Below are 57,399 nucleotides of genomic sequence, written 5' to 3'. Positions count from 1 at the left end.
CACGGTCGTGGCCGTGGGGGCGGGGGCTGCCGTCTGCTCGGCCGTCGGCGGCGTCGTGGTCGGCGCGGCGCTGGGTTCGGTCGTCGCGGCGCTTTCGTCGCCGACGGTGACGGTGAAGGAGTACTCGCCCGACGTGGGGTGCCCGTCGCTGGAGACGACCTTCCAGATCACGTGGTAGGCGCCGGCCGGCCCCGAGCCCGTCAAGGGCTGCGTGACGATCGCGCCGTCGACGGTCGCCGGACCATCGGTGATGGAGGCGCCGGACGGATCGGTCACGACGACCTCGGTGGCGCCTTCGCCGCCGATCAGCTTCGCGTTGAAGGTGAGCGTCAACGCGGCGGGAACGACCTCGACCGACTCGTCTGCCGCCGGCGACGACGACACGAGTGCGTCGTGCGCAGAAGCGGAGAGAGGGGAGAGGAGCACGAGAAAGGCGGCGAGCAGGGTCGCGGCGAGGGCGATCGGGGCGGCCGAGCGGCTCAGAGCTTTGGTCTTCACGAGTACAGCCTATGAATCCTCGGTATGGGGCGGCTGAGTGTGGAAGCGGCCTCCCGCGACCGGCCCGGCATCCGTTAGTCTGGACAACCAGGAGGGCACAGTGACTGACAGCGACAGCCGACCGGCCGGAGAAGCCGCGATCCACCGTTCCGGTGAGCAGAGACACGACGTTACGCAGACGTTCGGGCACGATTCCGATCTGTCGTTCGTGCCGTTCGGAGTGGAACTCACCGACGTCGAGCAGTCGGCGATCGCCGCGCTGCCTGCGGGATCGGCGCTTCTGCTGGTCCGCTCCGGCGCTCTCGCCGGAGCCCGGTACCTCCTCGACACCGACGTGACGACCGTCGGCCGTCACCCCGAGGCCGACATCTTCTTCGACGACGTGACGGTCTCGCGCCGGCATGCGGAGATCACGCGCACGGGGTCCACGTTCGAGATCATCGACCAGCGTTCGCTCAACGGGACCTACGTCAATGGCGAGCGTGTCGATCGCAGCACCCTGGTGGACGGTTCCGAACTCCGCGTCGGCAAGTTCCGTCTGAACTTCTTCGCTTCTCCGCACGACCGCCCGGCGGCGAACGCCTGATGGCGGCCTCTCCTGCCCGCGAACGCTCTGCGTCCGCGGGTCTGTTGAGTATCGGTCAGGTGCTCGCAAGGCTCACCCCGGAGTTCCCCGACCTGACCTCCAGCAAGCTGCGCTTCCTCGAGGTGCAGGGCATCGTCACCCCCTCTCGCACCGACTCCGGCTATCGCAAGTTCTCGGCGTCCGACATCGAGCGCCTCCGGCTCGGACTCACGCTGCAGCGTGATCACTACCTTCCTCTGAGCGTCATCCGCGAACAGCTCGACGACGTCGACGCCGGGGGAGACGCGACTGCTCTCGTGCCCCCGCCGTCGATCACCCCGGCGCCCCGCCGGTACCGCCGCGACGAGCTCCTCGCCGCGGCCGGAGCAGGCCCGCAGCTCCTCAACGACGCCATCAGCACCGGCGTCATCACCGCTCAGGAGAGCTACCCCGAGGCGACGGTGACGCTGCTTCGCGGTCTCGTCGGCCTGGACCGCCACGGCATCGAGCCGCGGCACCTTCGTTCGCTGCGTCAGGGCGCCGAGCGCGAGGTCGCCCTCATCGAATCCGCCATGTCCGCGCTGCTCCGCCGGACCGATGCGGCCTCCCGAGCGAAAGCCAGCGAGCTCGCTCCCGAGCTCGCCACGCGCATCGACGAAGTGCGCTCGCTCTTCGTCAAGGATGCGCTCTCGCGCGTGCTTTCGTAACGAACTGATTGCGACACACCTTCGCCGCGGCACGGATGTGATTGCCGGTGCCCAGGCACTGCTCTACCGTGGAAGATAACCGTTCCAGGGAGGATTTCAGATGAATGCGGATGAGCTCACAGGCGACCCGCGGTTCGTACCCGAACTCCTCTTCACCGACGGCCTTCCGGCCATGGATGACGAGGTCGGCTACCGTGGTGCGGTCGCTGCTCGTGCCGCCGGCATCACCTATCGTCAGTTGGACTACTGGGCTCGCACCGAGCTGGTGGAGCCCACCGTCCGAGGCGCGAGCGGCTCGGGTTCGCAGCGTCTCTACGGCTTCCGCGACATCCTCGTCCTCAAGCTCGTGAAGAGCCTTCTCGACACCGGCATCTCGCTGCAGCAGATCCGCACCGCCGTCGAGGAACTCCGTCGCGCCGGCATCCGCGATCTCGCAGGCACCACGCTCATGAGCGACGGCGCCTCGGTCTACCTCTGCACGTCGAACGACGAGGTCATCGACCTCGTCAGCCGCGGTCAGGGTGTCTTCGGAATCGCCGTCGGCAAGGTGCTCCGTGAGGTGGAGTCGACGCTCGTCGCCTTCGATGCCACCGCTCCGGACCCTGTCGACGAGCTGTCCGCGCGTCGCACCAAGCGTTCCGCCTGACGTCTCACGTCATACAGAAAACGGCCGTCCTCGAAGAGGGCGGCCGTTTCGCTGTGCGCGTCGGGAGGGTCAGCTCTGCTGACCGCTCTCGGGGACGGGGATGCGACCGGTGCGGATGATGCGGTCGAGCAACTGGTCGAAGTCGGCGGCGAGCTCCTGGGCGGAGTCTCCGGGCCAGATGTGCAGCGGCTTGGCGGCACCCTGAGCCTGCTGCAGAGACGTGCGCTCGGGCAGCTGAGGGGAGAGCACGAGCGGCCCGAACATGTCGCGCAGCTCCTTGATGCGGAACTGGTGCTCGATGGACTGGGGGCGCACGCGGTTCACCACGATGCCGAGCGGCTGGAGCCGGGGCGAGAGTCCGCGTCGGATCTCCTCGATCGCGCGGAGGGCGCGGTCGGCTGCGGCGACGGAGAAGAGGCCGGGTTCGGTGACGACCATGACACGGTCGCTCGCAGCCCACGCCGTGCGGGTCAGCGCGTTCAGGGACGGCGCGCAGTCGACGAGCACGAGGTCGTAGTCGGCTTCGACGGAGGCGAGGGCCTCTTCGAGCTTCCACACGTCGCGCACACTCGGGTGCGGGCCGTCGAAGTTGATCGCGGAGGGGCTGCCGATGAGCACGTCGATCGTGCCCGGGTGCACCTTCGCCCAGCCGCTGGAGGTGATCGCCTGACGGACGACCTTCTCCTTCGGGTTCGCCAGGACGTCGGCGATGTTGAGTCGTCCGGCCACCTGGATGTCCATCCCGGTGGAGACGTCGGACTGCGGGTCGAGGTCGACGACGAGAGTCCGGACGCCTCGGGCGAAAGCCGCAGAGGCCAGCCCGAGTGTCACGGTCGTCTTGCCGACGCCTCCCTTGAGAGAGCTGACGCTGAGTACGTGCACGGAGACCACGTTACCTTCCCCTAGGCTGGGGGAACACTCAGCCCCGCCCCATGCGCATCGAAAACGCTGCGCATCGAGCTCCCAGAGGTGTGCATGTTCCAGAAGATCCTTGTGGCGAACCGCGGCGAGATCGCGATCCGTGCCTTCCGTGCGGCTGTCGAAGTGGGAGCGCGCACCGTCGCGGTGTTCCCGCATGAGGACCGCGGCTCCGTCCATCGGCTCAAGGCCGATGAAGCCTACGAGATCGGTGAGCGCGGGCATCCGGTGCGCGCGTACCTGAATGTCGACGAGATCATCCGCGTCGCACTCGAGTCGGGGGCGGACGCGATCTACCCCGGATACGGCTTCCTCTCCGAGAACCCGGAGCTCGCCGAGAAGGCGGCGGCGAACGGCATCGTGTTCATCGGCCCGCCATCGAACGTGCTCGAGATGGCCGGCAACAAGGTCGAGGCGAAACGCCATGCGATCGAAGCCGGTGTCCCGGTCCTCCGCTCCACCGAGGCATCCGATGACGTCGAGGCGCTGGTCGCCCAGGCGGAGGAGATCGGATTCCCGTTGTTCGCCAAGGCCGTGGCCGGTGGCGGAGGCCGCGGGATGCGTCGTGTCGAGACGGCCGGGGACCTCGCTCCCGCTCTGGCCGAAGCGATGCGAGAGGCCGAGAGCGCCTTCGGCGACGCCAGGATGTTCCTCGAGCAGGCGGTCGTGCGCCCGCGCCACATCGAGGTGCAGATCCTCGCCGACAAGACCGGCGAGACCGTGCACCTGTTCGAACGTGACTGCTCGGTGCAGCGGCGCCATCAGAAGGTCGTCGAGATCGCACCGGCGCCGAACCTCGACGACAGCGTGCGCACCGCTCTGCACGGGTACGCCGTCGCCTTCGCCCGCTCCATCGGGTACGAGAACGCCGGGACGGTCGAGTTCCTGCTCGAGACCGCGGGGGAGCGCACCGGCGAGGTCGTCTTCATCGAGATGAATCCGCGCATCCAGGTCGAGCACACGGTCACCGAAGAGGTGACCGACGTCGACCTGGTGCAGAGCCAGATGCGCATCGCCTCGGGCCAGACCCTCGCCGAACTGGGACTGCAGCAGGAGAACCTGCATCTGCGCGGTGCGGCACTGCAGTGCCGGATCACGACGGAGGACCCGACGCAGGGCTTCCGCCCCGATACCGGCAAGATCACGACCTACCGCTCTCCCGGGGGCGCCGGGATCCGTCTCGACGGCGGCACGGTCCATCAGGGCGCACAGATCAGCCCCCACTTCGACTCCATGCTGGCGAAGCTCACGTGCCGCGGGCGTGATTTCCCGGCAGCCGTCGCCCGCGCCCGTCGTGCCCTCGCCGAGTTCCGCATCCGCGGTGTCTCGACCAACATCCCCTTCCTCCAGGCGCTCCTGGAGGACGACGCGTTCATCGCCGGCGACGTCAGCACGTCGTTCATCGACGAGCGGCCCGAGCTGCTTCGCGGTCGCGTCTCCAAGGACCGCGGCACGAAGCTCCTCAACTGGCTGGTCGACGTCACGGTGAACAAGCCCCACGGCGTGCACCCCGGTGAGGTCGACGCCGTCACCAAGCTTCCGTCGATCGATCTGACCTCTGAGCCGGTGCCGGGTTCGCGTCAGAAGCTCCTCGAGCTGGGGCCGGAGGGCTTCGCCCGCAGCCTTCGTGCGCAGACGGCGCTGGCGATCACCGATACGACGTTCCGCGACGCGCACCAGTCGCTTCTGGCGACGCGTGTGCGCACGAAGGATCTCGTCGCTGCCGCACCGTATCTCGCGCGGCTCACTCCTGGACTCCTCTCGGTCGAGGCATGGGGCGGTGCGACCTACGACGTCGCGCTGCGCTTCCTGGGCGAAGACCCGTGGGAGCGCCTCGACAAGCTCCGTGCCGCTCTGCCCAACGTGGCGATCCAGATGCTCCTTCGTGGGCGGAACACCGTCGGCTACACGCCGTACCCGACGGCTGTGACCGAGGCATTCGTCGCGGAGGCCGCCGCCAGCGGCGTCGACATCTTCCGAATCTTCGACGCACTCAACGACGTGGAGCAGATGCGTCCGGCGATCGAGGCCGTCCGCAACACCGGGACCGCGATCGCCGAGGTCGCGCTCTGCTACACCGGCGACCTGCTCGACCCCGCGGAGGACCTCTACACCCTCGACTACTACCTGGGCCTTGCGGACCAGATCGTCGAGGCCGGCGCGCACATCATCGCGATCAAGGACATGGCGGGTCTGCTGCGTCCCGCCGCCGCTGCCGCACTCGTCACGGCGCTGCGCGAGCGCTTCGATCTGCCGGTCCATCTGCACACGCATGACACCCCCGGCGGTCAGCTCGCGACGCTTCTCGCCGCCAGCGCCGCCGGCGTGGATGCGGTGGACGCCGCATCGGCGCCGCTGTCCGGAACCACGAGTCAGCCGTCCTTGTCGTCGCTGGTCGCGGCCCTCGCCCATACCGAACGCGACAGCGGCATCTCGCTCGACGCCGTCTCCGACCTCGAGCCGTACTGGGAGGCGGTGCGTCGCCAGTATGCGCCCTTCGAGTCCGGGCTTCCCGGTCCCACAGGCCGTGTGTACCACCACGAGATCCCGGGCGGACAGCTGTCGAACCTCCGGCAGCAGGCCAAGGCGCTCGGCCTCGCCGACGACTTCGAGCTCATCGAGGACATGTACGCCGCGGCCGACCGTATCCTCGGCCGTGTGCCCAAGGTGACGCCGTCGTCGAAGGTCGTCGGCGATCTCGCCCTCCACCTCGCGGCGGTGAAGGCGGACCCTGCCGACTTCGAAGCCCATCCCGAGAAGTACGACGTCCCCGATTCGGTCGTGGGCTTCATGGCCGGCGAGCTCGGCGATCTTCCCGGAGGATGGCCGGAGCCGTTCCGCACCAAGGTCCTCGCCGGGCGCTCCGTGCGTACGGGTCTCACCGCGATCACTGCAGACGACGAGGCGGCTCTCGGCGGGACCAGCGCCGAACGGCGGACGCGACTCAACACGCTGCTGTTCCCTGCGCCCAGTGCGGAGTTCGCGGAGCGTCGCGAGCTGTTCGGCGACCTGTCGGTGCTCGACACGAGCGATTACCTGTACGGCCTCGTCGCCGGCCAGGAGCACCAGATCGAGATCGATCGCGGGGTGCGGCTGTACGTCGGGCTCGAAGCCATCGGCGACGCGGACGACAAGGGCATGCGCACCGTGATGACGACGCTGAACGGACAGCTCCGCCCGGTGTTCGTCCGGGACCGCTCCATCAAGGTCGATGCGATCGAGGTCGAGAAGGCCGATACCTCCGTCCCCGGTCAGGTGGCGGCTCCGTTCTCCGGCGTCGTCACTCTGAAGGCAGAGGTCGGAGCCGTCGTCCGGGCCGGCGAACCCGTCGCCTCCATCGAGGCGATGAAGATGGAGGCGGCCATCACCGCCCCCGTCGACGGCGTGGTCGAGCGCCACGCGATCGCCGAGACGCAGCAGGTGGACGCCGGAGATCTTTTGGTCGTGATCCGTCCGGCGCACTAATCTTGTGCGGGCGAGGGCCGCGCATGCGTGCGCACCCGAGGCTCGCGCAGGCTTGGAGCGACATCGTGACACCGAAGAACACCACCGACCCCGAGGAGAACTCGCTGGGGGTGCTCGACGAAGCCGCGTCTCTCGACACGGCCGGCATCGGCATCCTCGGCGGGACCGCTCAGGTCAGCGTGACCCTTCCCCGAAACGAGGAGGATGACCTCGCCGACGACGGCGTCGTCGACGGCGAGGTCATCGGCGACCTCGTGATCGATCAGGTGCCTGCCGTGGAGCAGGTCCCGAAGTCCGGGACGAAGGGGAAGACGAAGACGCTGCCGAAATCGCAGACCCGTCCTGTGACCCCATCGGCGAACGCCGCCGCATCCGCGCCGGTCTCCGGATCGGCCCCCGTCGTCGAACCGGCGGAGGAGCCGGCGGCCTCCTCGAACGTCGAGCCCACAGTCGGGTCGACCGTGGAACCTCCCGTCGTCACGGGCGTGATCGACGAGACGCCCGTCATCGACGAGGCGCCCGTCATCGATGAGGCTTCCGGCATGGAACGGATCGTGATCGAGGTGACCGCACTCGATCCGGTGATCCCCGTCGACGATGTCGTCGTCGATGCGGTCGTCGTCGATGCGGTCGTCATCGATGAGCCGGACTCTGAGCCGGTCGCCGACGATCTGGAATCCGCCGAGGGGCGGGCTGCAGAGGAAGCCGCGGCCGCCCGGTTCCTCTCCCAGGCCCGATCCGAGATCGAGACGACTCCTCCTGCACCGGCATCCGCCGTGCGGGCGTCCGCTGAGAAGGAGACCACCACCGTGTCCACCCCAGAAGAGAGGCCCGTCGTGGCGAAACCGGCTCGCCCGGCGGCACGCACGGACGTGACGCTCACCTCGAAGCGCCTGGATGATCTGGGCGAGTCCTCGCGCGAGTCCGCCGATCTGCTCACCGCCGACCGGTTGCTCGACCCGCACCGGATCGCGAAGCCGGAGCCCGAGGGGGCGTGGAGTCACTTCCTCTATGCCGTCTCCGGTCGGCGCATCAACATCGGCGACGGCCGTCGTGCGCGGGAGCGCAAGGCCCTCTCCGCGCGGATCGCCGCACCGCTCGCGGGGGGAGCGCGCTTCGTGCCCGTACTCTCCCGCAAGGGCGGGGTGGGCAAGACCACGATCACGGCGCTGCTGGGCATGGCGTTGGCCGACGCTCGGGAAGATCGCGTGATCGCCGTCGACGCCAACCCGGATCGCGGAACACTCGCCGAGCGCATCGTGCGTCCGCATCACCGCAAGTCCGTGCGCGACCTCGTCCGCATCCACGATGACGTCAAGGGATACCACGACATCTCCGCCATCGTGGCGCGCGACGCGACACGCCTCGACGTCCTCGCCTCCGATGCCGACCCGCGCATCGCCGAGGCCTTCAGCGACAGCGACTACCGTGACGTGGCCGGCGTGGCGGCGCACTACTACTCGCTCGTCCTCACCGATACGGGAACAGGGATCGTCCACTCGGTGATGTCGGCAACTCTCGATCTCGCCGACCAGGTCGTCATCGTCTCGGGGCTGAGCGTCGACGAGGCGCGCCTCGCATCCGAGACCCTCACCTGGCTCGAGACCAACGGGTATGCCGAGCAGGCGCGCGAGGCGATCGTGGTCCTCAACCAGTCCACGCCCGGGGCGCCCCTCGTGCGGCTGAACGAGTTGCAGGCGCACTTCGCCACACGTGCACGGAGTGTCGTGCGGGTCCCCTACGACCCGCAGATCGCCGGGGGTGGCACGATCGTGTTCGCCAACCTTCTGCCCGAGACCCGCATCGCCGCCCGAGAACTCGCGGCATTGCTGGTCGAGGGCCTGCGGGCCAGGGCCGCCTGATGGCCGTCCGTGAGATCCGCATCTTCGGCGACCCCGTCCTGCGTACGGTCTGCGCCCCGATCGAGGTGATCGACGATGGGGTCCGGGCACTCGTGGCCGACCTCGTCGACACCGTCGAGCTGCCGGGGCGCGCGGGAGTCGCGGCGCCGCAGATCGGCGTCGCTCTGCGCGCCTTCAGCTACAACATCGACGGCGACATCGGCTATGTGCTCAACCCGGTGCTCACCGAGGTGCGCGGTGAGCCGGAGCCGACGGGGGAGGGCTGTCTCTCAGTCCCGGGGCTCTGGCACGACGCGCAGCGCCATCCCTGGGCGCGCGTCGAGGGGATCGATCTCGACGGCGACCCCGTAGTGCTCGAGGGGGACGGCCTGCTCGCTCAGGCGCTGCAGCACGAGACCGATCACCTCGACGGCAAGCTCTTCCTGACCCGGCTCGACCCGGAGACCCGCAAGGTCGCCATGCGCGAAGTGCGAGAGAGCTCCTGGTTCTGACGCCGGACTGATGAAGAAGGGCCCCGCGCGTGCGGGGCCCTTCTTCATCGGGGGGATCGGGTCAGCCGCCGATCGGGACATTCGTGGTCGCGACGGGCTCGTCGTAGATCGCGGCGATCTCGTCGGCGAAGTCGTTCATGATGATGTTCCGCTTGATCGAGAGCTTCGGGGTCAGGTGCCCCGAGGCCTCCGTCCACTCGGAGTCGAGGATCGTGAACTTCCGGATCGACTCGGCTCGCGAGACGCGTGCATTGGCGGCATCGACCGCGCGCTGCACTTCGGCCCGGACGGCCGCGTTCTTGGACGCGTCCACGAGCGACATGGTGGCCTCGAGGCCGTTGTTGGCGAGCCAGGTCGGAAGCATCTCGGGATCGAGCGTGACGAGCGCCGAGATGAACGGACGCTGGTCACCGACGACCACGACCTGACCGATGATCGGATTCGCGCGGATCGGGTCCTCGAGTGCGGCCGGAGCGACGTTCTTGCCGCCGGCCGTGACGATGATCTCCTTCTTGCGCCCGGTGATCGTCAGGAAGCCCTCGGAGTCGAAGCTGCCGATGTCGCCGGTGTGGAACCAGCCGCCCTCGCTGAAGGCCTCGGCCGTCGCCTCGGGGTTGTTCCAGTACTCCTTGAACACGTTGATGCCGCGCACCTCGATCTCGCCGTCGTCGGCGAGGCGGACGCCGACGCCGGGGAGGGCGGGGCCGACCGTCCCGATCTTCGACTTGTCCGCCAGATTCACCGTGGCGGGCGCGGTCGTCTCCGTCAGGCCGTAGCCCTCGAGGATCACCACACCGAGGCTGTGGAAGAAATGGCCGAGCCGCGAGCCGAGGGGCGCGGAGCCCGAGACGGCGTAGACGACATTGCCGCCCATGGCCTCGCGGAGCTTGCTGTAGACGAGCTTGTTGAACAGGGCGAACTTGAGCTTCATCCCGAACGGGATCGGCTTGCCCGCTTCGAGCAGCTTGGAGTGCTCGATGGCGACGTCGGCGGCGGCACGGAAGATCTTGCCCTTGCCGCCGGCTTCGGCCTTCTGCTCCGCCGAGTTGTACACCTTCTCGAACACGCGGGGGACAGCGAGGAGGAACGTCGGTTTGAACGAGCCGAGCGCCGGAAGAAGCTGGCGCGTATCGGGCTGGTGACCCGTGCGCACTCCCGCATGGACGTCGAGGATCGAGATGAACCGTGCGAACACATGGGCAGTCGTGATGAAGAGGAGGGTGGAGGCTCCCGGTGTCTGGACGACCTCGTCCAGAGCCCTGGCGGAGTTCCGGGAGAGCTCGACGAAATTGCTGTGCGTGAGCACGCACCCCTTCGGGCGCCCCGTGGAGCCGGAGGTGTAGATGAGCGTGGCGATGTCGGATCCGACCGCAAGGGAGCGCCGGCGTTCGATCTCGGCATCGGCCACGGAGGCGCCCTGGGCGGTCAGGGTGTCGATGGCACCCAGGTGCAGCTGCCACACCTCGCGGATCAGCGGGAGGTCGCCACGAACCTCGTCGACGCGGGCGAAGTGCTCAGGCGACTCCACGATGAGCGCGATGGCACCGGAGTCCTCGAGGATCCACTGGATCTGAGAGGGCGAGCTGGTCTCGTAGATCGGCACCATCACGGCGCCGGCGTAGAACAGCGCGAAGTCGACGAGCGTCCATTCGTACGTCGTGCGCGCCAGGAATCCGACCTTCTCGCCGGGCTGGATGCCGGCGGCGACGAAGCCCTTCGCGAGGGCGGTCACGGCCGTCTGGAAGTCGGCGGCCGAGATGTCTCGCCACCCCTCTCCCTCCGGAACCGAGAACAGCGCACGATCCGGAGTGGCTTCGACGCGCTTCACCAGCAGGTCGGCGACGTTCGCGTCGGGATCGGCGGGGACGATCGCGGGGACTTCAAACTGGACCACGGCAGCTCCTTCGGTACCGGTCGGGCACGGACTTGCCTCCGAGTCTAGGGCATGGAACCCAGTCGCGCCTCAGGTGGAACTGGGTCGCGTGGATGGTCGGAGCAACGAGTCGACTCCACGGACGCCGGGCGCGGCGCTAGACTTCACCACGATGTTCTACTGGCTGATGAAGTACGTGGTGATCGGCCCCGTGGTCAAGGCGGTGTTCCGCCCCTGGATCGTCGGGCGCAACAACGTGCCCGCGAACGGTGCGGCGATCCTCGCGAGCAATCACCTCTCCTTCGCCGACTCCATCTTCCTTCCCCTGGTGATCGACCGGTCGATGTCCTTCCTCGCGAAGAGCGACTACTTCACGGGCCGCGGCCTCAAAGGCTGGGCCACGAAGTTCTTCATGAAGGCGACGGGACAGATCCCCATCGATCGATCGGGTGGCAAGGCTTCCGAGGCCTCGCTGAACACCGGACTCCAGGTGCTCGGCGGAGGCGACCTGCTCGGCATCTACCCCGAGGGCACCAGAAGCCCCGACGGAAAGCTGTATCGGGGTCGGACCGGCATCGCCAGGATGGCGCTCGAGGCGAAGGTCCCGGTGGTGCCGGTGATCATGGTCGACACCGATACGGCGATGCCGATCGGCAGGAGGCTGCCCCGCATCGTGCGCGTCGGAATCGTGATCGGGGAGCCCCTCGACTTCTCGCGCTACGCGGGCATGGAGAACGATCGCTACATCCTGCGTTCGGTCACCGACGAGATCATGGTGGCCCTGCAGCGGCTCGGCGAGCAGAAGTACGAAGACGTCTACGCGTCGACGGTCAAGGACCGGCTCCCCACGCGCGTCACATAGGCCTCACGCGGATCTGGGTGGTACCCGCGACCACTAGGCTGGAACGCATGCTCCCGCACCACATCGAAGCCCTTGATGCATGGCGCTCGCTTCCCATCAAGCAGCAGCCGCAGTGGCCCGACGCGGACCGCGTCGCCGACGTCTCCCAGCAGATCGCGACCCTTCCGCCCCTGGTCTTCGCCGGCGAGGTCGACAACCTGCGTGACAGGCTCGCCCGTGCGGCGTCCGGCCAGGCGTTCCTCCTCCAGGGTGGTGACTGCGCCGAGACCTTCGCCGGGGCGACCGCCGAACAGATCCGCAACCGCATCAAGACGGTGCTGCAGATGGCTGTCGTGCTCACGTACGGCGCCTCGATGCCCATCGTCAAGATGGGCCGCATGGCGGGTCAGTTCGCGAAACCGCGCTCTAGCGACTCCGAGACCCGCGGTGACGTCACTCTGCCCGCCTACCGCGGTGACATCGTGAACGGCTACGACTTCACCGAGGGGTCCCGCACCGCCGACCCCGGTCGCTTGCTCCAGGGCTACCACACGGCGGCGTCGACCCTCAACCTGATCCGCGCGTTCACCCAGGGTGGTTTCGCCGATCTCCGCGAGGTGCACTCGTGGAACAAGGGCTTCGCGCAGAACCCTGCCAACCAGCGCTACGAGCGCATGGCCGCGGAGATCGACCGCGCGATCAAGTTCATGGAGGCTGCCGGAGCGGACTTCGATGAGCTCAAGCGCGTCGAGTTCTTCACGGGGCACGAGGGTCTGCTGATGGACTACGAGCGCCCGATGACGCGCATCGACTCGCGCACGGACACGCCGTACAACACCTCTGCGCACTTCCTGTGGATCGGAGAGCGCACGCGCGAGCTCGATGGCGCACACGTCGACTACTTCTCCAAGATCCGCAACCCCATCGGCGTGAAGCTCGGACCGACGACGTCGCCCGACACCGCGCTCGCGCTGATCGACAAGCTCGATCCCGAACGCGAGCCCGGACGCCTGACGTTCATCACCCGCATGGGTGCGGGCAAGATCCGTGACGCACTGCCGCCGTTGCTCGAGGCGGTCCGCGATTCCGGCGCGCAGCCGCTGTGGGTCACCGACCCGATGCACGGCAACGGCATCACCACGCCGACCGGCTACAAGACCCGTCGCTTCGACGACGTCGTCGATGAGGTGCGGGGCTTCTTCGAAGCGCACCGCGCGGTCGGCACCTTCCCCGGCGGAATCCACGTCGAGCTCACCGGTGACGACGTCACCGAGTGCCTCGGTGGGTCGGAGCAGATCGACGAGGCCGCGCTGGCCACGCGCTACGAGAGCCTGTGCGACCCGCGACTGAACCATATGCAGTCGCTGGAGCTCGCCTTCCTGGTGGCCGAGGAGCTCGAGAAGCGCTGAGACATAAGCGCTGAGACACAGACGAACAAGGCCGCCCTCCCGGAACACGGGGAGGGCGGCCTTCTCTTTGCTCATGACGTCTCGCGGAGGTTCGCCGACGGAGCGCTCAGCCGCTGAGCTGAATCGAGAGGTTCACGGTGCCTCCACGGGGGAGCGACTTGTCCGGGCCGGGATCCTGCCCCGTGACCTTGGCCATCTCCGCGAAGCCCGGCAGATCGCCCCAGGCGGCATAGGTCGACTTGAACCCCTTGTCGGAGAGGATCTTCTTCGCCTCGTTCAAGGTCTTGCCCGAGACATCCGGCACGGGGAACAGCTCCGGGCCTTTGGAGACGATGAGCTGCACGCTGTCGCCCGGCCGCCAATTGCCTTCTTCCGCACGATCGGCCACTCCGATGACCACATCCTTGGCGACGCTGTCGCTGAAGGTGTACTGCGGGTCCGCGGTCACGGTGAGGCCCTTGTCCGTGAGCGTGGAGGTGGCCTCGCCGACCGACATACCCGCGACGTCGGGGAAGTCGCCGGCGGAGACGTAGAGCTCCACCGTGTCGTCCTCGAAGACCTCGCAGCCGTCCCCGCAGATGTAGGCGTCCCCGCCGGCCCGCGGTGTGACGTACGCGTTGATGACGATGCCGGCGTCGGCATCGGAGAAGAGCAGGAGAGATTTGTCCGTGACGTTGACCTTGAGACCGGTGAGGTAGTCGCGCGCATCCTGCTCGGCGCGGCCGTTCAACGGGTCGAGCGTGTGCGTCGCCGGCCCCGCGGAGACGATCACCGTGACCGAGGCGCCCTTGTCGAGTCGCGCCCCCTCTTCCGGATCGGTCTCGATGACGGTCCCCGCGGGGATGTCGATCGAGAATTCGTCCTTCTGCGACGGCACGAATCCGGCATCCGTGAGCGTCGCCGCGGCGGCGTCGTATGTGCCTCCGGCGACCGCGGGCACGGCGATGAGAGAGCCGGGTCCGGAACCGAACCACCAGCCGACCCCGCCGGCGAGCACCGCCAGCAGCAGCACGAGAGTGAGGAGGAACGCCCCGCGCGCGCGGCGTTTGGACGCTCGTCGTCGCAGGAGGGTCGCGTTGTCGAGGGCGGCGGGTGCCGGAGCCGTGGGGTCGGCGATGACCATCGTTCCCGGCATCACCTTGGTGAGGTCACCCGAGTCGCCTTGGCTGTGCTGCGGCGCGGTGGCTCTGGCCGCAGTCGGGGCGATGCCGAGGTCTCGTTCGATCTCCCGCAGGCGCTCGAGCATCTGCTGCGCGTCGTCGGGTCGGTCGTCCGGCGACTTCTCCGTTGCCCAGAGCACGAGCTCGTCGAGCTGCTCCGGCACGGCGGGGTTGCGCACGCTCGGTCGGGGCACCGATTCCGTGGCGTGCTGGAAAGCGATCTGCATGGGCTGCTCGCCCTTGTAGGGCTGCTCACCCACGAGCATCTCGTACAGCATGATGCCGAGGGCGTAGATGTCGCTGCGGGCGTCGGCGGTTCCGCGTGTGACGAGTTCGGGGGCGAGGTAGGCGATCGTCCCGAGCAGCTGCTGTCCGGTCGCGGTGTTCGCGGTGGTCGCTCGCGCGAGCCCGAAGTCGCCGATCTTGATGCGACCGTCTTCGGCGAGGAGGACGTTCTCGGGCTTCACGTCGCGGTGCACGATCCCGGCACGATGCGCGGCCGAGAGACCGGCCAGGATCGCATCCATGATGGTGATGGTCTGCGGGATCGTGAGGCGCTTCTGCTCGCGGAGGAGCTCGCGCAGCGTGATGCCGGGCAGATACTCCATCACGAGGTAGGCGAGCTCGCCGTCCTGGCCCTGGTCGAACACGTTCACGACGTGGGGGTCCGCCAGCCGGGCAGCGGCTCTGGCCTCCTGGATGAACCGGCTCTGGAAGGCGGAGTCGTCGCTGAGGTGCGCGTGCATCACCTTGAGGGCGATGCGCCGCTCCAGGCGGAGGTCGGTTGCGACGTACACGGTCGCCATCCCGCCGCGGGCGATGCGGGCACGCACCCGGTAGCGGCCGTCGACAAGCCGCCCGATGAGGGGGTCGGCCTGCTGATTGGTCGTCACGTCAGAATTCTATGGAGAACTGCCTGAAAGGCAGGGGAGCGGCTCACCCCTCGGGCCTTCGGGTTTTCCCGGATGTCGTCAGCCGTGCAGAGCGAGCCAGGCATAGGCTTGCGTTTCCCACTGGCCGTACTTGTCCGGATAGGCGGAGATCTGCACCGCCTGGGCCGCCTCGGTGAAGGGCATGCCCTCCCAGCCCGGGATGTCCAGGAGCCCGCGCGTCACCTGCCCGTTGGGGTCGGCCTGCCCTCCGTAGAACACGCGTGTGCTCCGCTCGGCGTCCATGATCTGCGCGGGCGTTCCCCACCCGGTGCTGGGGCGCTGCTGGAAGATGCCGAGCGAGTCACGGTCGCCCCAGTCGAGGTTGCGCAGCCCGGACTCGACCATCCCCGTCGCGAGGGCGATCGCGATCGCCCGGTCCGAGACGCCGAGCTCGCGACCGACGCGGATGATCAGCGCAGCGTTCGCAGCCTGTTCCGCGGTGAGCGTCGCCGTCTGCTGGCCGCCGGCCGAGGCGGAAGCGGTGGTGGGGGCGGGAGCCGCTACCGGCATCGCCTGCAGAGAGAGCGTCTGGCCGGGGTAGATGATCGACGAGGGGCCGAGGCCGTTCGCGGCGTACAGCGTCTGCGTCGTGGTGCCGTACTTCTGTGCGATGCCGAACAGCGTGTCTCCGGCCACGACGGTGTGCGTCGCGGTGGATGCGGGAGCGACTGCGGGGACAGCAGCCGGTGTCGGCGCGGCTGCCGGTGCTGCGGTGCCGGCGACGACGAGACTCTGGCCCGGAAGGATGATCGAAGCGCGCGTGAGGCCGTTCGCCGACAGGACGGCGTCGACGGTGGTGCCGTATCGCTGCGCGATGGCGTAGACGGTGTCGCCGGCGACGACCTGATGTGTGGCCGAGGCCGGGGGCGCCGGCGCGGCGGTGGGCGTGGCTGCGGGTGTCGCTGCCGGGGCCGCAGGCAGCAGCGTCAGGGTCTGACCAGGGTAGATCACGGAACGCCAGGAGAGGCCGTTCCAGGTCAGGACATCGACCGCTCGAAGACCGAAGCGCGTGGCGATGGCGGAGACGGTGTCGCCGGGGCGGACGACGTAGCTGGGTGGAGCGGCCTCGGTGGGCACCGCGCGCGCGGGGAGAAGACGTGGACGCTCGACGGCGGCAGCATCCGACGGAGAAGCCGCGTGGGCCGGTGCCGCCGTGAGCGTGGTCGCCAGGGCTCCGAGCACCGCCGCAGGCACTCCGATAGGCAGGTATCGCGTTCGACGCGTGGCGGTCTTGACTGTCAAGGCTTGCCCCCTTTTCGAGTTTTTCACGCTGACACGGATGTAAACAGAAGTCAACAGAAGTGACGCAAGTGACGGATGTGACTGATGGGTCGATATGCGGCGGCCGGGCGGAGGTGAGATAGTGGGCAACGTGTCTGAGAACGTTGCTGGAACCCCTGCCGCTGCCGATGTCGAGTGGTTGACGATGCCCGACCTCGTCGAGGTGCTCGACGAGCCCCTCGGCCGAGTGCGTCGTCTGATCGATGAGCACTACCTCGTGGGGTCGCGTCGCAGCGGGACGTTCGCCGTGCCCTCGGTGTTCATCGTCGACGGCCACCCGCTGAGTTCTCTGCGCGGAACAGTTATCGTCCTGCAGGACGCCGGTTTCACCGACGACGAGCTGATCGACTGGCTGCTCGCCGAAGAGGAAAGCCTGGGGCGCTCGCCGATCGCCGCCCTGCTGGCCGGGCACAAGAGCTCGGTCCGGCGTCTCGCGCGCACTCTCGCCTGACGAAGCCCGTCAGGACGCGCGCACGGTGGCCGCGCGTGCGAGATCACGCAACTCGCCGACGGCGGCGTTGTCGAGCCGGGCGCCTGAGAGCGCACGGTCGGCCTCGAGGGCATAGTCGGCGATCATCGCCTCGACCTGGTCCAGCGCGCCCGAAGCAGTGATCGTGGCTTGCAGGGACGACACCTGCGGCGATGTCAGAGCGGGGTCGCCGAGCATCTCGTCCAGGAGATTCCGTGCGGAGGCGTCGAGAGCCTGTCGGGTGAGGGCGATCAACACCGTGCGCTTGCCCTCCCGAAGGTCGTCGCCCGCCGGCTTGCCGGTGACGGATGCGTCGCCGAACACGCCGAGCACGTCGTCGCGGAGCTGGAATGCCAGGCCGATCGGATGGCCGAAGCGCCGCAGTGCGGCGACCTGGTCCTCGTGGGCTCCGCCGAAAGCGCCACCCAGGACGAGCGGCTGCTCGATGCTGTATCTGGCGGACTTGAGGGATGCCACGCGCAGCGCCCTCTCGGCGTGGAGACTTCCGTCGTTCACGCTCCAGGCCGATTCCTCTGCGATGTCCAGGAACTGGCCGGTGGTCACATCCCTTCGCATCCGCGCGTACTCGGCGCGCACGGCTCGCGCATGCGGCTGGCCCTCGAGTGCGTATTCCAGAAGGTCATCGCTCCATGCGACGAGCAGGTCGCCGAGGAGGATCGCGGATGCCCTGCCGAACTGCTCTGCATCTCCGGACCACCCGGCCGCGCGATGAGACGTCTCGAGCGCACGATGCGCGGCGGCGCGACCGCGGCGGGTATCCGAGTTGTCGATCAGATCGTCGTGGACGAGCGCGGCCGACTGAAAGATCTCCAGCGCGGTGCACATGTCCCACAGCGCATCGGTCTCCGCCGCGTCGCGGTCATCGAACTTCGCGACGGCACGCCACCCCGCATGGCAGAAGCGGGCTCGAAGGCGCTTGCCGCCGTCGAGCGTGCCGGCGGCGGCGTCCAGGAATGCTGCCGCGTCAGGGCCGTAGTCCGAGGCTTCCTCACGCATCCGCGCGAGGAAGCGTGCGAGGTGCGTGGCGACGGCGTCGGGGACGGGGGAGGATGACGGCACGACTCCCAGCATACGTAAAGCAAGGGGACGTCGAACTGCTAGCCCCGGACGCCTCGGCGCGCGTAGAATGGGAGGCACGATACCCGAGGGGGACGAAATGCCACTCTCCGAACAGGAGCAGCGTCTGCTCGACGAGATGGAACGCCATCTCCTCCACAACGATGCCGACGTCGTGACCGCGCCGTCCGGCGATCGAGCATTGAGCTACCGAAATCTCGTCTACGGAGCACTCCTCCTGCTCGCCGGTGTCGGCGGTCTGGTCGCCGGTGTCATTCTCGGTGGCGTCTGGGGCATCGTCGTCGGTGTCGTCGGATTCGCCGCGATGCTCGCCGGTGTCATGGTCGCCGTCACGCCAGTGCGACGCACCACCGCGACCACGCCCCGTGAGCGTTCCGCCCCGAAGCGGCAGGAATCGGCCTCCTTCATGGATCGGATGAACGATCGATGGGATCGCCGCCAGGACGGTCACTGACCTCCCCACACACTTCACGACAGAAGCCCGGATGCTGAGCATCCGGGCTTCTGTCGTTTGACCGCGTTCGCCGCCGGCCGGCTCGCCGCGTCCGTCCCCCACTCGCCCTCCACTCACCCTCCACCTTCCTCCACCCCGGAATTCCGGGGTTGTTCGGCGTACCTGTCGGCATAGACCCTGATTTCCGATGGATTGGTCGTAGGTATGTGGAGGAAAGTGGAGTAAAGTGGGGCGCACCTCGAGTTGGCCGGACGCAGAGGGGGTGGTGGCCGATGTTGCTGGGTACGCACTCACCGAAGCTGGACGACAAAGGACGGGTCATCCTTCCTGCGAAGTTCCGCGAAGACCTCGGCGGCGGCATCGTCGTCACCCGAGGCCAGGAACGGTGCCTCTACGTGTTCAGCACGGCCGAGTTCGAGGCGATGCACGAGCGGATCCGTCAGGCGCCGCTCGCGAACAAACAGGCGCGTGACTTCATGCGACTGTTCCTCTCCGGAGCCAGCGCGGAGATGCCAGACAGCCAGAACCGCATCACCATCCCGGCGCACCTGCGTCAGTACGCAGGTCTGCAGAAGGAACTCATCGTCACCGGAGTCGGCGCCCACGCCGAGATCTGGGATGCCGAGAGCTGGAACGCCTACCTCGCCGCCGGCGAGGAGACCTACTCCGACCTCGAGCAGGAGGTGATTCCGGGACTCTTCTGACCACGGCTGTGATGCCCCGCCGCTCCCGCCCCGACACACTTCCCCGGTGCCGGGTCGAGAAGCGGAGGGGGATCAGAGCCGAAGGTCACCCCGAGAAAGATCATGAACCTCCGAGACATCCACACCCCCGTACTGCTCGACCGCTGCGTCGAGCTGCTCGCTCCCGCCCTCCAGGCGGACGGAGCGGTGCTCGTCGATGCCACCCTCGGCATGGGCGGTCACTCCGAGGCGCTGCTCGAACGCTTCCCGAACATCCGTCTGGTCGGACTCGACCGCGACACCGATGCGCTGCGCATCGCGGGGGAGCGGCTCGCCCGCTTCACGGACCGCGTCACGCTCGTGCACACGGTGTACGACGAGATCGGACTGCACGCCCAGGGCGCAGCCGGCATCCTCTTCGATCTCGGCGTCTCGTCTCTGCAGTTGGACGAAGCCGACCGCGGCTTCGCCTATTCGAAGGATGCCCCGCTGGACATGCGGATGGATCAGACCAAGGGCGTCACGGCCGCAGAGGTCATCGCGACCTACAGCGAAGGCAATCTCCGCCGCATCTTCGAGCGCTACGGCGAGGAGAAACTCGCCGGTCGGTATGCACGGTTCATCATCGACGCGCGGCAGAAGCAGCCGATCACGCGGTCGGGTGAACTCGTCGAGATCCTGATCGCCGCCACACCCGCGGCTGCCCAGCGCGCGGGTCACCCGGCCAAGCGCGTGTTCCAGGCGCTGCGCATCGAGGTGAACACCGAGCTCAACGTGCTCGCCGACGCGATCCCGTCGGCGATGGACGCGCTCGCAGTCGGCGGGCGCATCGTCGTGATGTCGTACCAGTCGCTGGAAGATCGTCTCGTGAAGCAGGCGTTCGCTGCGGCCTCTGCCTCGACCGCTCCTGCCGGGCTCCCGGTCGAGCTCCCCGAACATGCTCCGCGTTTCCGCATCCTGACCAAAGGTGCCGAGCTGGCCGACGACGAAGAACGCGCGCGCAACCCGCGGGCGATCCCGGTGCGCCTGCGCGCCGCCGAGAAGCTGCGGGAGAGCGCATGAGCCTGAATGCCGTCGTCCGGAAGCCGGTGCAGCCGGTCGCCCCGGAGAGGACGCCCCAGCGGAAGCTGCAGCCCGTCACCCGCCCTGCAGTCCGCCGCAAGCCGAAGCTCGCCTACGCCCTCATCGCGCTCGGCGGAGCACTCGCGATCGGAGCCGCGCAGATCGGGCTGTCGCTCGCCATCACCCAGGACTCGTTCACTCTCGCGAGTCTCTCGTCACAGCAGCGCGAGCTCAACCTGAAGACGCACGCCCTCCAGGAAGAACTCACCGGCGTCAGCTCGCCCCAGGTGCTCGCCAGCAGCGCAGCCGGACTCGGGATGGTCGTCGCCGGATCGCCGTCGTATCTGCGGCTCAGCGACGGTGCCGTCTTCGGCACCGGTGCGGGGGCCGACTGGACATCGACCGTCAATCCCGCCGGTGTCGGGGCCGTGAGCAACTCCCTCATCGTGGAACCGCCGCCTCCTCCGGCGGAGACCGAGGAGGGGACGGCGACGGACCAGCCCACCCAGGACCTTCCGCCGTCGATCACCGACGGCCTCCCCAGCCCCACGACGCACTGACACCCACGAGCGACGGAGAGATCCCATGACGACACGAGCCACCCGCGGTCCGCGGCGACGCACCGTCGTCGCTCTCGCTGTCATCCTCTCGGTGCTGGTCGCGTTCGTGGTACGCCTGGTCGACATCCAGGTGGTCAGCGCTGATGAGCACGTCTCCGAGTCCCTCGAGCACCTCGGTGCGAGTTCGGCGATCCCGGGCAAGCGCGGGTCGATCGTCGACTCCGGCGGCACGGTGCTCGCTTCCAGTGTGATGGTCTACGACGCGCAGCTCAGCCCGCAGGTCATCATGCTCGTCGAGGAGAAGAAGCCGAAGCTGCCGTGGGCCGAGGCCTCCGACAAGATCGCCGCCATCACCGGCCAGACCGGCGACGAGGTGCGGGCTCTGGTCTCGAACGCCCTCGCCGAGAACCCCGACAGCCAGTACGCGCCTCTCAAGAAGGGCTTGAACACGGAGCAGTACATGGCTCTGCGGGATCTCGGAGTCGGTTCGTACCTGTCGCTGAAGGCGCGAGAGACACGCGTATACCCGAACGGCGCGGTCGCCGGAAACATCCTCGGCTTCCTCGACAACTCTGGTGAGGCGCAGGCCGGTGTGGAGAAGCTCGACGACTCCTGCCTGGCGCCCATCGACGGCGAGGAGACCTATCGCAAGGGTAAGGACGGCGTCGTGATCCCCGGCAGCGAGCGTACGGTCGATGCCGTGAACGGCGGATCCGTGCAGCTGACCATCAACAGCGACCTCAACTGGTACCTGCAGCAGATGATCGCCGAAGAGGCACAGGCGCAGGACGCCAAGGGCGGGACAGTCACGGTCGTCGAGGTCAAGACGGGCAAGATCCGCGCCGCGGCCGAGTGGCCCGCGCTGGACCCGAACGATCTCGATGCGTCGACACCGGCGACCAGGGCCAGTCAGATCTTCCACCACGACTTCGAGCCCGGATCGACGTTCAAGGCCGTCACCGCGGCTGCCGCCATCGAAGGAGCGGGCCTGACCCCGCTCAGCACGGTGAGCGCGGCCTCTCGGGAGAAGTTCCCGAACGGCGCCGTCGTGAACGACGCGTTCACCCACCCGGCGTACAACTACACGCTCGCCGGGGGCCTCATCGACTCGTCGAACGTCGCCCTGTCGAAGTTCGGCACCATGGTGAGCCCCGATGTGCGCTACGACTACCTCCAGCGCTTCGGGGTGGGGGACAAGACGCTCGACTTCCCCTCGGAGGTCGGAGGGATCCTGCACCCGGTCAGCGACTGGGACAACCAGTCGCTCTACACGACGACGTTCGGGCAGTACTTCACCGTGACGGCCGCCCAGCTCGCCGGTGCCTACCAGGCGATCGCGAACGGCGGCGAGAAGATCGACCTCTCGCTCGTCGAGTCGTGCACCGCCGCGGACGGCACCGTGACCGCGCCAGCCGACCCGAAGCGCGAGCAGATCGTCAAGGAGCAGACCGCAGCGGAGCTGACACGCATGCTGGAGAACGTCGCAGTACAGGGCGGCAACGCCGAGCGCATCCAGGTCCCCGGCTACCGCGTGACCAGCAAGACGGGTACGGCGCAGGTGTCGGACGGCAACGGCGGTTACAAGGCCGGGGTGTACTACACCAGCATGGTGGGCTTCGCGCCGGTCGACGATCCGCAGTACGTCGTCGTGGTCACCCTCGACGAGCCGACTAAGGTTGTATCGTCCGCGGCCACCGCATCCGCCTTCCAGAAGGCGATGACGCAGGTGATGAAAACGTATCGCGTGATGCCGTCCTCTGTCCCGATGGACGAGCTCCTCCCCAAGTTCGGATAGTCGGCGAGAGCCGCGCATGGAGATGACATGATCGCCCTGACGCTCGCTGAGATCGCCGCTGCAGTCGGCGGTGATCTGCGCGTGGCCGGTGAAGACACGGCCGAGACCGTGGTCGACGGAATCGTCGACACCGATTCGCGCACGATGGGGCCTGGATCGATCTTCGTGGCCAAGCCCGGAGCCGAGACCGATGGACACCGCTTCGTCGGGTCGGCTGTCGCCGCGGGAGCGGCCCTGGCGATCGTCGAGCACCCGGTGGACGTCGCCGTGAGCCAGATCGTGGTTCCGGACGCTGTCGCCGCCCTCGGTGCACTCGCGAGGGAGGTCGTCGCGCGTGTCCGTGCCGACGGCGCGCTCCGGATCGTCGGCATCACCGGGTCGAACGGCAAGACCACCACCAAGAACTTCCTCGCGCGCATCCTCGAGGGGGAAGGCGAGACCGTCGCTCCCGTGAAGTCGTTCAACAACGAGGTCGGCGCCCCCGTCACCATGCTCCGGGTGACGGAGAGCACCCGCTTCCTCGTGAGCGAGTTCGGTGCCGCGGCTCCGGGGAGCATCGCTCACCTCGCAGGACTCGTCGAGCCGGACGTCGCCGTCGTGCTGATGGTCGGCATGGCGCACGCCGGCGGATTCGGCGGCATCGAGGAGACGGCGAAGGCGAAGGCCGAGCTCGTCGCCGCCGCCCGCGTGCCCGGGACCGCCGTGCTCAACGTCGACGACCCGCGTGTCGCGGCCATGCGCGAACTCGCGGACGCTCGCGGACTCCGCACCGTCGGCTTCGGTCAGGGGCCCACAGCGGACGTGCGCGCGCATGAGATCGAGGTATCCGCTTCCGGCACGTCCTGCGTCATCGAGGTCGACGCCGAACGGATTCCCTTGCGGCTGCGCGTGCTCGGGGCGCACCACATCTCCAACGCTCTGGCGGCCATCGCCGCAGCACGCGTGCTCGGGGTCTCGGCGGCCGACGCCGTGGCCCGGTTGGAGACGGTCGAGATCGCCGAACGCTGGCGCATGCAGCCGCTGGGCAGCGATCGGGTGCGGATCATCAACGACGCCTACAACGCCAGCCCGGATTCCATGGCGGCGGCCCTGCGCACGCTCGCACAGATCACCGGTCCCGACGAGCGCACCGTCGCGGTCCTCGGAGCCATGAGCGAACTCGGTGAGAGCGCGGGGGAGGAGCACGACAGGATCGGGCTGCTCGCCGTGCGTCTGAACATCCAGCGGATCGTCGTCGTCGGCCCCGAGGCGAGGCGCCTCTACCTCGCCGCGGTCGGGGAGGGCTCCTGGGACAGCGAGGCAGTCCATCTGCCCGACCAGGACGCCGCGTTCGAGTATCTCCGCACCGAGCTCCGCGACGGCGACCGCGTGCTCGTGAAGTCATCCAATTCCGTGGGCCTCCGGCATCTCGGCGATCGTCTGGGAGAATTGTTCTCGTGAGGTCTCTCATCATGTCGGCGGCGATCTCGCTCGCCTTCACCCTGTTCCTGACCCCCGTCTTCCTCCGGCTCTTCCGGAAGTGGGGCTGGGGGCAGGTCATCCGTACCCCGGAGTCCGTCCACAACCCGAGTCACGAGGCCAAGCGCGGCACCCCCACGATGGGCGGCGTCATCTTCATCGTCGGCTCGATGGTCGGTTACTTCACCGGTGTGCTGGTGAGCGGTGAAGTCCCCGCACTCTCCGCGCTGCTGGTGATCTGGCTGATGGTCGGATTCGGCGCCGTCGGATTCATCGACGACTACATGAAGGTGCGCAGCCAGCGCAGCCTCGGGCTCTCGGGCTGGCGGAAGGTGATCGGCCAGCTGCTGGTCATCATCCCCTTCGGCATCGTCGCGCTGAACTTCCCGAACAAGTGGGGCCAGACACCGGCGAGCTCCGCGATCTCGCTGTTCCGCGACATCACCTGGCTCAACCTGTTCGCCTTCGGCGTGGTGCTCGGATGGATCCTCTATCTCGTCTGGATCTCGATCATCGGGGTCGCGACCTCGAACAGTGTGAACCTCACGGACGGACTCGACGGGCTCGCTGCCGGAGCCGGCGTCATCGTCGTCGGCGCCTACAGCGTGATCGCGTTCTGGCAGTTCAAGCAGCCGTGCATCGGCGGCGATCCCGATGCCCTCGGCGGCTGCTACGAAGTGCGCGACCCGTTCAACCTCGCCATCATCGCGGCGTCGTTCGCGGCGAGCCTCATCGGATTCCTCTGGTGGAACGCGCCCAAGGCGAAGGTCTTCATGGGGGACGTCGGGTCGATGGCGATCGGCGGCGTCATCACCGCGATGGCGATCCTGACCCGCACCGAGCTCCTCCTGCTCGTGATCGCCGGCGTCTTCGTGCTTTCGTCGGGTTCGGTCATCCTGCAGCGCGCGTACTTCAAGATCACTCGTGGCAAGCGGCTGTTCCTCATGAGCCCGTTCCACCACCATCTCGAGATGCGCGGGTGGTCCGAGGTCACGATCGTGGTGCGCATGTGGATCATCGCCGGGCTGCTCGCCGTCTCGGCGGTCGGACTCTTCTACGTCGAATGGCTCACTCGTGTCGACTGATCGTCTCGCCGGACTGACGAGCTGGAACGCCGACTGGAGCGGTCTACGGGTCGCCGTGCTCGGCCTCTCGATGACAGGATTCTCGGTGGCGGACACGCTCGCCGAACTGGGCGCCGACGTTCTCGTGCTGAGCGAGTCGGCTGAGGATGAGTACGAGCGACTGCTCCCGGTGATCGGCGCCCGACTCGAATTGGGCCCGCTCGCCGAGGTTCCGCCCGTGCTCGTCGAGTTCGACCCCGAGGTGGTCATCGCCTCGCCGGGATTCTCGCCGTCGCATCCACTCATCCGGTGGGCGCAGGAATCCGCTGTCACGATCTGGGGTGACGTCGAGCTCGCCTGGCGCGTGCGCGACAAGGTCGTCCGTGCCGACGGCACGCCGGCGGACTGGGTGCTCATCACCGGGACGAACGGCAAGACGACGACCACCCAGTTGACCGCCACGCTGCTCGTGGAAGGCGGACTGCGGGCGGCCCCCTGCGGGAACATCGGCGTGCCGGTGCTCGACGCCGTACGCGACCCCGCGGGGTTCGATGTCCTCGTGGTCGAGCTCTCCAGCCATCAGCTCTGGTATCTGGGACAGTCGAGGCCCGAAGGGGAGCTGTTCCCCTACGCCTCCGTGTGCCTGAACCTCGCCGACGATCACCTCGTCTGGCATGGGAGCGCGGACGCCTACCGGGACGCGAAGGCCGTCGTATACCGGAACACCCGGATCGCGTGCGTCTACAACAAGGCGGACGAGGCCACGCGTCGCATGGTGGAAGAGGCGGAGGTGGTCGAGGGAGCCCGTGCGATCGGCTTCGATCTCGGCATCCCCGGCCCGAGCGATCTCGGCGTGGTCGAGGGACTGCTCGTCGACAGGGCCTTCCTCGACGATCGCTCGCGCAGCGCCCTCGAGCTGACGACGGTCGCCGATCTCGATGCGGCGGGTCTCGCCGCTCCTCACATCGTGCAGAACATCCTCGCCGCGAGTGCCCTGGCACGCTCGCTCGGCGTCGAGCCGGAGGCCATCCACACGGCCCTGCAGTCCTTCCGCCTCGATCCGCACCGCATCCAGGTGATCGCCCGGCATCGCGGCATCACCTGGGTCGACGACTCCAAGGCGACGAACCCGCACGCCGCGGCGTCGTCGCTGCGCGCGTACCCCGGTGCCGTGTGGGTGCTCGGCGGGGATCTGAAGGGGGTCGACATCTCCGACCTGGTCGCCGAGGTCGGCACGACGGCGCGTGCAGCCGTCGTGATCGGGGTCGAACGCTCCGTGGTGGTCGCGGCATTCCGACGACACGCGCCCGGGGTGCCGGTGTTCGAGGTGGATGCTGGCGAGACTGGACAGGTCATGAACCGTGTCGTGGAGATCGCCGCGGGAATCGTCGACGACGAGGGCACAGTCCTGCTGGCCCCGGCGGCGGCATCCTTCGATCAGTTCTCCGGTTACGCGGAACGAGGCCATCGCTTCGCCGAGGCGGTGCGGGACTGGATCGACCGGGGGAGCGCCGATGACACAGGTATCCCGCCCTCCGCGCTCTGAGTCCGGCGGTCTCGCGGCCAGGGTCTCGCTCGGTCGCCGGTTCACCCCGGTGTCGACCGAATTCCTGCTCATCGCCTCGACCGCGCTGCTCCTCACCCTCTTCGGTCTCGTCATGGTGCTGTCTGCGACCAGCGCGACAGCCGTCTCCAAGGGGGTCAACCCGATGGATGGCGTGCTGCGCCAGGGCGTGTTCGCGCTGCTCGGCATCCCGCTGATGTTCCTGATCAGCCGTCTGCCGGTGGACTTCCTGAAGAGGATGGCGTGGCCCGCACTGTTCGGGGCCGTGGCGCTGCAGATGCTCGTGTTCACTCCGCTGGGTATCGAGGACGGCGGTAACCGGAACTGGGTCAAGATCGCGGGCTTCACCCTGCAGCCTTCCGAGTTCCTCAAACTGGCCCTCGCGCTCTGGATCGCTGCGGTGCTGCTGCGCAAGCGCACGATGCTCGGCACCTGGCATCATGTGTTCATCCCCGTGATCCCGGTCGGTGCACTCGCGATCGGCACCGTGCTCGCGGGCAAGGACCTCGGTACCGCGATGGTGCTGGTGCTCATCCTCCTCGGGTGCCTCTTCTTCTCGGGCGTCAAGCTCCGGCTGTTCATCATCCCGCTGATCCTCGGCGTCATCGCGGTGCTCGCCTACGCGCTGTCGAGCGAGGACCGCATGCGGCGCATCACCGCGACCTGCGACAACATGGCGCTCTACTACACGGACTGCTACCAGTCGATCCACGGGATCTGGGGTATGGCCACCGGAGGCATCTTCGGCCTCGGCCTCGGCAACTCCCAGGAGAAGTACGGGTGGCTTCCCGCCGCGGGCAATGACTTCATCTTCGCGATCGTCGGCGAGGAGCTCGGCCTGATCGGCTGCATCGTCGTGCTCGCCCTGTTCACGTTCTTCACGATCGGCGCCTTCCACATCATCCGCAAGACACCGGATCCGTTCATCCGCGTGGCAGCCGGCGGCATCACCGTGTGGATCGTCGGCCAGGCCGTCATGAACGTCGGCGTCGTGATCGGCGTCTTCCCGGTGATGGGCGTCCCTCTTCCGTTCATGTCCCAGGGCGGCACGGCCCTGCTCGCGGTGCTCATCGCCTGTGGCGTGCTGCTGGCGTTCGCACGGACGATCCCTGTGACCGAGAAGCAGTCAGCCGAGCGGGGTAGGGTCACCAGGTGACTTCGTATCTCCTCGCCGGCGGTGGCACCGCCGGTCATGTCAACCCCCTGCTCGCCGTCGCGGACGGTCTCCGCGCACGTGATGCCGAAGCCTCCGTGCTCGTGCTCGGCACGGCCGAGGGACTGGAGTCCCGTCTCGTCCCCGCGCGCGGCTACGAACTGCTGATCGTCGACAAGGTGCCCTTCCCGCGGCGGCCGAACAGACAGGCCCTGTCGTTCCCGGGGCGGTTCCGTCGGGCCATCGCCCAGGTGCGCGACCACATCCGTCGGCGCGGCATCGACGTGGTGGTGGGCTTCGGCGGATACGCGTCTGCGCCGGCATACGTCGCCGCGCGCCGTGAGGGCGTGCCGTTCGTGGTGCACGAGGCCAACGCGAAGCCAGGGCTGGCGAACGTGCTCGGGGCACGCCGTGCGGCCGCGGTGGGGGTTGCCTTCGAGGGCACTCCGCTCCGTGGTGGCGAGGTCGTCGGAATGCCCCTGCGGCGGGAGGTGATCGCCCTCGACCGCGCGGCTTCGCGCGCGGAGGCGGCGGAGTACTTCGGCCTCGACGCCGACCGCCCCGTCCTTCTCGTGTTCGGCGGCTCGCTGGGAGCGCAGCGGCTCAACCAGGCGCTCGCGGACTCGTGGCGCGACATCCTGGGCACCGGTTGGCAGCTGCTGCACGTGACGGGTGAGCGCAGCGACCTCGCCGATCCGGGCGTCGACGGCTACGCGCTGCACCGCTACGTCGACCGCATGGATCTCGCGTTCGCTCTGGCCGATCTGATCGTCTCCCGTTCCGGGGCGGCGACCGTGAGCGAGATCAGTGCTCTGGGGATCCCCGCGCTGTATGTCCCGTATTCCGTGGGCAACGGCGAGCAGCGTCTGAACGCCGCCTCGGCCGTCGCTGCAGGGGCCGCAGAGCTGCTCGACGATGCGTCCTTCGACGGTGACGCGGTGCGGCGCATCGTCGTCCCTCTGCTCGGAGACGGAGAGCGCATCGCACGGATGGCCGCCGCTGCAGAGACCGCCGGAACCCGCGCCGGAACCGAGAACGTCATCACCCTCATCGACCGCGCACTCGTCGCCGTCTGACGCGGTCGACGAGACCGAAGAAAAGTAGACTGAAGCGGAAATGATCAGACCCGACCTCTCCCTCCCCATTCCCGAGACGATCACCTCCGCGCACTTCATCGGCATCGGCGGTTCCGGTATGAGCGGTCTCGCGAAGATGTTCCTCGACGCCGGCATCCGCGTCTCCGGTAGCGACCGCGCGGACAGCGACAATCTGCGCGCGCTGGCGGCCGCCGGCGCGACGGTGCACGTGGGTCACGACGCCGCTCACCTCGGTGACGCCGACACCGTCGTGCACACCGGAGCGATCTGGCCGGAGAATCCCGAGTTCGTGACCGCGAAGGCCCGTGGACTCCACGTGATCCACCGGTCGCAGGCCCTGCACTGGCTGATCGGCACACGCCGTCTCGTCTCCGTCGCCGGCGCCCATGGAAAGACGACGTCGACGGGCATGATCGTGACCGCCCTGCGTGAGCTCGGCGCGGATCCGCACTTCGTCAACGGCGGCGTGATCGAGCAGCTCGGCACATCCAGCGCGACTGGATCGGGAGAGCTGTTCGTCATCGAAGCCGACGAGTCCGATGGCACGTTCCTGCTGTACGACACCGCTGTCGCATTGATCACCAACGTCGATCCCGACCACCTCGATCACTACGGCTCGGATGAGGCCTTCCACCAGGCATTCGTGCAGTTCGCGGACGCCGCGACGGAGGCGGTCGTGATCTCCAGCGACGACGCGGGTGCGCTGCGGGTCGGTGCCGGTCTCTCTCACCCGAACGTGCTGACGTTCGGTCAGGCCGAAGGAGCGGATGTACGCGTCACCGACATCGTCGCCGCGGGTCCGGTCGCCGCCACGCTGACGCACGGTGAGGAACAGGCGCGTATGCAGCTCGCCGTTCCCGGTGTGCACAACGCGATCAATGCGGCGGGGGCCGTGACGGTGTTGCGTGCGCTCGGCTACTCGCTCGCGGAGGCCGTTCGCGCCGTCGAAGGCTTCGCGGGAACCGTGCGTCGACTGGAGCAGCACGGTGTCGAGCGCGGCGTGACCGTGTACGACGACTATTCGCACCACCCCACGGAGGTGCGGGCTGCACTCGAGGCGATGCGCAGCATCGCAGGAGCGGGACGGATCATCGCGATTCAGCAGCCCCACACCTACTCGCGCACGCAGCACATGTACCAGGAGTTCGCCGACGTCCTCGAGGAGTTCGCCGATCACACCGTGATGCTCGACGTGTACGGCGCCCGGGAGGACCCCGTGCCCGGTGTCACCGGCGAGTTGGTGAGCGGCGCGTTCGAGGACCCGTCGCACGTGCACTTCGTCGCGGATTGGCAGCAGGCCGCCGACTACACCGCAGCCGTCGCACGGGAAGGTGACTTCATCGTCACGCTCGGCTGCGGAAACGTCTACCAGATCATCCCGCAGGTCCTGGATTCGCTGCGTCGGACCGACGGGGCATAGCCGATGCGTCGGCCTGCACCGCTTCCGACGACCCCGGAGAGTCCGGGGGAGAAGGACGCCGCGCCGGGGGCGAAGCCCCGCAGGCGGCGACGCGATGCTGAAGCGGAGGTGGAGTTCTCGGCCTCCGATGACGTGACGCCCGATGACGTGACGAGCGAAGAGCACAGGGGTGAAGCGTCGACGGACGATCCGCAGCCGACGTCGACGAGGGACGTCTGGCGCGCAGCCCGCGCACGACGCAAGGCGCTTCGCGCCGAGATCCGTCGTTTCACGCAGCGCTCCAGACGGCGCAGGATCGTGTGGCTGAGCAGCATCGGCGCCGCACTCCTGCTCGTCGGGGGCAGTGTCGCCGCGGCCTACAGTCCGCTCTTCGCCGTTCAGAAGATCAGCGTCGCCGGGGCCACGACTCTCGACCCCGCAGCCATCGAGGCCGCGCTCGGCGACCAGCTCGGAACCCCGCTCGCGCTCGTCGACTCCAGCAAGGTGAAGGCCGCGTTGCTGGCCTTCCCCCTCATCGAGACCTATTCCCTCGAAGCACGTCCACCACATGACCTGACCGTGCGCATCGTGGAACGCACTCCGGTCGGCATCATCCGTTCGGACGCCGGGTACACGCTGGTCGATGCCGCCGGTGTCGCCCTCTCCACCACCTCGGATCAGCCTGCGGGGCAGCCGGTGATCGACGTCCCGGGCGGCGTCGACTCGGCGGCGTTCCGCAGCGCAGGTCTCGTGGTGCGCTCGCTCCCGGCCGACATCCGTGCGGCGCTGACGGGGATCAGCGCGCGCACCGCCGATGACGTGACTCTCACGCTCAACAGCGGGTTGAGTGTGGTCTGGGGGAGCGCGGAGGAGTCCGCGCTGAAGGCCGTCGTCCTCTCGAAGGCGATGGCCTCGAACCCCGAAGCCGCGTCGATCGACGTCACTTCCCCCGAAGTCGCCGTCGTCGGCTGATCCCTTTCGCGGGGAATGGGGCGACACGCCCGTGTCTTCGCGCGAACGCGGGCGGGCGGCGCTTACCTTCGATCAAAGAGAACGCAATACCGGGAAATACTTTACACCTCTACTTGAGGTTTAAGGTTCACCCACTTCCAGGCTCGAATAATCGGAGGCCGGCCATGAGCCAGAACCAGAACTACCTCGCCGTGATCAAGGTCGTCGGCGTCGGCGGTGGCGGCGTCAACGCCGTGAACCGCATGATCGATCTCGGCCTTCGCGGAGTCGAGTTCATCGCCGTGAACACCGACGCGCAGGCGCTGCTCATGAGCGACGCCGACGTCAAGCTCGACGTGGGTCGCGAACTCACCCGCGGCCTCGGTGCCGGCGCCGACCCCGAGGTGGGCCGACGTGCCGCAGAGGACCATGCCGAGGAGATCGAGCAGGCTCTGACCGGTGCGGACATGGTCTTCGTGACGGCCGGCGAGGGCGGTGGCACCGGAACCGGTGGCGCGCCCGTCGTGGCACGCATCGCGAAGTCCATCGGCGCCCTCACCATCGGTGTCGTGACGAAGCCGTTCTCCTTCGAGGGTCGCCGCCGCCAGAGCCAGGCCGAAGCCGGTGTCTCCAAGCTCAAGGAAGAGGTCGACACCCTCATCGTGGTGCCGAATGACCGCCTCCTCGAGATCAGCGACCGCGGCATCTCGATGATCGAGGCCTTCGCCACGGCCGACCAGGTGCTCCTCGCCGGTGTGCAGGGCATCACCGACCTGATCACGACTCCGGGTCTCATCAACCTCGACTTCGCCGACGTGAAGTCGGTCATGCAGGGTGCGGGATCCGCGCTCATGGGCATCGGCTCCGCTCGTGGGGCCGACCGTGCCATCAAAGCCGCAGAGCTGGCCGTGGAGTCTCCGCTCCTGGAAGCGAGCATCGAAGGTGCGCACGGCGTGCTGCTCTCGATCCAGGGCGGCTCGAACCTCGGGATCTTCGAGATCCACGATGCGGCCGACCTCGTCAAGGAAGCCGCCCACCCCGAAGCCAACATCATCTTCGGTACGGTCATCGACGACACGCTCGGCGATGAAGTGCGGGTGACGGTGATCGCGGCCGGCTTCGACGGCGGCGAACCCTCCCTCCGGCTGGACCCGATGGTCGTTTCGCGGCCGTCCACGACGTCGCTTCCCGAGGTCGCGCTCACAGACGAACCCGAGAGCAAGAGCGAGACGGCTCAGCCTGAGCCCGTTCAGCAGCGCGTTCCGGCCACCAGCATCGAGCCGGCATTCGCCGATGACGACATCGACATCCCCGAATTCCTGAAGTGACGTCCTCGGTCGACGCGGCCGAGCCTTCCGGCCTGGCTGCGCGGCTGTCGGCGATCGACGAGAAGATCGCCGCCGCCGCGCAGGCGGCCGGACGGAGCTCCGAGGAGATCACCCGGATCGTGGTGACGAAGTTCCACCCGGCGTCATTGGTCCGTGCCCTGCACGGGCTGGGCGTGAAGGACGTCGGCGAGAACCGACAGCAGGAGTTGTCGGCGAAGGAAGCAGAAGTCGCAGCATCCGATCTGCGCTGGCACTTCATCGGCCAGGGGCAGACGAACAAGGCGGCGGCGATCCGCCGGAGTGCGGACGTCGTGCACTCGGTCGATCGAGACCGGTTCGCGGATGCTCTGCACCGCGCAGCGGACGATGACGGTCGGCTCGATGTTCTCGTCCAGGTCAATCTCACCGACGACCCCGGTCGTGGGGGAGTCGTGCCGGCTCAGGCGGTCGCCCTCGCGGAGCATGTCCTGGCCCTGCCGTCGTTGCGGCTGCGCGGCGTCATGGCCGTGGCGCCCCTCGATGAGGAACCCGCTTCCGCTTTCGCTCGTCTGCACGACATCGCCGACAGCGTGCGTGCGATCGACTCAACCGCGTCGTGGATCTCAGCCGGGATGACCGGAGACTTCGCCGAGGCGATCGCCGCCGGCGCGACACACCTGCGGATCGGTTCCGCAATCACCGGCCCCCGGCCCGACCGGGGTTAACCTGTGAAAAGACCAGCCCGACACGTTCGAACCGGAGGACACGATGGGTAACCCACTGAAGAAGACCATGGTGTATCTCGGCCTCGCCGATGAAGAAGAGGTCTACGAGGAAGAGACGCAGGCGCCCGCCCGCGCTCACCGCGAGCGTGACCGTGACCGTGACCGCGAGGAGCCAGCACCGGCCCCCGTCACGCCGTTGCGCCGCCCCGTCGCCGTCCGCCAGCCGTCTGCAGGAGCCGTGAACGAGATTCTCACCGTCCACCCGAAGCAGTACCGCGACGCCCAGCTGATCGCGGAGAGCTTCCGCGAGGGTGTCCCGGTCATCATCAACCTCTCCCAGATGAGCGATGCCGACGCGCGCCGCCTCATCGACTTCGCGAGCGGGCTCTCCCTCGGCCTCTACGGCCGGATCGAGCGCGTGACCTCGAAGGTGTTCCTGCTGTCGCCGGAGAACATCGCCGTATCGGGTCACGGGGGCATCGCACACGCAGACGCCGAGTCTGCGGGCTTCGACCAGTCGTAGCCCGTGCAGCTGGTCTCCGTCCTCGCGAGCATCGTCCATCTGGTGCTCCTGCTGTACGTCTTCGTGCTGTTCGCGCGCCTGATCCTGGACTACATTCCGATGTTCAATCGCGAATGGCGTCCGAAGGGATTCGGGCTCGTGCTCGCCGAGGCCGTCTACACCCTCACCGATCCGCCCATCCGGTTCTTCCGGCGGATCATCCCGCCACTGCGGATCGGCTCGCTCTCGCTCGACTTCGGCTTCGCGCTGACTCTGCTGATCGTCCTGATTCTGATGAACGTCGTCGGGCTGTTCATCCGCTGAAATCCCGGCGTGTCCCCTGATTCGGTGGCTGCGACTTCTCCCACTCTGGGTGTCGTGACATCGCGGCGCCAATGCTCGGGGGCTATGCTGGCACCCAGGTGCGCGCCCCGGGTTCGCGCCACATCACGACCACGCCATACATCGATACTGGCAATCGAACTCATCGAAAGAGGAGCCACCCATGGCACTTACCCCGGATGACGTCGTCACCAAGCAGTTCCAGCACGTCCGCTTCAAGGACGGCTTCGACCCGGACGAGGTGGACGACTTCCTCGACGAGATCGTCATCGAGTGGCGCAAGGCTCTCGAGGAGAACGTGGAGCTGAAGGCCAAGCTGGCCGCGTACGAGTCCGGTGCTGCTCCTGAAGCCGCCGCGCCCGCCGCTGTCGAGGCTCCCGCACCCGTGGCCGAGGTCCCGGCGGAGCCCGCTCCGACCGGTTCCGCGACCGCGACCGCTGGCATCATCGAACTCGCACAGCGTCTGCACGACGAGCATGTCGCCGAGGGCGAGGCGAAGCGGAACGCGCTCATCGCGGAGGCCGAGACCGAGGTCGCCCGCATCCGCACCGAGGCCGAGGCCAAGCAGCGCGAGGAGTCCGCACGACTCGAGCGCGAGCGCAACACTCTCGAGGCTCGTATCACCGAACTCCGCAACTTCGAGCGCGACTACCGCTCGCAGCTGCGCGGCTACATCGAGGGTCAGCTCCGCGAGCTCGACGAGAAGTCGACCTCCACGGACTCGACACCCGTTTCCGCGATCGGTCTGTAAGGCGCCCTCTTGTCAGGACGCCGTCCCCTTCGTCGGTCGGCGGCCGGTGCGGTCGTTGCGATTCTCGCAGCGCTCGTACTGGCCGCCGATCAGTTTGTGAAGTACCTCACGATCGAGAACCTCCCCTACCAGGAGCCGGTTCCGGTCCTGGGGGAGTTCCTTCAGCTGTACTACGTTCGCAACCCCGGGGCGGCGTTCTCCCTGGGATCCGAGGTCACCTGGATCTTCACGATCGCCCTCGCGGTCGTAGCGTGCGTGATCGTCTGGAAGGCGTTCGGGCTCAAGTCCCGCCTGTGGGCGGTCGTGCTCGGCTGTCTCCTCGGCGGAGTCCTCGGCAACCTCAGTGATCGTCTGTTTCGTGAGCCCGGTTTTCCGGTGGGGCACGTCGTCGACATGATCTCGATGCCGTGGATGATGCCGGCGATCTTCAACGTCGCCGACATCTTCATCGTGACCGGGATGATCTCGGTCGCGTTGCTCGTGGTCTTCGGCCTGCGCTTCGACGGTACGCGCGAACGCGATCACGAGATCGTCGAGACCGAGGAAGAAGCCGAAGCCGCCGCGACGGCGGCTGTCCTGGCGACAGACACCGATGACGACATGCTCGACGCCGATGCTCCCGTGCCGGTGCGTTCGACCGATGACGATTCTCCCTCGGAGGATGCGGCTCCCGCATCGGAAGGACGTTGACCGTGGAATCGCGGTCCCTGCCGGTTCCGGACGGTTTGGACGGTACCCGCGTCGATGCAGCCTTGGCGAAGCTGATGGGGTTCTCCCGCACCTTCGCTGCTGACGTCGCCGCCGCAGGGGGAGTACGACTCGACGGCGTGACACTCGACAAGTCCGACCGTCTGCGCGCGGGCGGCTGGCTCGATGTCGAATGGCAGCCGAAGGAGGCGCCGAAGATCGTTCCCCTCGCCGTGCCGGAGCTCGGCATCGTGTACGACGACGATGACATCATCGTGGTGGACAAGCCGACGGGGGTCGCCGCCCATCCATCGGTCGGCTGGGAGGGCCCGACGGTCGTCGGCGCCCTCGCCGCTGCGGGCTTCCGCGTGGCGACCAGCGGCGCTCCGGAACGTCAGGGCGTCGTGCACCGACTCGACGTCGGCACCAGCGGCCTGATGGTCGTGGCGAAGTCCGAGCACGCCTACACGGTCCTGAAGCAGGCCTTCAAGGACCGTACCGTCGAGAAGATCTATCACGCCGTCGTCCAAGGTCACCCCGATCCGCTTGCCGGGACCATCGATGCGCCGATCGGGCGTCACCCCAACCACTCCTGGAAGTTCGCCGTCGTGCCCGACGGGAAGCCGTCTGTCACGCACTATGAGACGCTCGAGGCGTTTCCTGGCGCGTCGCTGCTCGAGATCCACCTCGAGACGGGCCGCACGCATCAGATCCGCGTGCACATGGCTGCGCACCGCCACCCCTGTGTCGGCGACCCGCTCTACGGAGCAGACCCGACGATGTCCGCGCGGCTGGGGCTCACCCGCCAGTGGCTGCACGCGCATCAGCTCGCCTTCGCGCACCCGACGACGGGGGACTGGGTGACGTTCGAGTCCCCGTATCCCGAGGACTTCCGGCACGCACTGGACGTGCTGCGCGGAGAGTAGCCCGCTTCGATCGCGCGATGTCGGCCCTGTGCGCCACACTGAACCCATGACCATCGAGGTTCTGCCCGCGACGGATTTCGACGATGTCGCGACTCTCGTCGGGCCGAAGAAGCCGACGTCGAACGTGTGCTTCTGCCTGAGCTACCGCATCGGCAGCAAAGAGAACGTGGCACTGAAAGGGCAGGAGCGTTCCGATCGGGTCCGGGAACTGTGCCACCAGGATCCACCTCCTGGCGTGATCGCGTACCTCGATGACGAACCGGTGGGATGGGCGGCGCTGCATCCGCGTCGCGGCACCAGTTTCGCGCGGAATCGGCTGATCCCGCACGTCGACGATCTCGACGTATGGTCACTGTGGTGCTTTCGCGTGCGACCGGGCTATCGGAAGCAGGGCATCTCGCATGCGCTGATCGAGGGAGCAGTGGCCTACGCGATGGAGCGCGGCGCGCCCGCCATCGAGGGGTATCCGGTCGACAACGGCGGCGAGAAGGTCAATCTCACCATGGCGTACGTCGGCACGCGGTCGTTGTTCGAGAGCGCGGGGTTCGTGAAGGCGGCAGACACCGGTTCTGTCCTGGACGGATTTCCTCGGGTGCTGATGCGGCTCGATCTGGGTGCATCGCAGAAGTCGTCAAAGAAAAGCGTGAACCGCTCGACGGCGCACGGCCAATACATAGCGTGACCACAGACAGCGAGATCATCCAGCGATCTCTCCAGCAGCCGGCGGCGTTCGCCGAGCTCTTCGACAGACATGCGCGCGCGGTCAACGCGTTCGCGACGTATCGCCTCGGCCGGCATGCTGCCGAGGACGTCCTGAGCGAGACATTCCTCGTCGCCTTCCGCCGACGCGCCGATTTCGACACGGACATCGAATCGGCGATGCCCTGGCTTCTCGGCATCGCCTCGCGCCTGATCCGTCGCCATCGCGCGCTGGAGGCGAAGCAGTGGAAGTCGTTCGCGGCATCCATCTCCCGGCAAGAGCACTCGACGCTCGGAGATCTGGACGATGCGATGTCCCGCCTCGATGCCGAGCGCGAGGTCGAGACGCTGAAGACGCGCATCGCGGCGCTCGCGCCGAGAGATCGCGAGGCACTCCTGCTCTATGCCTGGCAGGGGATGAGCTACGACGAGGTCGCGGCTACAGCGCCTCGCGCGCGGCGGCATCGAGCGGATGGGTGATCAGCCGGAGCGGCGCCGACTACGCTCCGGCTGATCTTCACTCTGAGTGGTATCAGGAGTGGGGGGCTCCGGTTGCAGGCGGGGTGTATGGCGACCAAGCGCAGGGGCATGCGTTACAGGTGGAGACGATGCAGGCGTATGGGCCAGCGGTCGCGCCTTTCCCGTCGGATTCACCGCGGCTTCCCGAGAGCGGTGCCGAAGACGTCCTGTGGTTCTTTGAATCGATGCCACGTGACCCGGCCACCATGATCGCGTGGATTCACGACTATCAGGGTTCAGATGTGCAGGGATGGGCCGATGGAAAGGTCGGGTGGCTGCTCATCGGACTGCTGTCGCACAATGTCGGTGACCCGGGGATGCGTGCTGCGATGTATCAGGCGCTCAGCCTGCTCCCGGGCTCAACGGTGGGAGCCGAACAAGACGGTGAACGCACCGTCACCTTCGACTCCCATCTAGGCGCATCTGAGACTGCGGAGACATCTCTTCGGCGGTTCACATTGACGATCGACATGGCGACGGGAATCGTGACTGAGACCACGGACACCACCTCCGTCGGCGAGGGACCTATCCCAAGTGACGTCCCCGACTCTCGGATGGCATTCGAGATGAGCGTGGTCGACACTCTGCCGTGACCAGTTTCGAACCGTTCTCGCATTCTGGGGTACCGGCTTCCGTGCCGAACGCCTCGGTCGTGACGTCGATTTCGATCGTCGACGACGCGCCGTAGCGAGGCGCCAGGGCCCCGACGCCGGCCTCCGGTGTCGGGGCCCCGCCGTAGAATCGGAGGCATGGCATCCGACTCCTTCGTCCACCTGCACGTGCACAGCGAGTATTCGATGCTCGACGGAGCGGCGAAGATCAACGCGATGACCCAGGCGGCCGCCGACTACAAGATGCCGGCCATCGCGGTGACCGATCACGGCAACACTTTCGCGGCTTTCGAGTTCTACAAGGCGGCCAATGCCGCGGGTGTCAAGCCGATCATCGGGCTCGAGGCCTATGTCACTCCCGGCACGCACCGCAGTGACAAGACGCGCGTGCAGTGGGGCTCGCCCGATCAGAAGAGCGACGACGTCTCGGGTTCCGGTGCGTACACCCACATGACCATGTGGAGTCAGAGCACCGAGGGCATGCACAACCTGTTCCGGCTCAGCTCCCGGTCGAGCATGGAGGGCTACTACTTCAAGCCGCGCATGGACCGCGAGCTGCTGCAGACCTATTCCAAAGGACTGATCGCGACCACCGGATGCCCGTCAGGCGAGATCCAGACGCGCCTGCGTCTCGGACAGTACGACGCTGCGCGCGCGGCCGCAGCCGAGTTCCAGGACCTGTTCGGCAAAGAGAACTACTTCGCCGAGATCATGGACCACGGTCTGTCCATCGAGCGACGCGTGATGACTGATCTCCTCCGTCTCTCGAAGGACCTGAACATCCCGCTGGTCGCCACCAACGACTCTCACTACACGCACCAGCACGAGGCCGACGCGCACGAGGCCCTCCTGTGCGTGCAGTCGGGCTCGACGATGGACGACCCGAACCGGTTCAAGTTCGACGGCGACGGGTACTACATCAAGACCGCGGCCGAGATGCGCCAACTGTTCCGCGACCACCCCGAGGCCTGCGACAACACGCTGCTGATCGCCGAGCGCTGCGAAGTCGAGTTCAACACGTCGGCCAACTACATGCCGCGCTTCCCTGTGCCCGACGGCGAGACCGAGGACAGCTGGCTCATCAAGGAGGTGGAGGCCGGCCTGCACTACCGATATCCCGGCGGCATCCCCGACAAGGTGCGCAAGCAGGCCGAGTACGAGACCGGCATCATCCTGCAGATGGGCTTCCCGGGATACTTCCTCGTCGTCGCCGACTTCATCAACTGGGCCAAGGACAACGGCATCCGCGTGGGCCCCGGCCGTGGCTCGGGTGCCGGCTCGATGGTCGCCTACGCGATGAAGATCACCGACCTCGACCCGCTCGAGCACGGACTCATCTTCGAGCGCTTCCTCAACCCCGACCGTGTCTCCATGCCCGACTTCGACGTCGACTTCGATGACCGGCGCCGCGGCGAGGTCATCGACTACGTCACGGAGAAGTACGGATCCGAGCGCGTCGCGCAGATCGTCACGTACGGAACGATCAAGTCCAAGCAGGCGCTGAAGGACGCCGGTCGAGTGCTCGGCTTCCCGTTCAGCATGGGGGAGCGCCTCACCAAGGCGATGCCGCCGCCCGTGATGGGCAAGGACATGCCCCTCGACGGCATGTTCGACTCTGCTCACCCGAGGTACAAGGAGGCGAGCGAGTTCAGGACCCTGATCGAGACGGATCCCGAGGCGAAGACGGTCTTCGACCGCGCGCTGGGTCTCGAAGGGCTGAAGCGCCAGTGGGGCGTGCACGCCGCCGGCGTGATCATGTCGTCCGATCCGCTCCTCGACATCATTCCGATCATGCGCCGCGAGCAGGACGGGCAGATCGTCACGCAGTTCGACTACCCGTCGTGCGAGTCCCTCGGTCTGATCAAGATGGACTTCCTGGGGCTCCGGAACCTCACGATCATCTCGGATGCGCTCGACAACATCCGCACGAACCGTGGCGAAGAGCTCGACCTCGAACATCTCGGTCTCGACGACCCCGGCGTGTACCAGCTGCTAGCGCGCGGCGACACCCTGGGCGTCTTCCAGCTCGACAGCCCGCCGCTGCGTTCGCTCATGCGTCTGATGAAGCCCGACAACTTCGGTGACATCTCGGCCCTCATCGCCCTGTATCGGCCGGGTCCCATGGGAGCCAACTCGCACACGAACTATGCGCTGCGCAAGAACGGGGTGCAGGAGATCACGCCGATCCACCCCGAGCTGGAGGCGCCGCTCGCCGAGATCCTGGAGGAGTCCTACGGGCTCATCATCTACCAGGAGCAGGTCATGGCCATCGCCCAAGCGGTCGCGGGGTTCAGCCTCGGACAGGCAGACATCCTGCGTCGAGCGATGGGCAAGAAGAAGAAGTCCGAGCTCGACAAGCAGTACGAAGGCTTCGCGGGCGGTATGACCGAGCGCGGATTCGGCGAGGCGGCCATCAAGGCGCTGTGGGACATCCTGCTGCCCTTCTCGGACTACGCCTTCAACAAAGCCCACTCCGCCGCATACGGTCTCGTCTCGTATTGGACCGCATACCTCAAGGCGCACTACCCCGCCGAGTACATGGCGGCGCTGCTCACCAGCGTCGGCGACTCCAAGGACAAGATGGCGCTCTACCTGAACGAGTGCCGCCGCATGGGCATCAAGGTCCTTCCGCCCGATGTCTCCGACTCGATCAACTTCTTCGCGGCCGTCGGCGACGACATCCGCTTCGGCCTCGGCGCCGTCCGCAACGTCGGCAGCAACGTCGTCGAGGGGATCGTGCAGGCCCGCAAGGACGAGCGCTTCACCTCGTTCCACCATTTCCTCGAGAAGGTTCCGCTGCACGTCTCGAACAAGCGCACGGTCGAGTCGCTGATCAAGGCCGGCGCCTTCGACTCGATGGGCGACTCCCGTCGAGCGCTCATGGAGGTGCATGAAGACGCGGTGGAGGCCGCCGTCGATCGCAAGCGCAACGAGGCACAGGGCGCCATCGGGTTCGACTTCGACAGCCTCTACGACGGCATGGACGAGGTTGCTCCCGCCAAGGTCCCCGCCCGCCCCGAGTGGATCAAGAAGGACAAGCTCGCTTTCGAACGCGAGATGCTCGGTCTCTACGTGTCCGACCACCCCTTGGCCGGGCTCGAGGTGCCTCTCGCGAAGCATGCATCGATCTCGATCCACGACCTCAACAACTCCGAAGACCTGCAGGACGGCGACCAGGTGACGGTGGCCGGGCTCGTCACCAGCGTGCAGCACCGCGTCGCCAAGGCGAGCGGAAATCCCTACGGCATGATCACCGTCGAGGATTTCAACGGTGAGGTCACCGTGATGTTCATGGGAAAGACCTACACCGAGTTCCAGCACACGCTGCAGCAGGATGCGATTCTCGCAGTCCGCGGGCGCGTGTCCCGGCGCGATGACGGACTCAACCTGCACGCGCAGTCGGCTTTCGCCCCGGATGTGGGGTCCTTCGACGCGGCGGGTCCCTTGGCCCTCGTCCTCGCCGAGCAGCGCGCGACAGAGCGGGTGATGATGGAGCTCGCAGAGGTGCTGCGACGGCACAACGGCGACACCGAAGTGCTGCTTCGGGTGCATCGCGGAGGCACCGCGAAGGTGTTCGAGGTGCCCATGCCGGTCAAGGTGTCCGCAGACCTGTTCGGTGACCTCAAGTCACTGCTCGGACCCACCTGTCTGGGGTGAGCGGGTAGGATCGTGAGCCGTCGGCAGCACGACGAATCCACCCGTCGAGCCCTGTGACGAAAGGACCACGCATGAGCACGGATCTCCCCGGATCGGACACCGAGGACATCGTCTTCGGCGACGATGACGGCGTCCTCTACGACGAAGAGGTCACGCCGGAGTTCGGCATCCTCGGCTTCACACTGCGTGAGCTGCTGATCGTGGGCGTCTGGTTGCTGTCCTTCGTCTTCTCCTTCTTCCCGCTGATCGGCGACCTCTCGCTGTGGGGCGTCGGCATCCAATGGATACTCCCGATCGCGCTCCCGACTGTCGCCGTCTTCCTTCTCGTGCTGCGCCGCTTCTCGCCCGACGGCATCCGCAGGGTCGGTTCGCTGGGCATCGATCAGTTCGCCTCGGTCGCGTTCTCCGTGTCAGCGGTGGTCTGGGCCGGCAGCCTGTGGCTCGCGATCTCCGCACTCGTCTCCGGAGGCACGTGGAGCCTTCCGTGGAACGGGGTCGCCATGGTGATCACCTCTCTGGCCCTCGTCGTCCTCACCGTCTTCGCTCCGATCATCCCGGGGCTGAAGGAAGACTTCCACGGTCGTCTGGTGACTCTCGCGCACCGCAACGCGAATCCGGTGCGTCCGGTCATCGCGCGGCCGCGTCCTGAGCCTGCGCCGGCAGCGGAAGAACCGTCCGGCGAGTCGGCCGAGGCATCGCCTGCGGGGTCCGACTCGTCCGCACCCCTCGAGGGGACAGAGGCGCAGGCCGACGGCCGGACAGATGTCATCGTCGATGGTGCGACACCAGCGCTCGTGATCCCGATCGATGTCGAGCCCTCCGGGAGGCAGGCGACCGACGAGATCGCCCGATTCGACCTCGCCGAGCAGGTGCCGCTCACTGCCCACGCCTCGGGCGGCGGCATCGGTACCGAGCAGGAGTCCTCGGATGAGGATTACGTGCCCGCCTACTCGCGTCGTTCGCGCGGTCAGGAACCCGAGATCGTCTCGGACACCGGGAGCATCGAGTCGCTTCTGGAGACGGCGGCGACGTATGAGACCGACGTCGTTGCGGAAGAGCCGGCGCCGCTGGTGTTGGAGGGCGTCTCCGACGCCGACCTCGAAGCGACCAACCCTCGCGAGGCAGCCCCCGCCGCTCAACCGTTCTGGATCCTCGCTCCCTCGGAGCGCGATGTCCACGACGAGCGTGGTGAACCGCTGTTCCGCATCGGCCCGAGCGCGTGGGCACTGGTGATCGAAGATCGTGGGGGTGCGTTCGTCGTGCGACATGACGACGGACGGATCGGCTACCTCCACGACATCTCCGACATCACGAAGGGCTGAAATGCGCACCATAGACCTGCGAGGGCGCGAGCTCTCGCCCGCAGGCATGCTCGCCGCGGTACCGCGGGCCACCCAGGCGCGTGCCGAAGCGCTCGATACCGCTGCGCGGATCGTCGAGGACGTGCGCGACCGTGGCGAGGACGCTCTTCGCGAGCAGGCCGAACGATTCGACGCCGTCACGGATCACGCCGTACGAGTGCCCGCCGAACACATCACCGCAGCGCTGGCTGAACTCGCTCCCGAGGTCAGAGGCGCGCTCGAGGAGGCGATCCGCCGAGTGCGTCTGGCCTCCGCCGCGCAGGTTCCGGCAACACAGGTCACCCGGATCGGGGACGGGGCCGTCATCACGCAGCGGTGGCAGCCGGTGCACCGCGTGGGGGTCTACATCCCCGGCGGCAAGGCCGTCTACCCGTCCAGCGTGATCATGAACGTCGTGCCCGCGCAGATCGCCGGGGTCGAGCAGATCGCGTTGGCATCGCCGCCGCAGTCGGATCAGGGCGGGCGGATTCACCCGACCATCCTCGCGGCGGCGGCTCTGCTGGGAGTGACGGAGGTATACGCGATGGGCGGTGCCGGAGCGATCGGTGCCCTGGCCTACGGTGTGCCGTCACTGGATCTCGATCCCGTCGATGTCGTCTCCGGTCCCGGCAACAACTACGTCGCGTCCGCGAAGCGCGCGGTCGCCGGTGTGGTCGGCACGGACTCGGAGGCCGGGGCGACCGAGATCCTCGTCGTCGCGGATTCCCACGCGGATCCGCGACTCATCGCCGCCGATCTCGTGAGCCAGGCTGAGCACGACGAGCAGGCGTCCGCGGTGCTGGTCACCGATGCGGCCGAGCTCGCCGAACAGGTCGCCGTCGAGGTGGAGCGCATGGCTGCGAGAACCCGCCACAGTGTGCGTGTCGCCGCCGCTCTCTCGGGACCGCAGTCCGCGATCGTCCTCGTGGATGACAGGGCCATGGCCACGGCGTTCAGCAACGCCTACGCGCCGGAGCACCTCGAGCTGCACCTCGTCGACGCCGAGGATGCCGCCGCCGACTTCACCAGTGCCGGTGCCGTGTTCGTCGGCGACCAGACGCCGGTCAGCCTCGGAGACTACATGGCGGGCAGCAACCACGTGCTGCCGACCGGGGGACAGGCGCGTTACGCCCCGGGTCTCGGGTCGTACACGTTCCTCCGTCCGCAGCAGGTCATCTCTTACGACAGGGCTGCGCTGGCTGCCGTGCGTGCCGGAGTCGTCGCCCTCGCCGACACCGAGGTGCTCCCCGCACACGGTGAAGCGATCGAGGCCCGTTTCACCGCGTAGGATCGGTCAGATGCACTGCCCCTTCTGTCGACACCCCGACTCCCGCGTCATCGATTCACGCACCAGCGACGACGGGCTCTCGATCAGGCGCCGTCGACAGTGCCCGGAGTGCGGTGGCCGTTTCACGACGACCGAGACCGCGAGCCTCAACGTGATCAAGCGTTCCGGCGTGATGGAGCCGTTCAGTCGCGAGAAGGTCATCACGGGCGTGCGGAAGGCATGCCAGGGCCGTCCGGTCACGGAGGGCGACCTCGCCGTGCTCGCACAGCGCGTGGAAGAGGCCGTGCGCCAGACCGGTGTCTCGCAGCTCGACACCAACGAGATCGGTCTCGCGATCCTCGGCCCGCTGCGTGAACTCGATGAGGTCGCGTTCCTGCGCTTCGCCAGCGTCTACCAGGCGTTCGACTCCCTCGAGGACTTCGAGGCCGCGATCACCGATCTGCGTGCCGACCACACGAAGAGGGAGTCCGAGGAGCGGTAATCTGGCAGGGATGTATCCGCTGCTCTTCCGCGCTGTCCTCTCGCGCTTCGATCCCGAGTTCGCCCACCACGCCGGCATGGCGGTGATCCGCGTTCTCGGCGTGCCCCCGTTCTCGTGGGCCACGCGTGCGATCACCCGTCCCGACCCGTCGCTGCGCGTCGAAGCGCTCGGTCTCACGTTCCCGTCACCGTTCGGCGTCGCCGCGGGTTTCGACAAGAACGCGGTGGGTGTGCGGGGACTCGCGGCTCTCGGCTTCGGGCACGTGGAAGTCGGCACCGTGACCGCGATACCGCAGGATGGCAACCCGAAGCCGCGGCTCTTCCGTCTCATCGCGGACCGTGCCGTGATCAATCGGATGGGCTTCAACAACGCGGGTGCGGATGCAGCGGCACGTCGTCTCGCACGCCTGCGTCGCGGGGCCCCCGACACGATCATCGGTGTCAACATCGGCAAGAGCCGAGTCGTCGAGGTCGAGGATGCGACGGCCGACTACGTGGCTTCGGCGGCGCGGCTGGCTCCGCTCGCCGACTATCTGGCCGTGAACGTGTCGTCTCCGAACACCCCGGGCCTTCGGGGACTGCAGGCCGTCGAAACGCTCGCGCCGCTGTTGCGTGCCGTGCGCGAGGCAGCCGGGGCCACTCCGCTGCTCGTCAAGATCGCACCGGACCTCTCTGACGAGGAGATCACGGCGATCGCGCAGATGGCGGTAGCCGAGGGGCTCGCAGGAATCATCGCTCACAACACCACGATCAGCCGAGACGGGCTGCTCACGGATGCCGCCACAGTCGAGGCTGCCGGAGCGGGAGGTCTGTCCGGAGCGCCGTTGAAGAAGCGCTCGCTCGAAGTGCTCCGCGTGGTGCGCGAAGCGGTTCCTTCCGACTTCTGCGTGATCGCCGTCGGGGGAGTGGAGACGCCGTCCGACGTGCAGGAGCGCCTCGATGCGGGGGCGACCCTCGTGCAGGGCTACACCGCTTTCCTGTACCGCGGTCCGTTCTGGGGCCGCGAGATCAACAGGGGACTGCTCAGTCGGGGTACTGGCCGCGCTTGACCTGCGGCTTCGGCAGACGCATGAAGCGCATCTGGAGCGCGCGCATCGCGGCGTACCATCCGAGGCCGCGCTCGAGGCGATCCTTGCCGAACTTCGCCGCGGCCTTGCGCTTGACCCGCATGCCGAGCAGGACCATGCCGCCGATGGCGATGACGAGGTAGCCCATCATGACGATGTAGGCGTAGAACGAGATGACCGTGTTGGCCGGAACGAGCGAGGCGAGGATGACCAGCACCATCACTCCCATCACGAACTCGGCCGGGTGCCAGCCGGCATCCACGTAGTCGCGCACCCAACGGCGCTGCGGACCCTTGTCGCGGACGGGGAGGTACTTCTCCTCGCCGGCGGCCATGCCGGCCTGGGCGCGGGCGCGACGCTCGTTGAGGTCCGCCTTCGCGGCCGCCTTCGCTTCCTTGGTGTTGGCGACCAGGGGGCGGCGACGTGCTGCCTCCTGCTCCGCACGGGTCGGCGTCGCGCGCCCCTTGCCGACGGCAGTCGTCTCGGGGGCGTCGTCGTTCGTGGAAGGGGAGGCAGGGGTAGTGGACACGGAGTTCCTCGGTTCGCCGGCGGGGGATCACCTTAAGATTACTCGCATGACCTCTCCTGTTCCTCCCCGTGAGTCCGATGCCGCCGTCCTCGAGGCGGTGGCGACCGGAATCCCCGCAGCGCTGTCGGATCTCGGTCACCTCGTACGCATTCCGGGGATGGCCTGGCCCGCATTCGATCAGACCCAGCTGGAACGCAGTGCGGAGGCCGTGGCGGCCCTGGCATCGGACACCGGGGTGTTCGACGAGGTTCGCGTGCTCCGCGCCGCGATCCCGGGCACTGACGAGCAGGGACAGCCGGCCATCCTCGCCACCCGCGCGGCGCGCAACGGCAAGCCCACCATCCTGCTCTACGCGCACCACGACGTGCAGCCTCCCGGGGATGACGCTCTGTGGGAGACGCCGCCGTTCGAGCCGACCGTGCGCGACGGGCGTCTCTACGGGCGTGGAGCGGCAGACGACAAGGCCGGGATCATGTCGCACATCGCCTCGATCCGCGCGGTGAGCGAGGTGCTCGGCGATGACCTCGAGCTCGGGATCGCGATGTTCATCGAGGGGGAAGAGGAGTATGGATCCCGCTCGTTCGCCCAGTTCCTCTCCGACAACAAGGACGCGCTCCGCGCCGACGCCATCGTCGTCGCGGATTCCGGCAACTGGGATTCCGTGACTCCTGGTCTCACCGTCTCCCTCCGCGGCAACGCGCGCTTCACGATGCGCGTGCGCACCCTGGACCACGCCTCGCACTCCGGGATGTTCGGTGGCGCGGTGCCCGACGCGATGATGGCGACCGTGACGTTGCTGTCCACGCTGTGGAACGCCGACGGCTCGGTGGCGGTCGAGGGAATGACGGAGCGCGATGCGCCGACGCCGGACTACACCGAGGCGACTCTGCGCGATGAGGCCGGACTTCTGCCCGGCACCACTCCGATCGGTGACGGGACGATCCTCAGCCGCATCTGGAACAAGCCGTCGGTCACGGTGATCGGTATCGATGCCACGAGCGTCGCGGCGGCGTCCAACACGTTGCTCCCCGAGCTGACCGTCGTGATCAGCGCTCGCGTCGCCCCCGGGCAGACCGGTCAGGAAGCCTACGACGCACTCGAGAGTCACCTTCGTGCGCATGCGCCGTTCGGAGCAGAGCTCACGTTCTCGGATGTCGATCTCGGCGACGGCTTCCTGGTGGACACGAGCGGCTGGGCGGTCGCCCTCACCCGCGACGCCATGCGTGACGGCTACGGAGTCGCTCCGGTCGATCTGGGCGTGGGGGGATCGATCCCCTTCATCGCCGATCTGGTGCGAGAGTTCCCGGCTGCACAGATCCTGGTCACCGGTGTCGAAGATCCCCATTCGCGGGCACACAGCCCGAACGAGTCGCTGCACCTCGACACGTTCCGTCATGCGGTCGCGACCGAGGCGCTGCTGCTGGCCCGCATGAATGAGGCGGAACTCTGAGCCTCACAGCATCTGCGGCGGTAGAATCATCCGAGAAGCCGTGCATCTGCGGCCCGTCACAAGGAGCGACATGAGCGACACCACACTCTCCCCAGAGACCACCCGCGCACACGGCGTCACCCTGACCGACGCTGCTGCCACGAAGGTGAAGAACCTCCTCGAGCAGGAAGGCCGCGACGACCTGCGTCTGCGTGTCGCCGTGCAGCCGGGCGGATGCTCGGGCCTGATCTACCAGCTGTACTTCGACGAGCGCTATCTCGAGGGCGACGAGACGGTCGACTTCGACGGCGTCGAGGTGATCATCGACAACATGAGCGTCCCGTACCTCGACGGTGCGGCGATCGACTTCAAGGACACGATCTCCGAGCAGGGGTTCACGATCGACAACCCCAATGCAGCGGGCAGCTGCGCGTGCGGCGACAGCTTCCACTGATCCTCGCTCTGCCGACTCGGCCGCCGTCACCATCGGTGACGGCGGCCGTTCTGGTTCCACAACCTGCGTGGATGGCATGAATCAGGTGTGAGGTTGCCCTAGACTTGGGTGTGCTCTGTTCGCGATCTGAAAGGTGCATCGTGCCCTCGAAACGCAGCCTTCGTTGGGCCGCCCTCCCTGTGGGAGTTGCGGCAGCCTTGGCCCTGGCGGGATGCTCTCCCACCGAGCTGAACGGCTTTCTTCCGGGCTTCGTGGAGGGTGGACCCGCGGCCACCAACCAGACCGAGCGTGTCTCGTCGCTCTGGGTCAACTCGTGGATCGTGCTTCTCGCCGTCGGCATCATCACCTGGGGCCTGATGGCCTGGGCGGCGATCGCCTACCGCCGTCGCAAGGGCCAGACCGGTCTCCCGGTGCAGATGCGCTACAACATGCCGATCGAGATCTTCTACACGATCGTGCCGCTCATCCTGGTTCTGGGCATGTTCTTCTTCACCGCTCGCGATCAGACGGAGATCGAGGCCAAGTGGGACGAGCCCGACGTCGAGATCACCGCCATCGCGAAGCAGTGGGCGTGGGACTTCCAGTACGACGGTGACGAGAAGGACAACTCCGACGCCGTGTGGACTATGGGCATCCAGGCCCAGCCCGACAAGGACGGCAACATCGATCAGGCGCAGCTGCCGACGCTGGTGCTGCCGGTCGACAAGAAGGTCACGATCAACCTTCAGTCGCGCGACGTCATCCACTCCTTCTGGATCATCGACTTCCTGTACAAGAAGGACATGTTCATCGGGAAGGACAACTCCTGGTCGTTCATCCCCACCCGTGAGGGCGAGTACGCCGGCAAGTGCGCCGAGCTCTGCGGTGAGTACCACTCGATGATGCTCTTCAACGTGAAGGTCGTCTCGCAGAGCGAGTACGACTCCTACCTCGCGTCGCTCGAGGAGCAGGGCAACACCGGTGACATCACCGGCGCCTACGACCGTCTCTCGAACCTTCCGGGGACCACCCCGAAGACCGACACCGAGGAAGGAGGGGAGTAAGCCATGTCGACCACAGAAGCTCCCCGTACCGACGAGTCTCCCCGCTCGCGTCCCCAGACTCTGCCCGCACGCCAGGCCGCTCTCATGAGCTCCTCGCGCGTCGAGCAGAAGGGCAACATCGTCGTCAAGTGGATCACCTCCACCGACCACAAGACCATCGGGTACATGTACCTGATCGCGTCGGTGATGTTCTTCCTCCTCGGTGGTGTGATGGCACTGGTCATCCGTGCCGAGCTGTTCGCGCCGGGTATGCAGATCATCCCGACCAAGGAGCAGTACAACCAGCTGTTCACGATGCACGGCACGATCATGCTGCTGATGTTCGCGACGCCGCTGTTCGCCGGCTTCGCCAACGCGATCCTGCCCCTGCAGATCGGTGCCCCTGACGTCGCCTTCCCGCGTCTGAACGCCTTCGCCTTCTGGCTCTTCCTGTTCGGTTCCACGATCGCGGTGGCCGGCTTCCTCACCCCGCAGGGCGCGGCATCCTTCGGGTGGTTCGCCTATCAGCCGTTGGCAGGGGCATCGTTCTCGCCGGGTGCGGGTGGAAACCTCTGGATGGTGGGTCTCGGCATCTCCGGATTCGGAACGATCCTCGGTGCCGTCAACTTCATCACCACGATCATCACGATGCGTGCCCCCGGTATGACGATGTGGCGCATGCCGATCTTCTCGTGGAACACGCTCATCACGAGCCTCCTGATCCTGATGGCGTTCCCGGTGCTTGCCGCAGCCATCTTCGCCGCGGCGGCCGACCGCATCCTCGGTGCTCACATCTACGACCCGGCCAACGGCGGCGTTCTGCTCTGGCAGCACCTGTTCTGGTTCTTCGGTCACCCCGAGGTGTACATCATCGCGCTGCCGTTCTTCGGTATCGTCTCCGAGATCTTCCCGGTCTTCAGCCGCAAGCCGATCTTCGGATACAAGACCCTCGTCTACGCGACGATCGCCATCGCCGCTCTCTCGGTCGCGGTGTGGGCTCACCACATGTACGTGACGGGCTCGGTCCTGCTGCCGTTCTTCGCGCTCATGACGATGCTGATCGCCGTGCCGACGGGTGTGAAGATCTTCAACTGGATCGGTACCCTCTGGCGAGGGTCGGTCACCTTCGAGACTCCGATGGTCTTCGCCCTCGGGTTCCTCGTGTCGTTCGTCTTCGGTGGTCTGACCGGTGTCATCCTCGCGGCTCCGCCGCTGGACTTCGCGCTGTCCGACTCGTACTTCGTGGTCGCCCACTTCCACTACGTGGTGTTCGGAACCGTGGTGTTCGCCATGTTCGCCGGCTTCTACTTCTGGTGGCCGAAGTGGACCGGACGCATGCTGAACGAGCGCCTCGGCTACGTGCACTTCTGGCTTCTGTTCATCGGTTTCCACATGACCTTCCTCATCCAGCACTGGCTGGGCGTCGACGGCATGGTGCGTCGTTACGCCGACTACTCGGAGGCCGACGGCTGGACCTGGCAGAACCAGGTCTCGACGATCGGTGCCATCATCCTGGGCGCTTCGATGCTGCCGTTCTTCCTGAACGTCTGGATCACCGCCCGCAAGGCTCCGAAGGTCACGGTCAACGACCCGTGGGGCTACGGCGGATCGCTCGAGTGGGCGACGTCCTGCCCGCCCCCGCGTCACAACTTCACGTCGATCCCGCGCATCCGCAGCGAGCGGCCTGCGTTCGACCTGAATCACCCGGAGGCTGCGGAGTTCGCCACGACGGCTCCCGGCGAGCGAGAGGCCCACTAAGTCATGCGCGACAACGTCATTCTCTGGTGGATCCTGACGGCGTTCTTCGCTCTCGTCGGAGTCGTCTACACCGGTTGGCACATCCTGGCCACACCGAACGACAACTTCGCGATGCGAATCGAGTGGGTCGGTACGGTCGCCCTGTTCTTCGCCGCCTTCATGGCAGCGATGATCGCGTTCTATCTCGATCGCACTCACAAGGCGCAGCGTGGTGAGCTGCCCGAAGACATCCTGACCTCCGACATCGACGACGGTGACCCGGAGCTCGGCGAGTTCAGCCCGTGGTCCTGGTGGCCCATCGTCCTCGCTGCCTCGGCGGGAGTCTTCGTGGTGGGGCTCGCGGTCGGGCACTTCCTCCTGCCGATCGGCCTCGCGATCTTCGTCGTCGCGATCGTCGGCTGGGTGTACGAGTACTACCGCGGCAACTTCGCCCGCTGACCCAGCTGCACTGAAGAAGGCCCCCGGAGGAATCCGGGGGCCTTCTTCAGTGCGCCGGGGCCGTGATCAGGCGTGGGCGCGGATGCGTGCGATGCCGGTCAACGGATCCACGGGGCGGTGGTGGACGCCATCGCTGTCTTCGACCGCGTAACCCTCCCGGACCCAGTACTCGAAACCGCCGATCATCTCGCGTACGGCGTATCCGAGGCGGGCGAACTCGAGCGCGCCCTTGGCGCCGGCGTTGCAGCCGGGGCTCCAGCAGTAGACGACCACGTCCGTACCCTCGGGGATCTCGGTGGCAGCACGCGAGGCGATCTCGCTGTAGTGCATGTGCACGGCACCGGCGATCCGCCCCTGGGCCCACGCCTCGTCGGAGCGGACGTCGACGACGACGATGTTCTCGCCGGCCTTGAGCGCCGCGTGCACATCGCTGGGGTCTGTCTCATAGGTCAACTTGGCTGCGTAGAACTCGGCACGATCGATCATGATTCCAGCCTACGGAGACACGCGGGAACCATCCGGCGGAATCCAGTCGCTCAGCGACGGATTGCGGTCAATGCCGGAGCCGGGGGTATACGCCAGCCAGGGCGGCCCGGCGAGGTCAGCGGCAGAGGTGCCGTCGTCGGTCGTGGCGCGTTCGACGATCGACGTACTACTACCGATCAGAGCACATCCGTGGATCAGAGCACAGCCGTGAATCAGAGCACAGCCGTCATCTGCGTGCGCGGTCCGTGCTCGAAGAGGCCCAGCGCGGATTCGACCTGGACCAGATCTCGGAGCAGTGAGGTGTCCGGCTCGCTCACGACGAAGCCGCAGGACGTGTAGAAGGGGGCGTTCCAGGGCACGTCGATGTAGGTCCGAAGGGTGATCTCGGTATGACCCCGGTGGCGCGATTCCGTGAGCGCGGCCGTGACGAGCTCACGACCGATACCCTGGCGTCCGTAAGAGGGAAGCACCGAGAGCTGCTCGAGATGCGCGTGGCCGTCGAGCTCCAGCACGTGCACGAATCCGACAACGACCGGCGTCGTGGTGATCCCGTCGTGGTGTTCGGCGACGAGGACGAAGCCCGGCATCGACGCGCGTTCCTGCGGGGGCGTCGGGGGAGGCCAGTCGACGGCTCCGAACCGTTCGATGAGGAGGGCATCGGCGGCCACTTCGATCTGTTCCGTTGCCGCGTCATCGTCGGGCGCGGCCGGGCGGACGACGACGTTGATGCTCATTCGGAGACAGCCGCGATCGCTTCGATCTCGACCAGCTGGTCGTCGTAGCCGAGCACCGTCACGCCCAGGAGCGTGCTGGGCACGTCGTGCGCGCCGAAAGCCGCATGGATGACATCCCAGGCCGCGACGAGGTCGGCCTGCGATGAGGACGCCACGAGTACCCGCGTGCTGATGACGTCGGTGATGGTCGCGCCGGCGATCTCGAGCGCCCCCTGGAGGGTCTCTACGCACTTGGCCGCCTGAGCGGCGTAGTCACCGGGTGCAGCAGTCGTGCCGTCGTCGTTCAGCGGGCACGCGCCGGCGAGGAAGATCAGGCGTGAGCCGGCCGGTGCGGTCGCGGCGTAGGCGTAGGGGACTTCGGCGAGGGCGGTGCCGCGGATCAGCTGGACGACGGACGACATGGATCGATCCTCTCATTAGGGGATTAACGATGAAGGCCCCGTCCGCAGGGACGAGGCCTTCATCAGTGGGGGAGTGGCGACTACTCGCCATCCTCCGACTTCTTGCGAGGCTTCTTCACCGGCTCGGTCGCGATGACCGTGCTCGGCGTGTTCGGCGTCTCGTCGACGTGGGTCTCATCGACCGTGAGCGGGGCGTCAGGGAATCCTGCGCGCTCGTGGGCGCCCTGGATCTCTGCAGCCTCGGTCTCGTCGTTGTGAGCCGTGACGTGGTGCTGGTGAGCATCCGCCGCCTCGACCTCGGCCTGCGTGAGCGGGGCGAGACGGTCCTCGAAGAACCAACGGGAGATCGAGGAACGGAGGTTCTCGGTCCACGGGATGCGGCCCTTGTCATTGGGGCGCACCACGAGGGGCTCGTAAGTGTCGACATCGATCAGCTTCCAGCGGTCGTACTTGTCGACCGGCTGGTGCACCTCGATGAACTCGCCTCCGGGGAGGCGGACGATGCGGCCGGACTCGAAACCGTGCAGAACGATCTCGCGGTCCTTCTTCTGCAGCGCGATGCAGATGCGCTTCGTGACGAAGTAACCGAGGATCGGCCCGAGGAAGAGCAGGGCCTGCAGCGTGTGGATCACGCCCTCCATCGTGAGCATGAAGTGCGTCGCGATGAGGTCGGACGATGCCGCAGCCCAGAGGACGGCGTAGAAGATGACGCCGGCCACACCGATCGCCGTGCGCGTCGCGGCGTTGCGCGGGCGCTGTGCGATGTGGTGCTCGCGCTTGTCTCCGGTGACCCACGCCTCGATGAAGGGGTAGATCGCCACCGCCACGATGAACAGGCCGAGGACCAGAACCGGGGCGATGATGCCGAACGACCAGGTGTGGTCGAGGAAGACGATGTCCCAGTTCGACGGTGCCAGACGCAGGGCGCCGTCGGCGAAGCCGATGTACCAGTCGGGCTGGGTGCCGGCAGAGACAGGGGACGGGTCGTACGGACCGTAGTTCCAGATCGGGTTGATCTGGAAGAACGTCGCGATCAACACGATGGTGCCGAAGACGATGAACAGGTATCCGCCCATCTTGGACATGTACACCGGCATCATCGGGTAGCCCACGACGTTGTCGTTCGTGCGGCCCGGGCCGGCGAACTGCGTGTGCTTGTTGATGATCATGAGCATCAGGTGCACCACGATCAGCGCGATGACGAGCATCGGCAGCAGCAGGATGTGCAGCGTGTACAGGCGTCCGACGATGTCGGTACCCGGGAACTCGCCACCGAAGAGGAGGAACGAGGTCCAGGTGCCGATCAGGGGGAGACCCTTGATCATGCCGTCGATGATGCGGAGGCCGTTGCCCGAGAGCAGGTCGTCGGGAAGCGAGTATCCGGTGAAGCCCTCGGCCATCGCGAGGATGAAGAGGATGAAGCCGATCACCCAGTTGAGCTCACGCGGCTTGCGGAAGGCACCGGTGAAGAACACGCGGAGCATGTGCACGCCGATGCCGGCGATGAACACGAGGGCGGCCCAGTGGTGGATCTGCCGGACCAGGAGTCCACCGCGCAGATCGAAGGAGATGTGCAGCGACGACTCGAGCGCCGCGGACATCTCGATACCCCGCATCGGAGCGTAGGCGCCGGTGTAGTGGGTCTCGACCATGGACGCCTGGAAGAAGAACGTCAGGAAGGTTCCGGAGAGGAACACCACGACGAAGCTCCAGAGCGCGATCTCGCCGAGCATGAACGACCAGTGGTCGGGGAAGATCTTGCGTCCGAGCTCCTTGACGAAGCCGGAGAGGCTGGTGCGCTCATCGATGTAGTTCGACGCGGCACCGACGAAGCGACCGCCGAGGGGCGCCTTGGTGTCCTTGTCCTCTTTGGACAGCGTTGCGGTGCTCAATGGCGCTCCCAGAAGCTCGGGCCGACGGGTTCCTTGAAGTCGCTGCGTGCGACCAGGTAGCCCTCGTCATCGACGGTGATGGGCAGCTGCGGCAGCGGACGAGCCGCCGGGCCGAAGATGACCTTTGCATGGTCCGTGACATCGAACTGCGACTGGTGGCACGGGCACAGCAGGTGGTGGGTCTGCTGCTCGTACAGAGCCACAGGGCATCCGACGTGCGTGCAGACCTTGGAGTACGCGACGATGCCGTCGTAGGACCAGTCCTTGCGGTCCTCGGCCTCGATCAGCTGCTCGGGGCGCAGGCGCATCATCAGCACGATAGCCTTGGCCTTCTCTTCGAGGTAGCCGTCGCTGTGGCTGAGGGTGGCGAGTTCCTCCGGGATCACGTGGAACGCCGAACCCAGGGTGACGTCAGCCGCGCGGATCGGGGTGCCGTCGGGATCGCGCACCAGGCGCGCACCCTCTTCCCACATGGTGTGCTTGAGCAGCACGACCGGGTCGCCCGCGGTGGGGTCTTCCGGAGTGGAGTGCGGCGCCAGGCCACGGAACAGCGTCACGCCGGGGATGATCGAGGCGACGATCGCGGCGAAAAGCGAGTTGCGGATCATCGAGCGACGGCCGAAGCCCGACTCTTCATTCGCGTCGGAGAAGGCCTTGATGGCCGCTTCGCGCGTGGAGTCCTTGCCACGGGTGGGGTGGCGGTGCTCGATGAACTCCTTGTCGGACATGAGGGCCTTGGACCAGTGGATGGCACCGATGCCGAGGGCCAGCAGCGCGAGCGCGATGCCGAGACCGATGAAGAGGTTGTTCTGCCGGATGTCGATGAGCGCGCCGCTCTCGATCGGGAACAGCATGTAGGCGGCGACCGCCCAGATGCTGCCGGCGAGCGAGAGATAGAACAGCGTGTAGACAGTGCGGACAGCGGCCTTCTCGGCGCGCGGGTCCTTATCGGTCATCCGCTCGCGGTGCGGCGGAAGCCCGGGGTTCTGCACGGGATCGCTGACTGCGACACCCAGCCCCGGAGAGGGCTGGTAGGCCCTGTCAAGAGCCTGCGAGTCGTCGTCGTGTGCCATGGTGCTCCTCGTACGTTCCTCTTCGATGATTAAGCGTCAGTTGGACTTCGCCGTGATCCACACGGTGACGGCGACGAGCGCGCCGATACCGAAGATCCACACGAACAGGCCTTCGGAGACCGGACCGAGCGAGCCCAGCGAGAAGCCACCGATCTGCACGGACTGCTGCTGGAAGAGCAGCGCCGAGATGATGTCTCGCTTGTCCTCGTCGGACAGGTTCATGTCGCCGAAGACCGGCATGTTCTGGGGGCCGGTGACCATGGCGGCATACATGTGCAGCGCGCTGGTCTCGCTGAGTCCGGGGGCGTACTTGCCCTCGGTGAGCGCTCCACCCGCGGCGGCCACGTTGTGGCACATCGCGCAGTTGACGCGGAACAGCTCGGCGCCGTTGGAGACATCGCCCTTGCCGTCGAGGATGTGGTCCGACGGGAACGTCGGGCCGGGAGCCTCGGACTGGACGAAGGACGAGATCGCGAGGATCTGGTCCTCGGTGAACTGCGGGGCCTTCTGCGGCGCCTGGGGGCCCTGCATCTGCAGAGGCATGCGGCCGGTCGACAGTTGGAACTCGGTCGCCAGCTCACCCACGCCGTAGAGGCTGGGGCCATTGGCGGTTCCCTGCAGGTCGAGACCGTGGCAGGTGGCGCAGTTGGCCGTGAACAGCTTCTTGCCGTCCTCGACGGTCAAGTGCGAGGTCGCCGCCGACTGGGTGTCGGTCGCGGCGAACGCAGCGGTCGCGCCGGCGTACACGGCGCCGGTGATCATGAGGCCTGCGCCGATGAGCGCGGCCGCCGCCAAAGGGCTGCGACGACCGCTGGAACGGCGCTTCT

The 57,399-nt window shown here is 67.2% G+C and carries 54 protein-coding genes (2 of these 54 running past the window's edge); 41 read left to right on the top strand and 13 right to left on the bottom strand.

Annotation, left to right across the window (positions count from 1 at the left end; all coding sequences use genetic code 11):
• Positions 1-498: the 5' portion of a copper resistance CopC family protein gene (locus DW307_RS14470; RefSeq protein ID WP_029258368.1), read on the bottom strand. 153 nt of this gene lie to the left of the window's left edge; only the first 498 of its 651 coding nucleotides appear in the window; it begins with the start codon at positions 496-498; its stop codon lies beyond the left edge, outside the window.
• A gap of 100 nt (positions 499-598) precedes the next feature.
• Between DW307_RS14470 and DW307_RS14465 the strand changes: the two genes are divergently transcribed.
• From DW307_RS14465 to DW307_RS14455, 3 genes are all read left to right on the top strand, one after another.
• Positions 599-1,084 (top strand): FHA domain-containing protein, encoded by a 486-nt coding sequence (locus DW307_RS14465; RefSeq protein ID WP_029258367.1) that lies wholly within the window; start codon positions 599-601, stop codon positions 1,082-1,084.
• Entirely contained in the window at positions 1,084-1,770 is a 687-nt protein-coding gene (ftsR, locus tag DW307_RS14460) for a transcriptional regulator FtsR (protein WP_021199317.1), read from the top strand. Before DW307_RS14465 ends, ftsR begins: the two co-directional genes overlap by 1 nt.
• Before the next feature lie 100 nt (positions 1,771-1,870).
• A complete protein-coding gene (locus tag DW307_RS14455) occupies positions 1,871-2,416 on the top strand; it encodes a MerR family transcriptional regulator (RefSeq protein ID WP_021199318.1) in 546 nt (181 codons plus the stop codon).
• Positions 2,417-2,485: 69 nt separating this feature from the next.
• Here the strand turns inward: DW307_RS14455 and DW307_RS14450 are convergent, their stop codons facing one another.
• Positions 2,486-3,298: a ParA family protein gene (locus DW307_RS14450; RefSeq protein ID WP_029258366.1), complete on the bottom strand. Its 813-nt coding sequence runs from the start codon at positions 3,296-3,298 to the stop codon at positions 2,486-2,488.
• Positions 3,299-3,391: 93 nt separating this feature from the next.
• Here DW307_RS14450 and DW307_RS14445 point away from each other — a divergent pair, with 93 nt between their 5' ends.
• The 3 genes from DW307_RS14445 to def all read left to right on the top strand — a co-directional run bounded on the left by DW307_RS14445 (position 3,392) and on the right by def (position 9,152).
• Positions 3,392-6,799, top strand: a complete 3,408-nt coding sequence (locus DW307_RS14445) for a pyruvate carboxylase (protein WP_136025040.1) — start codon at positions 3,392-3,394, stop codon at positions 6,797-6,799.
• Positions 6,800-6,864: 65 nt separating this feature from the next.
• The gene (locus DW307_RS14440) at positions 6,865-8,661 is read left to right on the top strand and encodes a MinD/ParA family ATP-binding protein (protein ID WP_136025039.1); all 1,797 of its coding nucleotides are present in this window, start codon (positions 6,865-6,867) and stop codon (positions 8,659-8,661) included.
• Positions 8,661-9,152: a peptide deformylase gene (gene def / locus DW307_RS14435; protein ID WP_029258363.1), complete on the top strand. Its 492-nt coding sequence runs from the start codon at positions 8,661-8,663 to the stop codon at positions 9,150-9,152. The genes DW307_RS14440 and def overlap by 1 nt, the downstream gene beginning before the upstream one ends.
• A gap of 61 nt (positions 9,153-9,213) precedes the next feature.
• Here def and DW307_RS14430 read toward each other — a convergent pair whose 3' ends face one another.
• Complete coding sequence (locus DW307_RS14430) at positions 9,214-11,046, bottom strand: AMP-dependent synthetase/ligase (RefSeq protein WP_136025038.1); 1,833 nt, start codon at positions 11,044-11,046, stop codon at positions 9,214-9,216.
• A 151-nt stretch (positions 11,047-11,197) separates the two neighbouring features.
• Between DW307_RS14430 and DW307_RS14425 the strand changes: the two genes are divergently transcribed.
• Together DW307_RS14425 and DW307_RS14420 are read left to right on the top strand one after the other, a co-directional pair.
• Entirely contained in the window at positions 11,198-11,887 is a 690-nt protein-coding gene (locus tag DW307_RS14425; protein ID WP_021199324.1) for a lysophospholipid acyltransferase family protein, read from the top strand.
• A 47-nt stretch (positions 11,888-11,934) separates the two neighbouring features.
• Positions 11,935-13,275: a class II 3-deoxy-7-phosphoheptulonate synthase gene (locus tag DW307_RS14420; protein WP_017830214.1), complete on the top strand. Its 1,341-nt coding sequence runs from the start codon at positions 11,935-11,937 to the stop codon at positions 13,273-13,275.
• A gap of 106 nt (positions 13,276-13,381) precedes the next feature.
• On the opposite strand, the gene pknB is transcribed toward DW307_RS14420, so the two are convergent.
• Positions 13,382-15,328 (bottom strand): Stk1 family PASTA domain-containing Ser/Thr kinase, encoded by a 1,947-nt coding sequence (gene pknB, locus DW307_RS14415; RefSeq protein WP_029264908.1) that lies wholly within the window; start codon positions 15,326-15,328, stop codon positions 13,382-13,384.
• 78 nt (positions 15,329-15,406) lie between these two features.
• The gene (locus DW307_RS14410; protein WP_205810511.1) at positions 15,407-16,609 is read right to left on the bottom strand and encodes a muramidase family protein; all 1,203 of its coding nucleotides are present in this window, start codon (positions 16,607-16,609) and stop codon (positions 15,407-15,409) included.
• 121 nt (positions 16,610-16,730) lie between these two features.
• Here DW307_RS14410 and DW307_RS14405 point away from each other — a divergent pair, with 121 nt between their 5' ends.
• Positions 16,731-17,099 (top strand): Rv2175c family DNA-binding protein, encoded by a 369-nt coding sequence (locus DW307_RS14405; RefSeq protein ID WP_342588939.1) that lies wholly within the window; start codon positions 16,731-16,733, stop codon positions 17,097-17,099.
• Between the two features lie 9 nt (positions 17,100-17,108).
• Here the strand turns inward: DW307_RS14405 and DW307_RS14400 are convergent, their stop codons facing one another.
• A complete protein-coding gene (locus DW307_RS14400) occupies positions 17,109-18,197 on the bottom strand; it encodes a polyprenyl synthetase family protein (protein WP_240750667.1) in 1,089 nt (362 codons plus the stop codon).
• Positions 18,198-18,294: 97 nt separating this feature from the next.
• On the opposite strand from DW307_RS14400, the gene DW307_RS14395 reads away from it, so the two are divergent.
• The 27 genes from DW307_RS14395 to DW307_RS14265 all read left to right on the top strand — a co-directional run bounded on the left by DW307_RS14395 (position 18,295) and on the right by DW307_RS14265 (position 46,338).
• Positions 18,295-18,669, top strand: coding sequence for a DUF3040 domain-containing protein (locus DW307_RS14395; RefSeq protein WP_029258357.1), 375 nt, complete (start codon positions 18,295-18,297; stop codon positions 18,667-18,669).
• A 272-nt stretch (positions 18,670-18,941) separates the two neighbouring features.
• Positions 18,942-19,373 (top strand): division/cell wall cluster transcriptional repressor MraZ, encoded by a 432-nt coding sequence (gene mraZ / locus DW307_RS14390; RefSeq protein ID WP_017830220.1) that lies wholly within the window; start codon positions 18,942-18,944, stop codon positions 19,371-19,373.
• A gap of 102 nt (positions 19,374-19,475) precedes the next feature.
• The gene (rsmH, locus tag DW307_RS14385; RefSeq protein ID WP_029258356.1) at positions 19,476-20,414 is read left to right on the top strand and encodes a 16S rRNA (cytosine(1402)-N(4))-methyltransferase RsmH; all 939 of its coding nucleotides are present in this window, start codon (positions 19,476-19,478) and stop codon (positions 20,412-20,414) included.
• Positions 20,411-20,974, top strand: coding sequence for a hypothetical protein (locus tag DW307_RS14380; protein WP_029258355.1), 564 nt, complete (start codon positions 20,411-20,413; stop codon positions 20,972-20,974). Before rsmH ends, DW307_RS14380 begins: the two co-directional genes overlap by 4 nt.
• A 25-nt stretch (positions 20,975-20,999) precedes the next feature.
• Positions 21,000-22,769 carry a peptidoglycan D,D-transpeptidase FtsI family protein gene (locus DW307_RS14375; protein WP_136025036.1) on the top strand — a complete coding sequence of 590 codons (1,770 nt, stop codon included), beginning with the start codon at positions 21,000-21,002 and terminating at the stop codon, positions 22,767-22,769.
• A gap of 27 nt (positions 22,770-22,796) precedes the next feature.
• Positions 22,797-24,209 carry a UDP-N-acetylmuramoyl-tripeptide--D-alanyl-D-alanine ligase gene (locus DW307_RS14370; protein ID WP_136025035.1) on the top strand — a complete coding sequence of 471 codons (1,413 nt, stop codon included), beginning with the start codon at positions 22,797-22,799 and terminating at the stop codon, positions 24,207-24,209.
• The gene (gene mraY / locus DW307_RS14365) at positions 24,206-25,312 is read left to right on the top strand and encodes a phospho-N-acetylmuramoyl-pentapeptide-transferase (protein ID WP_029258352.1); all 1,107 of its coding nucleotides are present in this window, start codon (positions 24,206-24,208) and stop codon (positions 25,310-25,312) included. The genes DW307_RS14370 and mraY overlap by 4 nt, the downstream gene beginning before the upstream one ends.
• Positions 25,302-26,837 (top strand): UDP-N-acetylmuramoyl-L-alanine--D-glutamate ligase, encoded by a 1,536-nt coding sequence (gene murD, locus DW307_RS14360; protein ID WP_029258351.1) that lies wholly within the window; start codon positions 25,302-25,304, stop codon positions 26,835-26,837. Before mraY ends, murD begins: the two co-directional genes overlap by 11 nt.
• Complete coding sequence (gene ftsW, locus DW307_RS14355; protein ID WP_029258350.1) at positions 26,806-28,011, top strand: putative lipid II flippase FtsW; 1,206 nt, start codon at positions 26,806-26,808, stop codon at positions 28,009-28,011. Before murD ends, ftsW begins: the two co-directional genes overlap by 32 nt.
• Positions 28,008-29,084: a UDP-N-acetylglucosamine--N-acetylmuramyl-(pentapeptide) pyrophosphoryl-undecaprenol N-acetylglucosamine transferase gene (locus tag DW307_RS14350; RefSeq protein WP_029264913.1), complete on the top strand. Its 1,077-nt coding sequence runs from the start codon at positions 28,008-28,010 to the stop codon at positions 29,082-29,084. The genes ftsW and DW307_RS14350 overlap by 4 nt, the downstream gene beginning before the upstream one ends.
• Positions 29,085-29,124: 40 nt before the next feature.
• Positions 29,125-30,525, top strand: a complete 1,401-nt coding sequence (gene murC, locus DW307_RS14345) for a UDP-N-acetylmuramate--L-alanine ligase (RefSeq protein ID WP_029264914.1) — start codon at positions 29,125-29,127, stop codon at positions 30,523-30,525.
• A 3-nt stretch (positions 30,526-30,528) separates the two neighbouring features.
• Entirely contained in the window at positions 30,529-31,476 is a 948-nt protein-coding gene (locus DW307_RS14340; protein ID WP_029264915.1) for an FtsQ-type POTRA domain-containing protein, read from the top strand.
• A 164-nt stretch (positions 31,477-31,640) separates the two neighbouring features.
• Positions 31,641-32,783 carry a cell division protein FtsZ gene (gene ftsZ, locus DW307_RS14335; protein WP_029258346.1) on the top strand — a complete coding sequence of 381 codons (1,143 nt, stop codon included), beginning with the start codon at positions 31,641-31,643 and terminating at the stop codon, positions 32,781-32,783.
• Positions 32,780-33,487: a YggS family pyridoxal phosphate-dependent enzyme gene (locus DW307_RS14330; RefSeq protein ID WP_029264917.1), complete on the top strand. Its 708-nt coding sequence runs from the start codon at positions 32,780-32,782 to the stop codon at positions 33,485-33,487. Before ftsZ ends, DW307_RS14330 begins: the two co-directional genes overlap by 4 nt.
• A 43-nt stretch (positions 33,488-33,530) precedes the next feature.
• Positions 33,531-34,010 (top strand): cell division protein SepF, encoded by a 480-nt coding sequence (locus DW307_RS14325; protein ID WP_021199342.1) that lies wholly within the window; start codon positions 33,531-33,533, stop codon positions 34,008-34,010.
• A 3-nt stretch (positions 34,011-34,013) separates the two neighbouring features.
• The gene (locus DW307_RS14320) at positions 34,014-34,313 is read left to right on the top strand and encodes a YggT family protein (RefSeq protein ID WP_029258344.1); all 300 of its coding nucleotides are present in this window, start codon (positions 34,014-34,016) and stop codon (positions 34,311-34,313) included.
• 181 nt (positions 34,314-34,494) lie between these two features.
• Entirely contained in the window at positions 34,495-35,082 is a 588-nt protein-coding gene (locus tag DW307_RS14315; RefSeq protein WP_021201570.1) for a DivIVA domain-containing protein, read from the top strand.
• 9 nt (positions 35,083-35,091) lie between these two features.
• Positions 35,092-35,772: a signal peptidase II gene (lspA, locus tag DW307_RS14310; RefSeq protein ID WP_046399048.1), complete on the top strand. Its 681-nt coding sequence runs from the start codon at positions 35,092-35,094 to the stop codon at positions 35,770-35,772.
• Positions 35,773-35,774: 2 nt separating this feature from the next.
• Positions 35,775-36,695, top strand: coding sequence for an RluA family pseudouridine synthase (locus DW307_RS14305; protein ID WP_029264919.1), 921 nt, complete (start codon positions 35,775-35,777; stop codon positions 36,693-36,695).
• A gap of 46 nt (positions 36,696-36,741) precedes the next feature.
• Positions 36,742-37,377: a GNAT family N-acetyltransferase gene (locus tag DW307_RS14300; protein ID WP_136025034.1), complete on the top strand. Its 636-nt coding sequence runs from the start codon at positions 36,742-36,744 to the stop codon at positions 37,375-37,377.
• On the top strand, positions 37,374-37,874 hold the full coding sequence (locus DW307_RS14295; protein ID WP_081859635.1) for an RNA polymerase sigma factor: 501 nt from the start codon (positions 37,374-37,376) through the stop codon (positions 37,872-37,874). The genes DW307_RS14300 and DW307_RS14295 overlap by 4 nt, the downstream gene beginning before the upstream one ends.
• Positions 37,871-38,506, top strand: coding sequence for a hypothetical protein (locus tag DW307_RS14290; protein WP_136025033.1), 636 nt, complete (start codon positions 37,871-37,873; stop codon positions 38,504-38,506). Before DW307_RS14295 ends, DW307_RS14290 begins: the two co-directional genes overlap by 4 nt.
• Positions 38,507-38,662: 156 nt before the next feature.
• Positions 38,663-42,181: a DNA polymerase III subunit alpha gene (gene dnaE, locus DW307_RS14285; RefSeq protein ID WP_021201562.1), complete on the top strand. Its 3,519-nt coding sequence runs from the start codon at positions 38,663-38,665 to the stop codon at positions 42,179-42,181.
• A 71-nt stretch (positions 42,182-42,252) separates the two neighbouring features.
• Positions 42,253-43,503, top strand: coding sequence for a hypothetical protein (locus DW307_RS14280; RefSeq protein ID WP_136025032.1), 1,251 nt, complete (start codon positions 42,253-42,255; stop codon positions 43,501-43,503).
• Between the two features lies 1 nt (position 43,504).
• The gene (hisD, locus tag DW307_RS14275; protein ID WP_136025031.1) at positions 43,505-44,809 is read left to right on the top strand and encodes a histidinol dehydrogenase; all 1,305 of its coding nucleotides are present in this window, start codon (positions 43,505-43,507) and stop codon (positions 44,807-44,809) included.
• Between the two features lie 10 nt (positions 44,810-44,819).
• Entirely contained in the window at positions 44,820-45,290 is a 471-nt protein-coding gene (gene nrdR, locus DW307_RS14270; RefSeq protein WP_021201559.1) for a transcriptional regulator NrdR, read from the top strand.
• A 10-nt stretch (positions 45,291-45,300) separates the two neighbouring features.
• Positions 45,301-46,338 carry a quinone-dependent dihydroorotate dehydrogenase gene (locus DW307_RS14265; protein ID WP_021201558.1) on the top strand — a complete coding sequence of 346 codons (1,038 nt, stop codon included), beginning with the start codon at positions 45,301-45,303 and terminating at the stop codon, positions 46,336-46,338.
• Here the strand turns inward: DW307_RS14265 and DW307_RS14260 are convergent.
• Positions 46,313-46,885 (bottom strand): DUF3043 domain-containing protein, encoded by a 573-nt coding sequence (locus DW307_RS14260; RefSeq protein ID WP_029264925.1) that lies wholly within the window; start codon positions 46,883-46,885, stop codon positions 46,313-46,315. The genes DW307_RS14265 and DW307_RS14260 overlap by 26 nt on opposite strands.
• Positions 46,886-46,931: 46 nt before the next feature.
• Here DW307_RS14260 and DW307_RS14255 point away from each other — a divergent pair, with 46 nt between their 5' ends.
• The 5 genes from DW307_RS14255 to ctaF all read left to right on the top strand — a co-directional run bounded on the left by DW307_RS14255 (position 46,932) and on the right by ctaF (position 51,986).
• Complete coding sequence (locus DW307_RS14255; protein ID WP_136025030.1) at positions 46,932-48,335, top strand: dipeptidase; 1,404 nt, start codon at positions 46,932-46,934, stop codon at positions 48,333-48,335.
• 70 nt (positions 48,336-48,405) lie between these two features.
• Positions 48,406-48,768, top strand: coding sequence for an iron-sulfur cluster insertion protein ErpA (erpA, locus tag DW307_RS14250; protein WP_017830247.1), 363 nt, complete (start codon positions 48,406-48,408; stop codon positions 48,766-48,768).
• Positions 48,769-48,908: 140 nt separating this feature from the next.
• Entirely contained in the window at positions 48,909-49,811 is a 903-nt protein-coding gene (ctaC, locus tag DW307_RS14245; RefSeq protein WP_029258335.1) for an aa3-type cytochrome oxidase subunit II, read from the top strand.
• Positions 49,812-49,814: 3 nt separating this feature from the next.
• Positions 49,815-51,548, top strand: coding sequence for an aa3-type cytochrome oxidase subunit I (ctaD, locus tag DW307_RS14240; protein ID WP_021201554.1), 1,734 nt, complete (start codon positions 49,815-49,817; stop codon positions 51,546-51,548).
• Positions 51,549-51,551: 3 nt separating this feature from the next.
• Complete coding sequence (gene ctaF / locus DW307_RS14235) at positions 51,552-51,986, top strand: aa3-type cytochrome oxidase subunit IV (protein WP_021201553.1); 435 nt, start codon at positions 51,552-51,554, stop codon at positions 51,984-51,986.
• A 66-nt stretch (positions 51,987-52,052) separates the two neighbouring features.
• Here ctaF and DW307_RS14230 read toward each other — a convergent pair whose 3' ends face one another.
• From DW307_RS14230 to qcrC, 6 genes are all read right to left on the bottom strand, one after another.
• On the bottom strand, positions 52,053-52,472 hold the full coding sequence (locus tag DW307_RS14230; protein WP_029264927.1) for a rhodanese-like domain-containing protein: 420 nt from the start codon (positions 52,470-52,472) through the stop codon (positions 52,053-52,055).
• Between the two features lie 212 nt (positions 52,473-52,684).
• Positions 52,685-53,206 (bottom strand): GNAT family N-acetyltransferase, encoded by a 522-nt coding sequence (locus DW307_RS14225; protein WP_168441039.1) that lies wholly within the window; start codon positions 53,204-53,206, stop codon positions 52,685-52,687.
• Complete coding sequence (locus DW307_RS14220; protein WP_021201550.1) at positions 53,203-53,607, bottom strand: RidA family protein; 405 nt, start codon at positions 53,605-53,607, stop codon at positions 53,203-53,205. The genes DW307_RS14225 and DW307_RS14220 overlap by 4 nt, the downstream gene beginning before the upstream one ends.
• 80 nt (positions 53,608-53,687) lie before the next feature.
• Positions 53,688-55,499 carry a cytochrome bc1 complex cytochrome b subunit gene (gene qcrB / locus DW307_RS14215; RefSeq protein WP_021201549.1) on the bottom strand — a complete coding sequence of 604 codons (1,812 nt, stop codon included), beginning with the start codon at positions 55,497-55,499 and terminating at the stop codon, positions 53,688-53,690.
• Positions 55,496-56,572: a cytochrome bc1 complex Rieske iron-sulfur subunit gene (gene qcrA / locus DW307_RS14210; protein ID WP_021201548.1), complete on the bottom strand. Its 1,077-nt coding sequence runs from the start codon at positions 56,570-56,572 to the stop codon at positions 55,496-55,498. Before qcrA ends, qcrB begins: the two co-directional genes overlap by 4 nt.
• A gap of 36 nt (positions 56,573-56,608) precedes the next feature.
• Positions 56,609-57,399, bottom strand: partial view of a cytochrome bc1 complex diheme cytochrome c subunit gene (gene qcrC / locus DW307_RS14205; protein WP_136025029.1) — the 3' portion only. 13 nt of this gene lie beyond the right edge of the window; 791 of the gene's 804 nt are visible here — the last part of the coding sequence; its start codon lies off the right edge, out of view; it ends in the stop codon at positions 56,609-56,611.

This window comes from Microbacterium sp. K27 (assembly GCF_004794435.1).
GTDB classification, from domain to species: domain Bacteria; phylum Actinomycetota; class Actinomycetes; order Actinomycetales; family Microbacteriaceae; genus Microbacterium; species Microbacterium maritypicum_A.
The sequence above is the reverse complement of the archived record's forward strand: the minus strand, read 5'-3'. Positions and strand labels throughout refer to the sequence as shown.

What these genes read in the sequence shown, in the direction of transcription:
- ftsR (WP_021199317.1), top strand. Translation starts at nt 1,084, where the DNA reads ATGGCGGCCTCTCCTGCCCGCGAACGCTCTGCGTCCGCGGGTCTGTTG.
- DW307_RS14455 (WP_021199318.1), top strand. Translation starts at nt 1,871, where the DNA reads ATGAATGCGGATGAGCTCACAGGCGACCCGCGGTTCGTACCCGAACTC.
- DW307_RS14445 (WP_136025040.1), top strand. Translation starts at nt 3,392, where the DNA reads ATGTTCCAGAAGATCCTTGTGGCGAACCGCGGCGAGATCGCGATCCGT.
- def (WP_029258363.1), top strand. Translation starts at nt 8,661, where the DNA reads ATGGCCGTCCGTGAGATCCGCATCTTCGGCGACCCCGTCCTGCGTACG.
- DW307_RS14425 (WP_021199324.1), top strand. Translation starts at nt 11,198, where the DNA reads ATGTTCTACTGGCTGATGAAGTACGTGGTGATCGGCCCCGTGGTCAAG.
- DW307_RS14420 (WP_017830214.1), top strand. Translation starts at nt 11,935, where the DNA reads ATGCTCCCGCACCACATCGAAGCCCTTGATGCATGGCGCTCGCTTCCC.
- DW307_RS14395 (WP_029258357.1), top strand. Translation starts at nt 18,295, where the DNA reads ATGCCACTCTCCGAACAGGAGCAGCGTCTGCTCGACGAGATGGAACGC.
- mraZ (WP_017830220.1), top strand. Translation starts at nt 18,942, where the DNA reads ATGTTGCTGGGTACGCACTCACCGAAGCTGGACGACAAAGGACGGGTC.
- rsmH (WP_029258356.1), top strand. Translation starts at nt 19,476, where the DNA reads ATGAACCTCCGAGACATCCACACCCCCGTACTGCTCGACCGCTGCGTC.
- DW307_RS14380 (WP_029258355.1), top strand. Translation starts at nt 20,411, where the DNA reads ATGAGCCTGAATGCCGTCGTCCGGAAGCCGGTGCAGCCGGTCGCCCCG.
- DW307_RS14375 (WP_136025036.1), top strand. Translation starts at nt 21,000, where the DNA reads ATGACGACACGAGCCACCCGCGGTCCGCGGCGACGCACCGTCGTCGCT.
- DW307_RS14370 (WP_136025035.1), top strand. Translation starts at nt 22,797, where the DNA reads ATGATCGCCCTGACGCTCGCTGAGATCGCCGCTGCAGTCGGCGGTGAT.
- ftsW (WP_029258350.1), top strand. Translation starts at nt 26,806, where the DNA reads ATGACACAGGTATCCCGCCCTCCGCGCTCTGAGTCCGGCGGTCTCGCG.
- murC (WP_029264914.1), top strand. Translation starts at nt 29,125, where the DNA reads ATGATCAGACCCGACCTCTCCCTCCCCATTCCCGAGACGATCACCTCC.
- DW307_RS14340 (WP_029264915.1), top strand. Translation starts at nt 30,529, where the DNA reads ATGCGTCGGCCTGCACCGCTTCCGACGACCCCGGAGAGTCCGGGGGAG.
- ftsZ (WP_029258346.1), top strand. Translation starts at nt 31,641, where the DNA reads ATGAGCCAGAACCAGAACTACCTCGCCGTGATCAAGGTCGTCGGCGTC.
- DW307_RS14325 (WP_021199342.1), top strand. Translation starts at nt 33,531, where the DNA reads ATGGGTAACCCACTGAAGAAGACCATGGTGTATCTCGGCCTCGCCGAT.
- DW307_RS14315 (WP_021201570.1), top strand. Translation starts at nt 34,495, where the DNA reads ATGGCACTTACCCCGGATGACGTCGTCACCAAGCAGTTCCAGCACGTC.
- DW307_RS14300 (WP_136025034.1), top strand. Translation starts at nt 36,742, where the DNA reads ATGACCATCGAGGTTCTGCCCGCGACGGATTTCGACGATGTCGCGACT.
- dnaE (WP_021201562.1), top strand. Translation starts at nt 38,663, where the DNA reads ATGGCATCCGACTCCTTCGTCCACCTGCACGTGCACAGCGAGTATTCG.
- DW307_RS14280 (WP_136025032.1), top strand. Translation starts at nt 42,253, where the DNA reads ATGAGCACGGATCTCCCCGGATCGGACACCGAGGACATCGTCTTCGGC.
- hisD (WP_136025031.1), top strand. Translation starts at nt 43,505, where the DNA reads ATGCGCACCATAGACCTGCGAGGGCGCGAGCTCTCGCCCGCAGGCATG.
- nrdR (WP_021201559.1), top strand. Translation starts at nt 44,820, where the DNA reads ATGCACTGCCCCTTCTGTCGACACCCCGACTCCCGCGTCATCGATTCA.
- DW307_RS14265 (WP_021201558.1), top strand. Translation starts at nt 45,301, where the DNA reads ATGTATCCGCTGCTCTTCCGCGCTGTCCTCTCGCGCTTCGATCCCGAG.
- DW307_RS14255 (WP_136025030.1), top strand. Translation starts at nt 46,932, where the DNA reads ATGACCTCTCCTGTTCCTCCCCGTGAGTCCGATGCCGCCGTCCTCGAG.
- erpA (WP_017830247.1), top strand. Translation starts at nt 48,406, where the DNA reads ATGAGCGACACCACACTCTCCCCAGAGACCACCCGCGCACACGGCGTC.
- ctaD (WP_021201554.1), top strand. Translation starts at nt 49,815, where the DNA reads ATGTCGACCACAGAAGCTCCCCGTACCGACGAGTCTCCCCGCTCGCGT.
- ctaF (WP_021201553.1), top strand. Translation starts at nt 51,552, where the DNA reads ATGCGCGACAACGTCATTCTCTGGTGGATCCTGACGGCGTTCTTCGCT.
- DW307_RS14230 (WP_029264927.1), bottom strand. Translation starts at nt 52,472, where the DNA reads ATGATCGATCGTGCCGAGTTCTACGCAGCCAAGTTGACCTATGAGACA.
- DW307_RS14225 (WP_168441039.1), bottom strand. Translation starts at nt 53,206, where the DNA reads ATGAGCATCAACGTCGTCGTCCGCCCGGCCGCGCCCGACGATGACGCG.
- DW307_RS14220 (WP_021201550.1), bottom strand. Translation starts at nt 53,607, where the DNA reads ATGTCGTCCGTCGTCCAGCTGATCCGCGGCACCGCCCTCGCCGAAGTC.
- qcrA (WP_021201548.1), bottom strand. Translation starts at nt 56,572, where the DNA reads ATGGCACACGACGACGACTCGCAGGCTCTTGACAGGGCCTACCAGCCC.